Origin of the sequence: Lentimicrobium sp. L6, from assembly GCF_013166655.1 — a bacterium.
In the GTDB taxonomy this organism is placed as follows: domain Bacteria; phylum Bacteroidota; class Bacteroidia; order Bacteroidales; family UBA12170; genus UBA12170.
In genome coordinates this window covers 1-50959 of the sequence record NZ_JABKCA010000036.1, presented here as the reverse complement: position 1 = coordinate 50959, position 50959 = coordinate 1, and the positions used below count along the sequence as shown (strand labels likewise).

General features: G+C 34.6%; 41 protein-coding genes and 1 tRNA gene. 21 read left to right on the top strand and 21 right to left on the bottom strand.

All coding sequences use genetic code 11. The features are described from left to right. Window positions 1-13 precede the first annotated feature (13 nt). The 3 genes from HNS38_RS10500 to HNS38_RS10490 form a co-directional block, all read right to left on the bottom strand. The gene (locus HNS38_RS10500; protein WP_172346423.1) at window positions 14-973 is read right to left on the bottom strand and encodes a Fic family protein; all 960 of its coding nucleotides are present in this window, start codon (window positions 971-973) and stop codon (window positions 14-16) included. Window positions 974-1153: 180 nt separating this feature from the next. Further along, window positions 1154-3664, bottom strand: a complete 2511-nt coding sequence (locus HNS38_RS10495) for a DUF5689 domain-containing protein (RefSeq protein WP_172346422.1) — start codon at window positions 3662-3664, stop codon at window positions 1154-1156. Window positions 3665-3686: 22 nt separating this feature from the next. After that, entirely contained in the window at window positions 3687-6212 is a 2526-nt protein-coding gene (locus tag HNS38_RS10490) for a TonB-dependent receptor plug domain-containing protein (protein ID WP_172346421.1), read from the bottom strand. Window positions 6213-6339: 127 nt separating this feature from the next. Between HNS38_RS10490 and HNS38_RS10485 the strand changes: the two genes are divergently transcribed. The 4 genes from HNS38_RS10485 to HNS38_RS10470 all read left to right on the top strand — a co-directional run bounded on the left by HNS38_RS10485 (window position 6340) and on the right by HNS38_RS10470 (window position 10438). Further along, on the top strand, window positions 6340-7386 hold the full coding sequence (locus HNS38_RS10485) for an endonuclease/exonuclease/phosphatase family protein (RefSeq protein ID WP_253939373.1): 1047 nt from the start codon (window positions 6340-6342) through the stop codon (window positions 7384-7386). Beyond that, entirely contained in the window at window positions 7386-7799 is a 414-nt protein-coding gene (locus HNS38_RS10480) for a tetratricopeptide repeat protein (protein WP_172281580.1), read from the top strand. Before HNS38_RS10485 ends, HNS38_RS10480 begins: the two co-directional genes overlap by 1 nt. A 6-nt stretch (window positions 7800-7805) precedes the next feature. Beyond that, the gene (gene rimO / locus HNS38_RS10475) at window positions 7806-9119 is read left to right on the top strand and encodes a 30S ribosomal protein S12 methylthiotransferase RimO (RefSeq protein WP_172281577.1); all 1314 of its coding nucleotides are present in this window, start codon (window positions 7806-7808) and stop codon (window positions 9117-9119) included. Window positions 9120-9226: 107 nt separating this feature from the next. Further along, window positions 9227-10438: a hybrid sensor histidine kinase/response regulator gene (locus HNS38_RS10470; RefSeq protein ID WP_172281574.1), complete on the top strand. Its 1212-nt coding sequence runs from the start codon at window positions 9227-9229 to the stop codon at window positions 10436-10438. Between the two features lie 7 nt (window positions 10439-10445). On the opposite strand, the gene HNS38_RS10465 is transcribed toward HNS38_RS10470, so the two are convergent. From HNS38_RS10465 to HNS38_RS10445, 5 genes are all read right to left on the bottom strand, one after another. Next, window positions 10446-11912 (bottom strand): C1 family peptidase, encoded by a 1467-nt coding sequence (locus HNS38_RS10465; protein WP_172281572.1) that lies wholly within the window; start codon window positions 11910-11912, stop codon window positions 10446-10448. A gap of 117 nt (window positions 11913-12029) precedes the next feature. Continuing rightward, window positions 12030-12443 (bottom strand): hypothetical protein, encoded by a 414-nt coding sequence (locus tag HNS38_RS10460; protein WP_172281569.1) that lies wholly within the window; start codon window positions 12441-12443, stop codon window positions 12030-12032. A 26-nt stretch (window positions 12444-12469) separates the two neighbouring features. Further along, window positions 12470-13489 (bottom strand): glycosyltransferase family 2 protein, encoded by a 1020-nt coding sequence (locus HNS38_RS10455; protein WP_172281567.1) that lies wholly within the window; start codon window positions 13487-13489, stop codon window positions 12470-12472. Between the two features lie 24 nt (window positions 13490-13513). After that, complete coding sequence (locus HNS38_RS10450; RefSeq protein WP_172281565.1) at window positions 13514-14980, bottom strand: GWxTD domain-containing protein; 1467 nt, start codon at window positions 14978-14980, stop codon at window positions 13514-13516. A 118-nt stretch (window positions 14981-15098) separates the two neighbouring features. Then, a tRNA-Ser gene (locus HNS38_RS10445) sits at window positions 15099-15186 on the bottom strand. Between the two features lie 601 nt (window positions 15187-15787). Between HNS38_RS10445 and HNS38_RS10440 the strand changes: the two genes are divergently transcribed. The 5 genes from HNS38_RS10440 (at window position 15788) to HNS38_RS10420 (ending at window position 21090) form a co-directional block, all read left to right on the top strand. Further along, window positions 15788-16045, top strand: a complete 258-nt coding sequence (locus HNS38_RS10440) for a hypothetical protein (RefSeq protein ID WP_172281563.1) — start codon at window positions 15788-15790, stop codon at window positions 16043-16045. 25 nt (window positions 16046-16070) lie between these two features. After that, entirely contained in the window at window positions 16071-17411 is a 1341-nt protein-coding gene (gene gdhA, locus HNS38_RS10435; protein WP_172281560.1) for an NADP-specific glutamate dehydrogenase, read from the top strand. A 230-nt stretch (window positions 17412-17641) separates the two neighbouring features. Further along, window positions 17642-18775 (top strand): sensor histidine kinase, encoded by a 1134-nt coding sequence (locus HNS38_RS10430; RefSeq protein WP_172281557.1) that lies wholly within the window; start codon window positions 17642-17644, stop codon window positions 18773-18775. After that, entirely contained in the window at window positions 18768-20126 is a 1359-nt protein-coding gene (locus HNS38_RS10425; protein ID WP_172346420.1) for a sigma-54 dependent transcriptional regulator, read from the top strand. Before HNS38_RS10430 ends, HNS38_RS10425 begins: the two co-directional genes overlap by 8 nt. 100 nt (window positions 20127-20226) lie before the next feature. Then, window positions 20227-21090 (top strand): transglutaminase-like domain-containing protein, encoded by an 864-nt coding sequence (locus tag HNS38_RS10420; RefSeq protein ID WP_172281553.1) that lies wholly within the window; start codon window positions 20227-20229, stop codon window positions 21088-21090. On the opposite strand, the gene HNS38_RS10415 is transcribed toward HNS38_RS10420, so the two are convergent. Together HNS38_RS10415 and HNS38_RS10410 are read right to left on the bottom strand one after the other, a co-directional pair. Beyond that, on the bottom strand, window positions 21087-22004 hold the full coding sequence (locus tag HNS38_RS10415; protein ID WP_172346419.1) for a DMT family transporter: 918 nt from the start codon (window positions 22002-22004) through the stop codon (window positions 21087-21089). The genes HNS38_RS10420 and HNS38_RS10415 overlap by 4 nt on opposite strands. Before the next feature lie 131 nt (window positions 22005-22135). Beyond that, window positions 22136-23344, bottom strand: a complete 1209-nt coding sequence (locus HNS38_RS10410; RefSeq protein WP_172281548.1) for an aminotransferase class I/II-fold pyridoxal phosphate-dependent enzyme — start codon at window positions 23342-23344, stop codon at window positions 22136-22138. Between the two features lie 155 nt (window positions 23345-23499). On the opposite strand from HNS38_RS10410, the gene HNS38_RS10405 reads away from it, so the two are divergent. Then, the gene (locus HNS38_RS10405) at window positions 23500-23982 is read left to right on the top strand and encodes an Lrp/AsnC family transcriptional regulator (RefSeq protein WP_216663689.1); all 483 of its coding nucleotides are present in this window, start codon (window positions 23500-23502) and stop codon (window positions 23980-23982) included. A 134-nt stretch (window positions 23983-24116) separates the two neighbouring features. Here the strand turns inward: HNS38_RS10405 and HNS38_RS10400 are convergent, their stop codons facing one another. The 5 genes from HNS38_RS10400 to HNS38_RS10380 form a co-directional block, all read right to left on the bottom strand. Continuing rightward, window positions 24117-25766 (bottom strand): flotillin family protein, encoded by a 1650-nt coding sequence (locus tag HNS38_RS10400; protein ID WP_172281546.1) that lies wholly within the window; start codon window positions 25764-25766, stop codon window positions 24117-24119. Between the two features lie 31 nt (window positions 25767-25797). After that, entirely contained in the window at window positions 25798-26376 is a 579-nt protein-coding gene (locus HNS38_RS10395; RefSeq protein ID WP_172281544.1) for a hypothetical protein, read from the bottom strand. 504 nt (window positions 26377-26880) lie between these two features. Continuing rightward, entirely contained in the window at window positions 26881-27780 is a 900-nt protein-coding gene (locus HNS38_RS10390) for an anti-sigma factor (protein ID WP_172346418.1), read from the bottom strand. 290 nt (window positions 27781-28070) lie between these two features. Beyond that, window positions 28071-29288 (bottom strand): dicarboxylate/amino acid:cation symporter, encoded by a 1218-nt coding sequence (locus tag HNS38_RS10385; protein WP_172281539.1) that lies wholly within the window; start codon window positions 29286-29288, stop codon window positions 28071-28073. A 146-nt stretch (window positions 29289-29434) separates the two neighbouring features. Then, on the bottom strand, window positions 29435-30064 hold the full coding sequence (locus HNS38_RS10380; protein ID WP_172346417.1) for an NAD(P)H-dependent oxidoreductase: 630 nt from the start codon (window positions 30062-30064) through the stop codon (window positions 29435-29437). Window positions 30065-31075: 1011 nt separating this feature from the next. Here HNS38_RS10380 and HNS38_RS10375 point away from each other — a divergent pair. The 4 genes from HNS38_RS10375 (at window position 31076) to HNS38_RS10360 (ending at window position 34913) form a co-directional block, all read left to right on the top strand. Beyond that, window positions 31076-32413 carry an RHS repeat domain-containing protein gene (locus HNS38_RS10375; protein ID WP_172346416.1) on the top strand — a complete coding sequence of 446 codons (1338 nt, stop codon included), beginning with the start codon at window positions 31076-31078 and terminating at the stop codon, window positions 32411-32413. Window positions 32414-32764: 351 nt separating this feature from the next. Next, window positions 32765-32902, top strand: coding sequence for a hypothetical protein (locus tag HNS38_RS10370; protein WP_172281532.1), 138 nt, complete (start codon window positions 32765-32767; stop codon window positions 32900-32902). Window positions 32903-33243: 341 nt separating this feature from the next. Continuing rightward, window positions 33244-33756, top strand: coding sequence for a hypothetical protein (locus HNS38_RS10365; RefSeq protein WP_172346415.1), 513 nt, complete (start codon window positions 33244-33246; stop codon window positions 33754-33756). A gap of 176 nt (window positions 33757-33932) precedes the next feature. Beyond that, window positions 33933-34913 (top strand): chorismate synthase, encoded by a 981-nt coding sequence (locus tag HNS38_RS10360; protein ID WP_172346414.1) that lies wholly within the window; start codon window positions 33933-33935, stop codon window positions 34911-34913. Window positions 34914-35247: 334 nt separating this feature from the next. On the opposite strand, the gene HNS38_RS10355 is transcribed toward HNS38_RS10360, so the two are convergent. Genes HNS38_RS10355 through HNS38_RS10335 form a run of 5 tightly spaced genes read right to left on the bottom strand, consistent with a single transcriptional unit; the run spans window position 35248 to window position 39121 of the window. Continuing rightward, window positions 35248-36081 (bottom strand): hypothetical protein, encoded by an 834-nt coding sequence (locus HNS38_RS10355; protein WP_172281526.1) that lies wholly within the window; start codon window positions 36079-36081, stop codon window positions 35248-35250. Window positions 36082-36084: 3 nt separating this feature from the next. After that, the gene (locus tag HNS38_RS10350) at window positions 36085-36576 is read right to left on the bottom strand and encodes an HAD family hydrolase (RefSeq protein WP_172281524.1); all 492 of its coding nucleotides are present in this window, start codon (window positions 36574-36576) and stop codon (window positions 36085-36087) included. Further along, on the bottom strand, window positions 36566-36976 hold the full coding sequence (locus HNS38_RS10345; RefSeq protein WP_172281522.1) for a thioesterase family protein: 411 nt from the start codon (window positions 36974-36976) through the stop codon (window positions 36566-36568). Before HNS38_RS10345 ends, HNS38_RS10350 begins: the two co-directional genes overlap by 11 nt. After that, entirely contained in the window at window positions 36969-38249 is a 1281-nt protein-coding gene (locus tag HNS38_RS10340) for a S28 family serine protease (RefSeq protein ID WP_172281520.1), read from the bottom strand. Before HNS38_RS10340 ends, HNS38_RS10345 begins: the two co-directional genes overlap by 8 nt. Before the next feature lie 2 nt (window positions 38250-38251). After that, window positions 38252-39121, bottom strand: a complete 870-nt coding sequence (locus HNS38_RS10335) for a DMT family transporter (protein ID WP_172281518.1) — start codon at window positions 39119-39121, stop codon at window positions 38252-38254. A gap of 232 nt (window positions 39122-39353) precedes the next feature. Between HNS38_RS10335 and HNS38_RS10330 the strand changes: the two genes are divergently transcribed. From HNS38_RS10330 to HNS38_RS10305, 6 genes are all read left to right on the top strand, one after another. Continuing rightward, complete coding sequence (locus HNS38_RS10330; RefSeq protein ID WP_172346413.1) at window positions 39354-40907, top strand: response regulator; 1554 nt, start codon at window positions 39354-39356, stop codon at window positions 40905-40907. Between the two features lie 126 nt (window positions 40908-41033). Further along, a complete protein-coding gene (gene hydG / locus HNS38_RS10325; RefSeq protein ID WP_172281514.1) occupies window positions 41034-42467 on the top strand; it encodes a [FeFe] hydrogenase H-cluster radical SAM maturase HydG in 1434 nt (477 codons plus the stop codon). Between the two features lie 151 nt (window positions 42468-42618). Then, window positions 42619-44121 (top strand): DNRLRE domain-containing protein, encoded by a 1503-nt coding sequence (locus tag HNS38_RS10320; protein WP_172346412.1) that lies wholly within the window; start codon window positions 42619-42621, stop codon window positions 44119-44121. A 99-nt stretch (window positions 44122-44220) separates the two neighbouring features. Next, window positions 44221-44490, top strand: coding sequence for a DUF4834 domain-containing protein (locus HNS38_RS10315; RefSeq protein ID WP_172281510.1), 270 nt, complete (start codon window positions 44221-44223; stop codon window positions 44488-44490). A gap of 4 nt (window positions 44491-44494) precedes the next feature. After that, window positions 44495-46981 carry a YfhO family protein gene (locus HNS38_RS10310; RefSeq protein ID WP_172346411.1) on the top strand — a complete coding sequence of 829 codons (2487 nt, stop codon included), beginning with the start codon at window positions 44495-44497 and terminating at the stop codon, window positions 46979-46981. Further along, window positions 46982-48277: a glycosyltransferase family 4 protein gene (locus tag HNS38_RS10305; RefSeq protein ID WP_172346410.1), complete on the top strand. Its 1296-nt coding sequence runs from the start codon at window positions 46982-46984 to the stop codon at window positions 48275-48277. An 8-nt stretch (window positions 48278-48285) separates the two neighbouring features. Here HNS38_RS10305 and HNS38_RS10300 read toward each other — a convergent pair whose 3' ends face one another. Continuing rightward, window positions 48286-49284 carry an NAD(P)H-dependent glycerol-3-phosphate dehydrogenase gene (locus HNS38_RS10300; protein WP_172281504.1) on the bottom strand — a complete coding sequence of 333 codons (999 nt, stop codon included), beginning with the start codon at window positions 49282-49284 and terminating at the stop codon, window positions 48286-48288. A 97-nt stretch (window positions 49285-49381) separates the two neighbouring features. Between HNS38_RS10300 and HNS38_RS21090 the strand changes: the two genes are divergently transcribed. After that, a complete protein-coding gene (locus HNS38_RS21090; RefSeq protein WP_172281502.1) occupies window positions 49382-50878 on the top strand; it encodes a polysaccharide biosynthesis C-terminal domain-containing protein in 1497 nt (498 codons plus the stop codon). Window positions 50879-50959: the final 81 nt, after the last annotated feature.

The following is a 50959-nucleotide window of genomic DNA, read 5'->3' as shown; positions in this document are numbered from 1 at the left end:
CATAAGTAAATGCTTAGCTCCACGGCTTAGGGCTGAAAACGATGCTTAATTGTTGCCTGTTATTAAGAATTGTGGCTGAATTCAATTTCCAAAATTCTGCTTTATTAAGTATTTTCGATAATGTTTCTTCTGTAGACTCAATAGCATTAATTAAACATTGCAAAAACCACAAAATCCATTCTGTTATATCTGAATTTTCTTTTTGTGCTTTTTCAAGTTTCTCATAATACTGTTTCCTCTCCATTCTTATTTGCGCTGACATACTGTAAAACCGCCTAATACTTTTATCAGAACGTGCTAATGTCATATCTGTTATTGCTCTTGTGATTCTTCCGTTTCCATCGTCGAATGGATGAATTGTTACAAACCATAAATGAGCAATAGCTGCTTTTAAAACCAAATCTATTCCATGTTCATTTTCAAACCAATTTAAAAATGTTTTCATTTCAGATTCTATTCTGTCAGAACTTGGAGCTTGATAGTGAACTTTCTCTTTACCCATAGGTCCTGATACAACTTGCATAGGGCCAGTCGTGTCTTTTCTCCAATCGGCAACTGTGATTTTATAAAGCTTACTCCATCCTGTTGGGAAGAGAGCTGCGTGCCAACCAAACAACCTGTCTTTAGTCAAAGCCAAATCGTATTTTTGTGTAGCGTCAAGCATCATTTCAACTATCCCTTCAATATAGCGCTCCGATTCTACAGCACCTGCAATGTTGAGCCCAAGCCTACGAGCGATTGAAGAACGCACTTGTTCTATTTCTAAAAAATCACCCTCGATTTCAGATGATTTTATAACATCTAAAGTAAGCGTATTCAATACTGCTTCATTTTGCAAATCAAAACCCAGCGACTCCATTTTGCCCAAAAGTCGTCCTTGTTGATTTCTAGCTTCACCTAGTTTAATCATCACTTTCTTATTATCCCAAATGAAATCAGTCCAGTTTTCTTTTTCGTGTATAAAAATCTTCATTCTCCGCAATTTATGCGACAAATATACTTTATATTCTCCGCAAAAGAAACTTTCTCCGCAAAATATGCTCTGATTAAAACTATTAATCTCCGCACAGTTGTTTTTTTGTTTGGCGGTAACAACAAATAAAAAACCCCATACTCAAAAGCATGGGGGTTTTAATATATTTAGACTTGGCGATTATTGCACCAAGATATCGTCTAAACGAATAGAAGTAGATTCTGTATTGCTTCCTACGTATTTGAAAGCAATGGCAGCATCGCCACTAAAAGCTGATAAAGAAACAGCACCTGAATCAATCCATGCATGTTCTGCATCAGATGAAGAAGCAGTAGGAACATTAATCTCTGTCCATGTTGCTGTAGCATAGTTTTCACCATCATAGTCTGTAGAAACCATAATCATTAATGGCTCACCAGCATGTGCCCAATAAGCCATAGCTGTTTTTAAACTTAGTGATTTCGAACTAATATCAGAAATCATTGGAGTAATTAACCAACACTCCATATAATCTACGCCAGAATTATAACCTGTTGACTGAACATATTTGTCAGTATTATAAACTTTACCTTGCCACATACGGTCACCTTCTACATTTACATTCACCCAACCTTCTGCTGCAAAATCTTCATAATCTACAACCGAATTAAATTGCTCGTCGATCATGTCAACGGTGCTTCCACCACCTCCACCGCCGCCAGTTCCATCACTAATAACAATATCGTCGAGACGGTAAGAAGTAGATTCTGTATCACTACCTACATATTTAAAAGCAATAGCAGCATTACCACTAAAAGCAGATAAATCATAATCACCTGATTCAATCCATGCATTATCGTCATCAGATTCCCCAGCTATCAAAGGATTAATCTCTGTCCAATTAGCTGTTTCAAAGTTTTCACCATCAAAATCTTCAGAAACCAAAACAGTTAATGGATTTCCAGAAGTATGGGCCCAGTAGGCCATAGCAGTTTTCAAGCTCAATTTCTTAGTTCCAATATTAGTTACAGGAGGAGTAATCAACCAAGTTTCCATTTCTGCTAGTCCTGAATTATAACCAGAAGCTTGAGTATACTTATCAGAATTGTATATTTTTCCTTGCCAAGAACGGTCACCTGCAACCAACATATTAGTCCAACCTTCAATAGCGATATCTGAATAATCTACTGCAGCATCAAAAGTTTCATTGATTTCGTCGACAGGAGTCACGGTTCCACCACCGCCTCCGCCGCCACCAACATCACAACGTTGGCCATTCATATCAAGATCATTTACATCATTTATAATAAATTGATAATCCCCATTATAAGCACTTAGAATACCAACAAAAGAACCATTTCCTTGAGCAATTTGATTTCCACCAAAATCAGCATAAGAACTAGTTCTTACAATGGTTTGAATTCCATCACAATTTGTTAAAGTTCTATTTGCTGAAGCTGCTGGTTCAGCATATGTTTCATTCAAATCAGCATCTACAAATTGAACATTTTGTAATTCAATCAACATTCCTAAATAATCCTCAGTAAGATTATTTATTTCTAATACTGTTGGAGATAAAGCTACACCACCATCGGCAAGCTGAATATGAGAAGAAAGGAAAGCTGGATCAATTCCACCGAATTTCTCTTCACCATTATCATCATAAACACTACCTAATTGAACAACCCCACCATAAGCATCAACGTATAAATTTTTACAACTCACTAATAATTTTTGTCCTACAGCATAAGTTAAAAACAAATCGTAATCGTTTATTTTAACTTCAATACCTCTTTCAGAATCCTGAATTACAAGTGTTTTATAGTAGTTACCAAACTGGTCATTAGCGGTAACAGTGGCTTCAAATACGAATTCATCCTCTATTTGCAATCTTGAACCTTGATATAAATCTTTTACTGCTTTAATTGAAGAATTAACTTCCCAACTACCGCCAGGCTCATCCCCACATCTTTCACCATTCATCACTACTTCTTCAACATCTCTAATATATAATTGAGAAGCCCCTCTATAACTTGAAGCAATAGCTATTAAAGTACCATTACCTTCAGGAATTAAATCACCAGCAAAGTTTGAATAACCACTAGTTCTAACAATAGTTGAACTTGTACAATCTTCTAATGTGCGGTTTTCAGTAACAAGAGCTTGAGCATCAGCATAAGTCTTCCCTAACTCCCCATTTATAAACTGCACCCCACTTAATTTAATCAATTGACCAATATAAGCTCCTGTATTGATATCAGAAATAGTCACATCAATAGGTTTAACTGTTTTACCGGCCGAAATTTTAATCAAATTATTGGTGGTTTCTAATGAGTCAATAGTAATTTGGTCATTATCATTATAATACCTAGCTCCGTTCATATAAATACGAACAGAATCACCAACTGCAAGACTAGTAGATGACAATAAGCTTAACTTAATTCCTCCAGTAGCATCACGCATATAAGCTTCCTTATATAAGTTACCATTTTGCTCCCCCATGGTAATGACACCATATAGAGATTTATCTTCAGTAACTTTTTGAGGAGCACTAGTTGCAGAGGCTAATAAATCAGCTACCGTCACCATATCACCTACTGGGATATTTTGTGATGGTGGCGCATCAAACTCATCCTTAACACAGCTATTCATTCCTACTAGCAAAAGTAGAACAACAGCTAAACTTGAAATTTTTAATAATATATTTTTCATTTCTCTAATTTTTTCCTTTTCATTAAAATCTGAAACTAACATTTAAGTAATAAGTAGTTCCGTACATATAATAATACTTATTGGCAAACTTATTGATATCTTCTGTATCGTATCTAAATTGCTCATATCCACCTGTAACAATCTCTTGGTTGTTCAAGATATTGTTTACAGAGAAGTTGATATTGATAAAATACTTATAATCTATTCTCCAAGATTTACCAATATTTGCATCAAGAGTTACCGCACTGGGTAATCTTTCCTGATCCAGAATCATATCATAAGTCGGATAAGTTGGTTCAATACCAGCTACTGCTTCTGCAGTTCTTCTATCTGGGTTGATAGGTAAATAAGCTCTATCAAAATAGTTCACATCAAAACCAATATACATAAAGAAAGGTGTTTTATAATTTAATCCACCAGATAATGCTGTTTGAGGGCTTCCTCCAACATAATAATTCTTAAGATATACAGTACGGTTACTTAAAACTGCTCTACTATTATCTAAAGTAATGGTGGACTGTGCACGAGAATCATAAATATTTTCACCCACTGCTGCCACTACATTAATTTTAAGGTCTGTGATAATTTCATATTGGGCTCCTAATTCAAGACCCATATTACGTTCATCTAAACCCGTCATATTATAGTTCACGAAGTTTTTCAAATCTTCATGATAAAAACTTCTACTATAAGTTTTATCGGCAAACTTAGTATAGTAAGCAGAAACTCTAGCATTGAAACCAGGCATCTTAACCACATAATTCAAATCAGCAGAAGAGATTTTTTCATTGGTTAAATTATCAACCACTTGATCTCTGGTTCTATCAGAAAGATAAGAATTACGGAACTGAGGCGCACGAGTTTGGTATAATGCATTGGCACTTAAATAATGTCGACCCGACACTTTATAGGTCACTCCACCTTTAGCACCATAGTTTAAGAAGTTATTCTTTTTAGAATCTCCATAAGAATCCTCTGGAAACAAACCATTACGCATATGACCTGTTCTCCAAAACTGATCGTAAGAAACATTGGCACCCACATAATAATCCACTTTTTGATATTCAAAAGCCATTTGTGCCCATGCCATATATTTATTGATATTGGCGGTGTAATTATATCCAAAGATATCACCAACTTTAACCACATTATTTGGATTATTTAAATCAGATTGTGCAAAACTAGGATCAGAAAAATCTCTTTCCGCAAATTTATTAACGTCCAAATAAAAATCGCCACCCAATAAATCGTCTACAACAGTATAGCGATCTCCTTTATAATTGGTTAAATCGATACCTCCAGAGAAAATCATATCTTCATTGATTCTAGAATTATAAGTAGAAGTCAGATTCATTTTCTTACTGTCACTTCTTCTGTCTTCTATAATATAATTAGATCTTTTTCCATAAACTGTATTTCCTTCAATTCCATTTGCATTCTCAATATTTGCAAATTCATCGGAGTTGGCTTGATAGAAATAATCCCAATCTAATTGTCTAAATGCCTCATTATTCTCCCATTGATCGGTCAAATAGGCTGCATGAGCAGGATCCGTTTCGGCATAGTAGCTTGGAAGATTCCTATAATAATCTGGACGAGGATCGTTACCCGAAACCCAGTTTAAAGCAGTTCCACCACCTCTACCAAACATATATGAAGCTGATGTGGTAAGCTTTGTATCTTCATCAATGGTCCAGTAATGACTTAAAATCAGCATGGGTTTATGAAAATTAGACATACGAGCATTTCTTTTCTCGCCGTTCTGATAACCCCAATTTGGATTATAATAATTATTACCACTTAAATCGTAAGCTTCTTGTACAGATGCAGAGCCTTTTCCTCTTTTACTAGGAGCACCATAGCCAATAAATCCAATGGAATGCTTATTATTAATTTTTTTCTCTACAGATAGGAAATAAGCATAAGCATCATAAGAATTACCTTGAACATATCCTTCCTGAGCCCAACGTCGAGAGCCACTGAAAGTGAAAGCCCAACCATTTTCCTGCATTCCTGTAGCATAAGTAAACATCAATCGTTGATTATACGATTTATTCAAGAATGAATAAGTTAATTTAGTAGTGGGAGAGTAACTTGAAGCACGTGCTTCCATATTGGTAGCTCCACCAACGCCACCATAGGAAAACTGAGCAGAAGTAATCCCATTAAGGACTTCACTGTTCCTTAAAGCATCGTTTAAACCGCCCCACGAAGACCAATATACTCTTCCTGACTCCATGTCGTTCAAACTTACTCCATTCATATTAACACTAGCATTATCAGAATCATACCCTCTGATTCTGAATCTTGCTGCACCTAATGTGTAGCCCGCAGTCGATACAAAAATATCTTTGGAAGACTGTAAAATCCCCGAAATATCTGTCGACTCTTCATCTCCATCCAACTCAGCTTGACTTATCACCACAACAGAAGCAGAGGAATTATCCTCTTTCATTTCCATTTTTAAAGTATCCACTTTAGTATCTACTTGTGCAAAAGATAAGGCTGAAATGAACAGGAATAGTAAAATCCATTTTATTTCACGCATATTTTTTTGATTTTTGATTACCCTATAAATTGGGGGCAACAAAAATAATTAAATTAATAACACTTGAAAGTTATTTTCGTTGAAAGAATCAATTAAATTTGCCCAAAATTTAGTAAACATAAAAAATATGAAACATATTATTTCTAAGCTCCTGACTATTTTCATGGTCTTTAGTATTTCATTAACTTCTTTCGAATCTAAAGCACAGCAATACGAAATTGTCGCCATAGGTTATTACAATCTAGAAAACCTCTTCGACACCATTGATTCAGAAGGCGTTGCAGAAGGTGACTTCCTACCCAATGGTGCTAAAAAATGGAATGCAGAGAGATATTATTACAAACTAGATCAGATGGCTAGAGTACTATCAGAGATAGCTACAGACAAAACTCCTGATGGATTAGCTATTTTTGGTATTTCTGAAATAGAAAACAGATTTGTTGTAGAAGATTTAGTAAAAACAGATGCTTTAAAAGATAGAAACTATCAAGTTGTGCATTATAACTCACCTGATAGAAGAGGAATTGACGTGGCCTTGGTTTATAATCCTGATTATTTTGAACTCACAAATAGCTATTCTGCTCCATTTATGATGGCTGATACTAATTTTAAATCTAGAGATCAATTGGTGGTTACTGGTTTATTAAAAGGCGAAGAAGTTCACTTTCAAGTCAATCACTGGCCAAGTAGAGGTGGTGGAGAAAAACGTTCTAGACCAAAACGTGTAGCCGCAGCAGATTTAAGTCGCTCGTTGGCGGATTCTTTATTGGCTCTCAATCCAAATGCAAAAGTGATGATTATGGGCGATTTAAATGATGATCCTGTTGATATTAGCGTAGCAAAACACCTAAAAGCAACAGATGACAAATCAAAATTAGCTGAAGGATATTTTTATAATCCATTTATGACCAAATATAAAAAGGGTATTGGTTCATTGGCTTATAGAGATTCTTGGAATTTATTTGATCAAATCATTATGACACCAGCCTTAGTTGCTGAAGATCGTAGTACATGGACCTATTTCAAGTCTGAAATCTTTAAGAAACCCTATATGATCAATCAAGAAGGAAAATATAAAGGTTATCCTAAACGTTCCTTTGTAGGAAATAAGTTCCAAGGTGGATATAGTGATCACTTTCCAGTATATATGTACTTAGTAAGAGAAGTAAAATAATGAAGATAAGAACATTTCTATATTTTAATATTATTTTTTTAATTCTATTGAACTCCTGTACTCCTCCTCAAGAGAAAGCAGAAAAACATTATGAAATAGGAAGAAAACACTTAATTAATAGTGATTCAGAAGCTGCCTTAATTGAGTTTCAAAAAGGATTGGAATATGTTCCAAACGATGCGCTTTTATTGTATTCTTGTGGAAATTGTTATATGAATTTTCGGGATTATAATACTGCTATTGAATATTTCACAAAAGCTATTGAAAATAACCCCAAATATGATGACGCCTATTTTAACAGAGGAAGAGCTTGGTTTTATTTAAACGAGAGAGATAAAAGCTGTGAAGATTACCAAAAAGCTCAGGATTTAGGTCGCCCTAACCTAGCCGATTTATTAAAACATTGTAAATAATCGAAGATGAAGACCAAACAAATACCTAAGAAGATAAATGTAATAACCATGGGATGTTCCAAAAACCTAGTGGATTCAGAACATCTAATGGCCCAGCTTAAAGCCAATAAAATTCAAGTGATGCATGAGCAGGATAATGAAGATTACGATGCTGTTATCATCAATACCTGTGGATTTATTGCAGATGCCAAGGAAGAAAGCATTGATATGATACTAAATGCTGTTGACGCCAAGAGAGCTGGTCATCTGGACAAGGTATATGTGATGGGCTGCCTTTCGGAAAGATATAAAAACGAGCTCCCTTCAGAAATTACAGAAGTGGATGGATATTATGGAGCTACCGATGCCGACATCAAGAAAATCACGGAGGGCATTGGTGTAGAATATAGAGATGAGTTGGTAGGTGAAAGAGAATTAACTACCCCTTCTCATTATGCCTATTTAAAAATATCTGAAGGCTGTAATAGAACCTGTGCCTTTTGTGCCATTCCTAAAATTAGAGGAAAACACAAAAGTATTGATATGGATATCTTGGTAAAAGAAGCCCGTTCTATAGCTGCAAAAGGGGTTAAGGAGTTGATTTTAATTGCTCAAGACCTAGTTTCTTATGGAATAGATATCTATAAAAGACTAGCCTTAGCAGAGTTGCTTCGCGAATTGGTTAAGATTAAAGGCATAGAATGGATAAGACTCCACTATACCTACCCTAACAACTTCCCTCTTGATGTTTTAGAACTCATGAATTCTGAAAAGAAAATAGCAAACTATGTGGATATTCCTCTTCAACACATTAACGATAGAGTACTTAGAGACATGAAGAGAAATCATAATTCAGAAACCACTAGAGGATTAGTAAATAAGATGAGAGAAACCGTTCCTGGTGTAGCCATTAGAACGACCCTTATCGTTGGTTTCCCAGGTGAAACAGAAGAGGAGTTCCAAGAATTAAAAGAATTCGTAAAAGATTCAAGGTTCGATAGAATGGGTGTATTTACCTATTCTCCCGAGGAAAACACTACGGCCTACGATCTCAAGGATGACGTACCGGAGGCGGTGAAACTAGAGAGAAAAGAAGAACTCATGCAACTTCAGCAAGGTATCAGCCTAGAAATCAATCAAAATAAGCTAGGAAAGACTTACAAGGTAATTATAGATCGGATAGAGGACGAGCACTACGTGGGTAGAACAGAATTTGACTCTCCAGAAGTAGATAATGAAGTTTTAATAGAATATGATAGTTGTGATTTACAAGTAGGGAAATTCTATCAAGCAAAAATCACACAAGTTGATTCTTTTGACTTATATGCACAAATAGTTTAATTATTTTAAATCATTTTCTTGGAGTTTATATAATATTTCTTAAATTTATATGTTCTTTAATTTGAAGAACCTTAATAAAGAACCCTAGCAAATATTAGATTAATATCATGGCAACCAAAAACTCTCTTGTCTTACTAGTAGACGATGTCCCACAAAACATACAAGTTTTAGGAAACATTCTCAAAAATCAGGGCTATTCATTTGCATTAACAACGAATGGTAAAGAGACTTTTGAGCTACTTGCCAAGAAAACTCCAGATATCATCCTATTAGATATCATGCTCCCTGATGAGGATGGCTTTAGTATTTGTGAAAAATTAAAAGCCAACCCTGATTTAAAACATATACCTATCATTTTCTTAAGTGCCAAGCACGATATTAAAGATAAAATCAGAGGTTTTGAATTAGGTGCCGTAGACTATATCACCAAACCATTCGAAGACATTGAGGTTATTGGCAGGGTAACCAACCACCTTCAAGCCAAACTTGACCGTGATAAAATTGAGCAATACAACCACGAACTGGAAGACATGGTGGAGCAAAGAACTCAAGAGCTTATCATTAAAGAGCGAGAAAGTATTCTGGCTCAATTTATGCAAGGTGTTATTCATAATGTTAGAGGTCCTATTACCAGTGTAGCTAATGGTATGGATGTTATAGATATGATGAAGGACGGCATAGAACAAGAAATTTCTCAAAGTGACTTACAAGACAGTATAAATGATGAACTCCAAGAAATATGGGAGCTGAACAAGCTGAACAAGGAAAAATTAGAGGCGCTATTAAAGGATTTAAAATCCATGCTAAAAAAGAGCCGAACCGACCATAATGAGGAGATTGAAATAACTGATCTCAATAGAATTATTGAACAGGAAATTGATTTCTTAAATGTTGATTTAGAGTTCAAAAATCAAGTAAAAAAAGAAATCAACTTATCTATAGAACCTCTTCCTATTAAAGTAATCACTGCAGAAATATCTCAGCTATTTCAAAACCTAGTTAAAAATGCTATGGATGCTTTATATCAATATGAAAATAAAGAGATTGATATTGAAACTGGAATCATAGACCAAATGGCCTATTTTAAAGTCAGTGATAATGGCCCTGGAATTCCACCTGAATTATTAGCTCGTATTTTCGACCCTTTCTTTACCACCAAACCCAAAGAATGTAAAGACGATTCAAAGGCCCCAACCGGTACTGGGATTGGTCTTCGATTTTGTAAGAGTACTGCCGAAAGCTATGGTGGTTCTATATCTGTAGAGGTCAGCAAAAAAGGAGGAGCTTGTTTTATGGTCAAGCTCCCTCTTAATAAATAAATATCTTCTACTTCTTTAAAAGAATTCTAACGCTAAAAACCGCCAACAATCCCATCATCATTACCATAATGATATGATTAGATAAAGGAACTGCGTTTGGATTATAAGTTCCATACACATTTATGCATAAGTCTATTTTATAGTCAGTATCCTCACCAACTGATAACCAATCTCCATCATTGCCTGAACCACTAATCCAAGCTACTCCGGATTCTATATATGGGTCAGAATAGGTTTCTAAATACATCTCCACTGGTATTGGCCAATCATAAGAAGGGGTATTGTATTTTACTTTGATATATAATTCGCTCCCCATAAGTACAGAAATAGGCTCATCTAAAGCATAAGTATATAGACCAGGATGTTCAGTTGTTTTAGCTGAGACTTGCCCAATCTGATTACTTAAAACACCAGAAACAGCATCAAAATCTGAATATATCTCCATTTCAATACCTGTTCCATAAGCCATAGCATAAGTACCAAGCTTATCGATGAACAGATTCTCTGTAACTTCATATTTCACTAAAGCATACCCGTCTTCACTTCCATAACCATAGCTAGAATAATTCCCTAACTCATCATACAATAATACTCGACTATCCTCACTATAGATCTCAAAACTGGGGAAATAAGCATTATAAATCAAAAACTGACTGTCATTATAGCTTGTGTAAACAAAACCATCCTCACCCCAAGAAGTTCCATAAGTATTTTGGCATATCCATGCACCAACGCCACCATCAGTGACTTTATTATCATCCCAACCTACTATGTTAAATACATGATTTACTTCATGGGTTCCACCATAATAGTAAGTATTTTCAGCATCATTAAAATATGTCGCATTATAATATATCAAAGACCATACCGAACCATTGTCCATAATCAACTGCTTAATGGAATTCATATCACCAGGTGGATACCTAGATTCTCTCACTAAAAAAGCGGGAGCTTCTCCCACAGGACAATTCACCCCAGGTTCTGATGTGCCCCCGGGATGAGGATCCTGCTCCTCTAGTAAAGGCCCAGATTGACGAGCAAAATAGGCTGTCGCCATCCATGCATTACCATTTGTGGAACGCCCAGGGAAAAACTCATGACAATATTTGAGATTATTATCAGACAAATTATACAATCCTTGCTCCAAAACTAACATTCTAGATTCCACTGTAGACATAGATGAATAAGCCCAGCACCCGCCAGATGACTGGGTTTTTACAGGAGGTAACACTCCCAATCCTCTTAAATCATAGGAACTCGGAAAATCTTTAGAGGAATTTGACGAGAATGCTGCATACCCTAACTTAACAGGAAAAGGAATACCACCTGCCTCTATTTCACTTTCTGCTTTTATATGCTGATTTTGAATAGCTTTAGTAAATTCTGGATTTGTAGGATTCAACCCTACTTGGGCAATGCTTCCTAGGCTAAAAAAAACTAGGAATGCCAAAATAAAAGTATTTTTCTTAATCATGCGTTTTTCTTTAAGTGATTTCCAAAGATACTAAAATAATAAAATTGATGAGGAAGGAAAATCAAAAACCAGATTATGAGTATAAAAAAAAACGCAGTAAACCAGAAACAAAATGAGTTAAAACCTCCTCTTATGAACATCAAAAGTTTGCTGACTAACAAAAGACTCTATCTTTTTGGCTATCACTACGAAAACTTTTAAATCATTTTTCTCGAACCACTTAAGTGCTATAGGAGTACCGCGAGAGGCATCAGCTAAACGAATCAGAAACTTAAAATTATATTTATACAGCCACATAATGGCTTTTTTATCGTTATGGATGGCACTATCGAAAACTGCAAATTGTGGATAGCCATTTTTCAACAACCATTTTACACTTTCCTCCCCTCCTCTAATCGACTTGGCCAAAACACCAAGTTCTGGGTACTTATTTTCCATCAAGAAATGGAAAAACTTTTCATTGCCACTAATGGCTTCACCAAAAGCTAGTAAAATTTTTATGGGGTAAGTTTGTAGATGTCCTCTTTTCATGGATTACAAAAATCGGAAAAAATGGCTTAACTAAAACGGTCTTTCTGCAGAGAGTTGAATTTTTTGATCTTTTTCACAAAGTGCTCGTATACTATATTTCTCTGATACATCATCGAAACCCTATTTTGATTCAGATCCCTCCTCTTTTGATATAAAGACGGGAGTGAACAGTAAAACTTAAGATGAGCTTTAAGAATGGCATAGGTGTCTTTATAATCTCCATCAATGAAAAATTTTATCCCTGCGACTCCATCCAAAACCAAACGCCAGAAAAAAACAGGGATAAGTCTTTTACCCTCTAGATTTTTATACAAGAGATAAAAATTATTTCTAAAGTTAAGATATGTTTTTTTAGGATTACTTTTATGCAATGTGCCACCACCAACATGATAAACTACCGATTTTCCTTCATAAAAAATCTTATACCCAGCATTCTTAGCACGCCAACAAAAATCGATTTCCTCCATATGTGCAAAGAAATCATCGTCCAAACCTCCCAATTCATGATAATGTTCTGCACGCACAAACATGCAGGCTCCACTGGCCCAAAAAACCTCTATCGAATCATCAAATTGTTGGTGATCCTCTTCTATCTCTTGAAATATACGTCCTCTACAAAATGGATAGCCATATTTATCAATATAACCTCCTCCAGCACCAGCATATTCAAATTCTTGTTTCTGATGAAAGGATAAAATCTTAGGTTGACAAGCTGCTATCTGGGCATCACCATCCATCAATTGAACAATAGGCTCTATCCAATTGGGGCCGACTTCAATATCACTATTTAACAGGACGTAATATTGAGCATCTATTTGCTTTAGTCCCTCATTATAACCTTTTGCATACCCTCCATTTTCACTGTTTATCACTAAATGAACTTGAGGATAGTTTTCCTTTAAGAATTCTACAGAGTCATCTGATGAGTGATTATCAGCTACAAATAATTCCGCATAGTATGGAATATTTTTCAGGACAGAGGGAAGGAATTTCTGAAGGAAACTTTTGCCATTCCAATTCAGAATAACCACTGCAACTTTTAACATAAAAGGTTTGTTTTTGAGTGGTCTCTATCTTGGGTTATTATATAATTCACCAGAGCGACCTTCGTATCTATCATTATCGGGAGCATCAATATTTTGCAATTGATCTCGATGTAAATAGGATTGCCAATGTGTATTGCTAATTTCTCCAACTACGTTTGAATGCAACAAAGTGTATCCTTTATGAATAAGATGAGGATTATAGAAAACAAATTTACCATTTCTCTGGTTCCCAATTTCGTAATAATGCCAAATTTGATAAGGAACAGCACCTTCATGTCTTCCGCCACCGCTTTCATATTCTTGATCGGCTATGGTATTTGGAGGACCATACTGTAAATACACCCTCCCCATATCAGTAGCATAACCTGGAACGTATTTATTTCCAAAACTATTATTGGTTTTAATTACTTCAATTTGATATGTTTTCCAAGCATTTTCAGGGTCATAAGCATCCTTGGATTTCCAGAAATAGTTTAAAAATCTTCTTTTTTCATCTTCACTAGCCGTAGGAAGTGAATTCTTGATAAAGGCTCTTTCTGAAGGGCTTGCTATGGGATAAACACAACTAATTAAGCTTGTTAGTGAATCATCGCTAAATTTATTCACAAACGAATTCTCTCCTGAAATCATAGCTAGCAATTGCTCATCAAATGTTTGTAGCGTATTATTCACTTGAAATAATGTTTTTCTTGCATCTAGAATCTCATTATTTTTGTTCCTCAGTTCAATAACCAAATTATAATTTCCACTATTCAAGTTAGAAATATCAAATTTATTTAGAAGAACATTAACCGTTTCTGCATCCATTCTTTTTCTAATCACCAGTTCATTTGATACCGTTGAGGCATTTGTTTCTGAAATATATGCGGTCATTAAGAATTTCTCCCCTTCCCCTAATATTTCTTTAGCATGATAAATCTCGGTATAGAAAGTCAGTTTTTCCTCATGGTCTCCATAATAATTGGAAACATGAGGAACCATATCGTAACCATTTTTGGTATTGATCTTCCATTCAGTACTCTTAGTATAAGACTCTATAAATTGCACATCACTCATTTGAATTTTTTCGGCATTGAATTCAAGATCAATACTACCTCTTGCTTTATTAGGCTCCATGTCTAGATTAGCATCTGCAAATTCAATATCTAAGCTGTAAACTCCGTTGCTTAAGAAAAAACGCTGCTGATCTAAAAAATTCAAGTTTAAGTCATTTGTATCTTCAACCACAGGACTAGTTAAAATCGTTTTACTAAAATCCACAATACTATCATTTCGCTTAAACATTAACAAAAGATTCACTTGAGAATAATAGTTACCCTCTTCATTTTTCACCAGCTTAAGGCCATTCATATCCACCGATAAGTAGGTTTCAACATAGGAACCTAATTCAGGGTTGTAAAATTTAGCAAAGTTCAAACTTGCATTTAAATTCTGTGCCATCAAGAATGATAATGGCAATAGGAATAATACAGTAAATATAGACTTTCTCATGATCTTTATGTTTGTGCATATTTGTGAGTACAAACTTACGAAATATATGTGTGGAGCAGCAAACAAAAAACGTTAACAATAAAAAAGCCTTTCACATTTCTGTAAAAGGCTTTAAGCTTGGCGGAGAATGAGGGATTCGAACCCCCGGTACCTTGCGGTACAACGGTTTTCAAGACCGCCGCATTCGACCACTCTGCCAATTCTCCGCTGCAAATGTACACTTTTTTCCCATTTTGGTGCACCCTAGTTTATTTTTTTTTACTTTTTTTTATATCGATTTATTTCTCAATAATTTAAGATTGAAAATATTTTTATTTTTCTAAAAAACAGCCAAAATTGATGCTAATTTGCGGCTTAATTCACTCCTTTTTCAAACTAATAATCACTTGTTTTTTTTGAAAAAGTAAAAATCGAGCTCTTTTTAGGCCATTATATCCACATCATTCCTTCTAATTTCTCATCGGACAAACACATAAAAAGTATAATGATGGACTTTATTTTTTTATTTCCGATCCTATTTTTGAAATAATTAAATCCAATAATTAAAAATAAACGGACATTTGTTAAATATACAAAATCGGGGAGAATCACCCCATTGATACAATTTCCCCCACAAAAGATATCTTTTTACGATTTTCTCTTAGTTTCAAAAATAAACAAACCACACAACCGTAATCACCTCATTGTCTACATCTTATTCATTTTCTTATTATGTGTCTCACTTAATTATAAATTTAATAAGATGATTGGCACGAATATTCATTAGGCTAAATCAAAATAAATATCAAACCATAAAAAATAGATATCATGAACACTAATAGTATTTGCTCTTCTTGCCGTCACGAAAATGATTGTCAATTCATCAAGAACTCCATTGGAAACATCCTCGAATGCGAAGAATTCGAATTAGAACCTGTAAAAAAGGCTACACAAATTTTAAATGAACAAAAAGAGGTATGTGACAAAGCATACAGTGGATTATGCAAAAATTGCTCTGAACGTTGTAACTGTTTATTGCATGCTGAAGATTCAGTAATCTGGCATTGTGAAGAGTTTGCCATTTAATTAAATCCTCCCTTGTACTAGAGCTATGAAGTATCAACAAAAAATAGATGCATTTATTTTTGAGCTGATTAAACGCAATCCCAACGAAAGTGTATTTCATCAAGCTGTGTACGAAGTAGCAGAGAATATCATTCCCTTTATAGCAGAGAATAAAAAATATCAAAACCATTTAATCTTTGAAAGATTAACAGATCCTGAAAGAGTATTGATATTCAAAATAATTTGGGAAGATGATAAGGGAGTAGTACAAGTAAATCGAGGCTATAGAGTAGAAATGAACTCCAGCTTAGGTCCATATAAAGGAGGAATACGTTTTCACTCCTCTGTTGGCCTCGATTCTTTGAAGTTTTTGGCCTTTGAACAAGTGCTAAAAAACAGTATTTCCACTTTGAATTTTGGCGGAAGTAAAGCAGGTTCCGATTTTAGTCCTTTTGGGAAATCTGACAAAGAGATCATGCGTTTTTGTTATGCTTTTATGTCAGAAATATTTCGATATCTAGGTTCAGATACAGATATATGTACTGATGATATTGGAATTGGAACAAGGGAAGTAGGCTATCTTATTGGCCAATATAAAAAATTAAGAAAACAATTTAACGGTATTTTAATTGGACATGGACAAGACTGGAGTCAAAAAACAATAAAACCTGAAGCTACAGGTTTTGGATTAGTCTACTTTGCACAAGAAATGCTTTTGAATAAAGGTCTAAATATAAAAGGAAAAAGAGTTGCCATATCAGGGTTTGGAAATATAGCATGGGGTGCTGCTAAAAAAGCCAATGATTTAGGTGCAAAAGTAATTAGTATCAGTGGACCAGATGGATTTGTATATATGCCAAATGGAATCACTGATGACAAATTAGATTTTATTCTTCAGCTTTATAAGTATGATAGCGTAGAACCATTTGCCGAAAAATATAATTTCGATTTCTATCCAAATGAAAAACCATGGAGCATCAAAGCTGATATTGCACTTCCTTGCTCTATTCAAAACGAGTTATTAACTGAGGATGCAGATATGCTAATAGAAAATGAGTATCTATTGCTTGCTGAAGGAACCAATATGCCATGCACCAAAGAAGCAATTAAGACCATACACCATTCAGGAATACTATATGCACCTTCAAAAGCCTCCAGTGCAGGAAGTATGATTGTTTCTGGAATAGAATCGACTTGTAATGCTATATCAGACTCCTTAACAGAATCAGAGATCGATTTGAAGCTTCAAGAAATTATTAAGTTAATACATAAAAATTGTCTTAAATATGGAGAATTAGAAACCGGAAAAATCAATTATCAAAAAGGAGCAAATATTGCTGCTTTTGTAAAAATAGCAGATGCCATGCTAGATCAAGGACTAGTATGAGCATTGAAAAAATAAAGTTGGGTGTTTTCGAATTCACAAGTTCTGTAAATCATATTAGTATATCTTTTTGCACTCCTATTTTGAAGAAATTTAAAAAGGTGAAAAAGATAGTTAAAACAAAGAAAGTTCAGAAAAACACTCACTAAAGATCAATTTCATTTCATTAGCTTTGGGTTTGGGTAGGTGTAAGGTCCTCCCAAACCCTTTTTTTATTTCAAAGATGATTAATTATGACAAAGGACAAGCAGCATCAACTAGAATTTAAGCTCCAAGAAAGAATAAAAGAATTGGAATGCCTATATGATATTGCACAATTATCTATAAAAAAGGCCACCAGACCGCTACACGAAAGTCTTGAAGAAGCTATTCCTATCATCAAAAAAGCATGGCAATTTCCTGAAATCACTGAGGTTTGTATCCTATTTGACCAAAAAAAATATAAATCCAACCAATTTTCAGAAGGAATTAGTTTTCAAGAAGCTCCACTCATTGTAAATGAGATAAAAAGAGGATTCCTGAAGGTTTCATATACTGAAGCAAAACCAAATGAACAAGAAGGACCTTTCTTATCTGAGGAACGTTCACTTATTAATACACTTGCCCAAGAAATATCATCTAATATAGAACGCTTTGAGAACAAAGAAGAAAAAAAGCTTTTAGAGCAAAAACTACGTCATTCCGATCGCCTAGCTACATTAGGAGAATTGATAGCAGGAATAGCACACGAATTGAATGAGCCTTTGGGGAGTATTTTAGGATTTGCCCAACTTATTGAAAGCGAAAACCCAGGGAATAAGCAATTAGCAAATGATATTTCAAAAATAATACAAGCTTCATTGCATTCACGTGAAGTCATTAGGAAGCTTATGCTATTTTCAAAATATGATGAGCATGAGAGCGAAAGTGAAATGATGAATATTAATGAAACCATTGCCAATGGACTATATTTACTTGAAACCCGCTGCAAAAAAGAGGATATTAAAATTGTAAAGTTAATGTCCGACGACTTGCCAAACATACAGGCCAACGAGACACAAATCAAGCAGGTGATTGTCAACCTAATGGTAAATGCTATTCATGCCATGCCAAATGGAGGACAGCTGTTACTTCAGACTACTTATGATAAAACAGGAATCTACCTAATCGTTCAAGACAATGGCACTGGAATAGCAGAAAATCATTTGCAGAAAGTATTCGACCCCTTTTTTACTACCAAAGAAGTAAGTACAAGCACAGGACTTGGCTTATCTGTTGTACATGGTATTGTTAAATCATTAAATGGCAGAATCAATGTAGAAAGTCATCTTGGGGTAGGATCTCGTTTCGAATTATATTTTCCTTTTAAAACGAACCATCATGAATAGAAAAAACAAATATCAAATACTAGCTGTTGACGATTCACTAGAAATGCTAGAGCTTCTCAGACGTAATCTAAAATCCTGCGGATATAATATTATTACCGTTTCTTCTGTTATTGATGCCACCAAAGTCTTAGAATCCACCGAAATAGATTTAGTAATTACTGACTTGCAGATGCCTCAGATAAATGGAATTGAATTGATTAAGCATCTGAAAGAAAACTACAAAAACACTGGCATCCTAGTAATAACAGGGTACCCATCGATTAAAAACGCAGTTGAAACGGTTAAATTAGGAGCCTACGATTATTTAATAAAGTCTTTTACAAGAGATGAGTTGATTAATGCAGTAGAGAAATCATTGCTAACTGTAGAAAACCAAAAAGAAAAAGAAGAAGAAAATCATTATCAAATTCAAATCGATGGCATCATTGGTAATTCAAAGGCTATGCAAGCCATTTTCAAAGATTTACTCAAAGCCTCCAGAATAAAAACAACCATACTACTTAATGGAGAAACCGGAACAGGGAAAGAATTAGTAGCTCGCGCTATTCACTATAACAGCAAAGAATCTACTGCTCCATTTATACCTGTTAATTGCGGAGGAATCCCTGAAGCATTATTAGAAAGTGAATTATTTGGATATTTAAAAGGAGCATTCACCGGAGCAACAGAAACCCGTGGAGGCTTCTTTCAAGCAGCTGATGGTGGTAGTATTTTTCTTGATGAGATTCATAATACAAGCATGAGTATGCAAGCCAAGCTCCTGAGAGTATTACAAGAAAAAGAAATCAATATGATTGGCTCCAATCACGCACAAAAAATAAATGTAAGAGTGATTGCTGCAGCTAATGTAGATTTATTCCAATTGGTGAAAAAGAAACTTTTTAGAGAGGATTTATACTATCGCCTAAACATTATCCCTATTAGCATACCTCCCTTAAGAGAACGCGACGGTGATATCAACATTCTAATCAGATATTTCTCACTAAAATACGCCAAAGAAAATGGTCTAAAAAACCCCAGATTTACCGACAGAGTGCTTCAGATATTGAATAATTATGACTGGCCAGGAAATGTCCGCGAATTAGAAAATATTGTTCATCGTTTGGTAGTCATGAGCGATGGCTCGAAAATCGATGTCCCAGATCTTCCTGTAATGATGCGACACTCTATTCAAAGTCATAATAATTTAAATAAAAGCTTAAAAGAGGTGGAAACAGAACATATCCAGATGATTCTAGCATACGTTGGTGGGAATAAAACCAAAGCTTCAGAAATACTAGGTATAGATCGTAAGACACTGAGAGAAAGACTCAAAACCATTGAAAACAGCTTAAATTTAATTCAGGAATAATTTAAAAAACAATTAACATTTTCTGTTTAATAAGTTTCAATAGCTTTTACAAAAATCAAGGGCTCGACATCCTACATTTGTACATATCACATTATAGAAAATGAGCAGCACAACCGACGAAACAATGTTAAAGGCCTTATTACATCTTTTGGATGATCCAGATCCAGAGGTGTTTTCTGAAATAGAAAATAGAGTAATAGAAATAGGTCCCAAAGCTCTTCCTTATTTAAGGGATGCGGCTGAAGGAAAGATCGACCAACTTGCGGAGAATCGTATTAGCACACTACTTAATAAAATCCAATACAATAAAACGGAGACTTCATTATTAAGCTGGAAGAAAAAATCGGACCAAAAATTGATTGATGCAGCAGTTATACTAAGCCAGTATCACTATCCGAATTTAAGTACTCATGATATCCAAAACCAAATTGACAGACTAAAAAAAGACGTTTGGCTAGAACTTAACGAAGAGTTTACACCTCTTGAAAAGATTCATATCCTGAATCATGTATTCTACAAAATATATAATTTCAAAGGAAATAAAACCAATATCAGCCATCCCCAAAATAGCTTATTAAAAGACCTTCTGGAAAATAGACAAGGTAATTCTGTGATATTAAGTATACTTTATTTAGAAGTTGCTCAAAGCCTTGAACTTCCTGTTTTTGGAGTTAACCTTCCTGAGAATTTCATTCTGGCTTATTTAAACTCTGGTCAGTTGCACAGCGAATCAAAACCTTTATTCTATATTAATCCATTTAATAATGGAATTGTGTTTACTAAAGAAGACATTGATACTTTCTTAGGTCAATTAGATTTGGAACCCAATAAAGAATACTTTGAGCCTTGTAATAATAAAGCCACTATAAAGAGGTTAATGAATGAGCTCATGCAATCTTATGAGCTTTCTGGTGATATAAATCAATCGGAAGATTTTAGACGCTTGATGTCTAAATTTGGTTAGGCATTAACTTTATAAGATTTTTTCTTTAACAGAATTTTCCCAACAGAAATGAGGATGACTCCGACAATGGATATGACACCTCCAGCTACTTGATAAATTTCTGGAAATTTTCCAAAATAAACATAAGCGCCTATCAATACGATAATTCCTTTGGTACTACCTAAAATACTTACCCTACTCACTTCTAAATATTTATAAGCTTGATAACCTGCGGTGATGGTTAAAAATGGTCCTAGAATACTCCCAATAAAAATATTCCAAAGCGCAAACCAAGTTAATCCCCAATTTAATCCTTGTATCATCAATACAGAGAATGAAAAAATAAAAAGGAAAACATTTCTACTTAAAGCCAGAATCGAAGGCCCTAATTTTTTCACATTTTTCTTAGTTATAATAGCGCTAATTCCATAAAAAAACGAGCTGTACAAAATATACTCCGCTCCTTCTACAAACATTGAAGACAAAGTTGTACCGCCCTGATAGCTAATTATAAAAGCACCCACAATAATTAAAAAAATACCGAATATTTCAGGCTTATTATATCTTTCTCTCAAAATGATAAAACCCAATACTGTTACAATAACAGGATTGATATTTCCTAAGAAAGAGACAATGGCAGGATTCGAAAAAGTAGAAATAGAGAGAAAGAAAAAAGTAGTTCCTGAAATTTCTAACAAACCCAAAATCAATAGGATTATGAAATCACGATTTTTTAGATTCTTAATTAGTTTTAACTTCCCTGTTTTGGCTGCAAATATAGAGTTCCAAATAAGTCCAAATAGAAACCAATAAAAACCAAAAACAGCTAAACTAACCTCCCCTAGTGCCGCTTTACTGAAAATATAAACATTGGAGGTTGCAAAAACTGCAATAAATGCAAATAAATATCCCTTGGTAGTATCTTGTAATTTCATGGTTATTGTGTTGCGGCAAAGGTAGATTTTTTTTCGGACGGTGGGTGATGGTTGTAGGATACTGGGTGCTGGGTACAAAAAAAGCTCTACTTCAAGTTTTGAAATAGAGCTTCTGTTTTGACATTAACCGGTTAGATTAAATTCTTGTCTTTTAGGCAAGATAAAATAACATTGAAAGTAGTTTCAATATCGTGATCTAAACCAACAGAAAAACGAACTAAACCTGGAGACATTCCCATTGATAATTGAACATCTTCTGGAACTTCACTACTAGTTGATTTACCAGAGTTACTAAATAGAGTTTTGAAATAACCAAGGCTTACCGCGTGGTAACCAACACCTCTAATTTGCATGCATTCCATAAGGTCAGCAGCTCTTTCGGCAGTTTCCATATCAATAGCAATCATTCCTCCATAACCGAAATCTTCATTTCTCATGCTATTCATCAAATCATGATCTTGATGTTCAGTCATACCAGGATAATTGAATCTCAAGCCAATTTCTTTAAACTTTTTAGCTAAGAACATTGCATTCTTACTATGCTGCATCATTCTAATATGCAGAGTATGCAGATTTTTAAGAATGCTCGAAGAGCGCATAGGATCTAATACAGGACCTAATAACATGGCAGTTCCATCATTTACATCACTTATAGCATTTATAAAATCTCCGCTTGCACAAATAGCACCTGCAACACAGTCATTTTTACCATTGATGAATTTTGTCATAGAATAACAAACAATATCCGCTCCTAATTGATAAGGAGCAAAAATCATTGGTGTAAAAGTATTATCAACTACTAATTTAGCACCATGCTTATGAGCTATTTCAGATAATTTTGGCATATCAGAAATCTGAAGCATTGGATTAGTCATACTCTCAGTATAAACTAACTTGGTATTTGGTCGGATGGCTGCTTCAACAGCCTCTAAATCCGAAATATTTACGAAAGTAACATCAATATTAAATTTAGGAAGATAGTTTTTTAAGAAAGCGTAAGTTCCACCATAAGTAGTCACACTAGTAACAATATGGTCACCAGCACTACATAATTGTAATAACACTGTGGTGATAGCTCCCATGCCAGAACCAGTTACCCATGCACTTTCTGTGCCTTCCATAGCAGCTAAAGCTTGTGCTAAATTTAAATTTGTTGGGTTCCAATGACGAGAATAAAGGAAACAACCTTCGGCCTCACCGTGAAATGTATCTAACATGGTTTTGGCAGTCATAAAAGTAAAAGTACTACTATCAGTTATGGAAGGGTTTACACCTCCGAACTCACCAAATACTTCTTGTCTTTGTATATTAGTTGCTGGATCAAATTTCTTTGTGCTCATATCATTAATTTTTTTATTGTTTCTATGGAACAAAAGTAAATTATGTAAGCAATAATGTCAATATATCTAATTTATTTAAGCATTTATGCTATTTTTGCTTACATATTGAAAGCATATCCCTCAATATTATAGAATTTATTAAATAAAATCATAGAATGAGTAAAATTAAGTTTCAAATTGATTCCATGGATAAGCAGATTTTAGACATTTTGATGGAAAACGCAAGGACTCCAATCACTTTAATAGCTCGGAAACTTAAAATTTCGGGTGCCGCTATTCATCAAAGGTTGAAAAAACTAAAAGACGCTGGTGTCATCACTGGTTCTAAGTTTGCTCTTTCTCCTCAAGGTCTTGGGTACCATTCCTTGGCTTTTGTGGGTATACAGGTTAACCTAACTTCAGGACAAACTCACCACCAAGTTTTCGATATGATATTAAATATCCCTGAAGTGGTAGAATGCCATTCCATTACTGGTAAATACTCCTATATGCTGAAAATTTACGCCCATAGCAATGAACATTTGAAGAAAATTCTGGTAGAGAAAATACAATCAATAATAGAAGTGACGAGTACAGAAACCTTTCTTTCTTTAGAGGAGGGTTTTAATAGGGGATTGCCTATTGAGATACAATCCTGAGCTTCACTTCATGACTTTTTAGCTGATGGAGTAATTCAAGTTTTTTTTTGTTAATCAACAACAAGTAATAAACAAAAAAGCACCTAATAGATTTAAAACAATCAATTAGGTGCTCACTCATCTTATAAAACTTCTTACTCTGGCTTATCTTCAATGATATCAGCATCGGAGATGGTTTCTTCCTTTACTTTGGGAAGTTCTTCCTTTTTAGGCTCCTCCTTTTTGCTTCCCTTTAAATAATCAGGTAGTTCCATACCTGCCATTTGGAAAATCTCATCGAATGGAGGAAGAGAACCTAACATTCCTGAAAGGAAATTTGCTGTAGATGGTGAATTCCCATCTTTACCGGAGCTCATACTATCCCAAACTGTGACTTTATCGATTTTAATATTCTTAATCGCTTCCACTTGCTTCTCAACTAATTCTGGAAGCTTATCAGCTATCATTAGCATTACCGCATCACTACTACTTTGATTTGCAGCACCCACAATGGCTTTAAACCCTTCTGCTTGCTTAGTCAGAATCTCATAATTACCTTTAGCTTCAGCAGCCATTTTTAAATAGATAGCATCGGCTTCCCCTTTTGCTTTTCTTCTAATTTCTTCAGCCATAGCTTCCGCTTCAATGACTATTCTTTGCCTATCAATTTCAGCAGGAATAATAATATCGGCTTCTTGGCTTGCTTTATCTCTTAAAGCTCTTGATTCTTCAGCCTTTCTTTCAGCAGAATAAGACTCCTCCAAAGCCTGTGCTGTTTTTACTTTTTCAGCAGCAATAGCAAGCCTTTCAGCTTCCGCTTCTTTTGTTCTTCTTTCGGCATCGGAATTGGCAATGGTAACTTTAGCTAAGTTTTCTCCCTCAACGGCAGTAGCATTGGCTTCAGAAGTTTTAATTCGCTCATTTCTATTGGCTTCAGCTTCCCCAATTTTAGCTTTAGCAATTGCATCAGCAGTAAGTGTACGCTCTTTTCTATTGGCTTCAGCCTCCCCCACTTTTGCTTCGGCGGTAGCATCTGCCACATTAATACGCTCTTTCTGCATGGCAATAGCTTCTCCCACATTGGCATCGGCATTGGCATCGGCAACTTTTATTCTTTGTTCTCTAACCGCATTGGCTTCACCAATAGATCCATCTCTAGATTTTTCAGCTACACTTTTCTTAGCTTCATTAATAGCATGAGCAGCAGCTTCTTTACCCAAGGCAATAATATAACCAGACTCATCTTTAATGTCGGTTACATTCACATTGATTAATTTCAAACCAATTTTTTTCAATTCAGCCTCCACATTGGAACTTACAGCAGCCAAAAACTTATCGCGGTTATTATTAATCTCTTCAATATCCATGGTAGCTACTACCAAACGTAACTGACCAAATATGATATCTTTAGCTAAATCATGAATTTGATCCTGACTAAGACCCAACAAACGCTCTGCTGCATTATTCATAATACCCGGCTCTGTTGAAATACCAACTGTGAAACGAGAAGGAACGTCAACTCGGATATTTTGTCTACTTAAAGCACTGGTCAGGTTTACTTCAATGGAGATAGGAGTTAGATCGAGAAATTCATAACTCTGCAGAACAGGCCATACAAATGCTGCTCCACCATGAATGGTTTTTGCAGATTTTCCACCTAAAGCAGTAGATTTTCCTATCTTTCCATAAACAACCAAAATACGGTCGGAAGGACAACGTTTATACCTTTTAAATAACGAAACAAGTAATGTGAATATGGTGACAATAACGACTATTGCTGCCACTAAAAAATAACTGGTACCCATAATTTTTGATTTTTTATATTAGTCTATCTGTTTATTTGCTTTTTGTAACCAGAAGTAGATTTCCATCAAAGACTTTAGTCACAGTAACTACCATTCCAGTCTTTAAATCCTCTTCATCATCAGTTACGGCATCGAGTTCTCTTAAAGATCCTTGAATTTTCACTTGAACTTTACCAATACTTTCTCGTTTAGCTTTTATTGGGATATAAATACTTGCAGTTTTACCCACAGCATTTTTCATATTCAAGTTTCCACTAGCTGTTAGTTTGCTAATGGAATAAAATAAGAATGTCATTAAGACCATCATTAAAAGTCCACCAATAACAGAAATAAGAATCGTAGTTAGGTTAGAGTTTCCGTTTGCAATACTTCCTAAACCCGACCATCCAAAAACGGTCATAAAACCAACTAAGTTTCTAAATGTAAAGAACTGAAAAGGAATTCCTGTATCTGTTTCCACATCAAAATCTACATCTCCATCGATATCTGCATCCATATCTCCTAAAACAAATACAGAAATCATTTGTATCAAAAAAAACACAGAAGAAACAATGGTTACCATCCAATAAATCTTTTCGATGGTAGTTAAGTCGCTAAAAAATTCACCCATAAGAATTGGTATTTTATATTTAAAATGGAAAAAATGTCCACATGCTTTTTAATGAGCTAGCAATTTATAAAATATTTAGATATCTTCAGGTACTATTTAAAAAATTAATCTGGCGGAATAAATAGCCTCATAATAATTATAAAAGACTCCTCACTACATATCGAAGTGACAAGTATTTAGGCTATAGGGAAGGAAGACGGGTTTTGGTTTTTTCAATGGCAAAACCAAAGCCCTTCTTCCTGTCTGATATATCATAATACATGGTCTCTCTGAACGAAATGCAATGCAGGTATTGAGCCCTGGCGAAATGAAGTGAAGAATTTAGTTTTTAAAAATGGAGTTTGTATAAGACAGGATTGTAGTCGAACGTTTTTTTCATATTTGCGCCTATCAATTGTAATCTATTATTGATTGCATTTATAAAAAAGAAACAAGCCAAAGGAGTAAACCTCTGACTTGTCCATTCAAAATCAAAACTTAAATATTAACCTCTGTTCGATTCGGTTATTTTTTCTTTGCCATACCAGAAGGATTGGTATTGGCAGCATTATTCGACATCTGATATAATGTACGATCAGTAGCATCACTAGGAACAGCACCAACCAAAGGTTTTAATAAAAATGGAGCCGCACTATTATCAGGTTGTGGTTCCACAGAAATCACCACCGTTTTTCCTGCTAAATCTGTTGGAAAAGATACGCCATTTGGCGCATTCATCAATAAGTCTTCTCCAGGAAATGGAGGCGCATCTGCACTCTGTCCGCTATAAATATCGGATTGGTCTGCACCAGAAGTTGATAAAAATCTACCTGTACTAATTGGAATTCCATCTACAACAGCCCATCCTTCATAAGCCCAACCGGCAGGTAAAACTGGTAAATCAAGACTTGCTGCTGGTCCTGCTGAAGGATCTAACCACCATACTCCGCTATTTTCATCTGTTTCGGAACCTCCATCGGTTGGAGTTGCCAGAATATAGGCTCCAGTTGAACTTGAGAAGTCATTGCCAAGGGCCGCGCCATGCGCCACACTTAAGGAAGCAGAACCTCCATCAAAGTCACCTGCTAAAACATGAACACTACTTGGATTAGGATCGGTATCTCGGTTGGGTTCGATAGTTAAAACATAGGTTGAAGCTGCATTTAAATCACTTAAGGCCACTTCAAAACTCGTTTTACTCATCATACCTGTAGCATCTACTTCAAATACTCCAGACGAAATGGCTTTACCATCTACTATAATCCAACCTTCATAGGCATAATCACTACCCAAATCTTCAAGGCCAGAGATTTCAATATTTAAATTCCCATTGGTACTTACTGGAGCCTCCTCATCTTTCTTACAGCTTGTTACAAAAACTAATGCCATTAAGGCCAATAGAATAATAGATTTTACTTTAATCATTGTGTTTGTGTTTTAATGTTGCTTACTATTTCTTTTAAGTCCATTTCAGCTTTACTACTGCGCTCATATTAAGAGTAGAACTACTAATTCGAGCTATTTGAGGAAGTAGACTCAGAAAAGAATAATTCCTTACAGAAAAGCTAAAAATGAGATTGATTTTAAGAAATACTAGAACCATTAATCACAGGTTTCAAAACAAGATAAAACACGCATTATCAACAAATAACACCTAAAAAAAAGCTTTAAGACGAATCCTAAAGCTTTCTTCAAAGAATATCTAAATATATAAATTACTCTTTTACTTGATTGAATTTATCAACAATAATAGCAGCTGCTGCATCACCGGTGATATTCAAGGTGGTTCTAATCATATCGAAAACCCTATCTAAAGCATAAAGAATGGGGAGGCCATCAATTGGAATATCGGCAGCAACTAGAACCGCAACCACTAATAAGGTTGGTCCTGGAACTCCTGCTTGTCCTACAGCTCCCACCGTAGAGGTAAGAATGATAGCAGTATACTGTGCCATGGTTAAATCGATACCATAAACCTGAGAAAAAAACAAGGCCACTAAAGCATAATACATGGCATTTCCTGCCATATTTATAGTAGCTCCCAAAGGCAAAACAAAAGCTGTGGTTTCTTTTGTTACACCAAATTCTTTCTCACAAGTTTCCATATTTAATGGCAGTGTTGCTAAAGAAGAAGCAGTTGAAAAGGCCACCAATTGTGGTTTAGTCATGGCTTTAAAGAATTCCATGATATTTTGCTTGGTGAATATCTTGATGGTTAATGGATAAAAAACTATCCCTATTAGAAGGATGCCAATAAGGAATACCCAAACCAAATTCAAAACACTTAATATTAATTCGAAACCAAAAGAACCTACAGAATCGGCCATTAAACCAAATACACCAATTGGTGCTGTGTACATCACCACCTTAATCATCCAAATCATGGCTTCTAAAAGATAGTTGATGGAATTGATAATGGGGTCTTTTCTTTTTGCTGGCATGGTAGATAAACCAATACCCATAAACAAACCAAAGAAGATAATCTGGAGGATGTTTCCAGAACCTAATGCTTCAAAGATGTTATCAGGAACTATTCCTATTATGGTTTCCCAAAAGCCAGGAGCAGTGGATTTGGTCAACTGAGTTGTGGTCTCCATCATAGCAGCGGCACTAGAAATATCAACACCCTCCCCTGGTTTAAATATCAGACCCAAGGCCACGGAAATCACCACACTAAAAAAGGTAGAGATAAAAATATAAGCCAAGGTTGAAATTCCAATCTTTCCTGCGGAACGAGTGGCTCCAAGAGCAGCTGCACCACTAATAATAGATAAGGCTACCAAGGGCACCACCAACATTTTAATCAATTGAATAAATAAAGTTCCGAGCGGTGCAAACATGGAGGCATCTTCTCCCATATACATACCCACCAAAACACCAATCACCATGGCTGCAAGGATTTGAAATCCCATGCTTTTTAATAGTTTTTTCATTGTAGATTTATTATCGTTGTGATAAATTTGTTTATTGATCAAAATTAATGAAATCCTTGTGCCAACAAAATAATAATTATGAACTCTGTTAAACAAAAAAGACCACCTCGGGCTAAGGCAGTCTTTAAAAAATTCTTTAATCAGAATTATACTCTAAGAAATAATTCTTCTTCTGGGTATCGCACTTTAGCTTCATGCTGATAAGGGTCATCGGCAGAACGATAACCGATTGGACAAACCACCACCGTTTTTAATCCTTTTTCTTCTAAACCTAGAATCTCATCATACTGAGCCGGATTTAATCCTTCCATAGGACAAGAATCGATTCCTTCTAAAGCACAAACAGTCATGAGGTTCCCTAATGCAATATACAATTGCTTAGCTAACCAGATGCTTTTATTCTCGTCGTCTTGTGAACTCAAATAACCCATAATCATTTGATGAAAACCATCTTTTTTGTCTTGAGGCATATTTCTTTCTTGAGCCAAATACTCAGTCCATTTTTTCACATCGCCCTCCTCTAATTTTGTATTTCTGGCCAATACAATAAGGTGAGAAGCATCTATCACTTGCTCCTGATTAAAAGTAGCTGGAAGTAGTTGTTTACGAACTTCTGGGTTTTCAACTAAAAGAAATTTCCAAGCCTGAAGACCAAGAGAGGATGGTGTTAAGCGCAAAGCTTCTAGTATAATATCTAATTTTTCAGCAGAAATTTTTTTAGTATCGAACTTCTTAACGGCATATCGCCAGTTTAATGCGTCTATGGTGTTACTCATTTCATTTTTTATTTAGTGTTAATCTATAAAGTCAACTACTTTTATATGCTCACCATAAAACAGTCATCCCGACGATTTCTGTCGGGGCTCCTTGATTTTTATGATTTCACAAGCCTCGTATTTGAGCTTTATATTTCAACCACTCAGTTAATGGATAGACTTTACTTAGTCTGGCAAAGTTAATACTTCGAATAAACCTATATTATATTTTTGGGAATTTTAACAGGAGAGCAAGTATAAATAATAATTTGTATTATTTAGTTTTTGGCACTGGAAAGTTTGAATCACATAAAAGAACATATATTATGAATATTTTTGAAATTAATGAATCCAGTTTAAACTCGAATTGTGAAATAATATTAGATCAAAAAGGCATTATTTCAAATCACATTTTTATTACAAAGACTATGTTGGACACCTATAGTTCATCTAGTTTTGAATATGATTCAATTAATAAATTAGTGAAATTTCTAACAAAAGATGATTTAAACCATTCCATTTTTTATTTGAAAAGTGAATAACATGTAGTAGTGTACCATATGGGTAGTGTACGATATGGCGCTTATGAGAAAAGAGACTTTTGAAAAAGGGTCTCTTTTCTTTGTTTCCTGGGGGAGGTTTCCATAGAATCAACTATCTTTGATTGGCAATAAACACGAGCATTTGAGAGATTTTCAGCATATAGAAGAACGAGTAAATTTAGAAGTTGAGAAGGTAACAAATAAAACTCACGCCGCATCTTTCCCTAAGAAAAGCAGTAAAGTATCAGGTCGCATTTTTAAAGACTTTCAAAGAAAGTCTACTCCGCCTAATAGTATTGCCGTTAAGCGGAAATGATATTTAGCAGGATAAAAAACGGAGCATGTCTGACGAACGTTAGATTCCGACGCAGGAGGAAGCTAAAAGAAGGAGTTCTCCGTTTTCCGAAGAAATATCATTGGAGTAGGCAATAATATTCAGCGGATGTTTTTGAACACTTTTTCCAAAAAAGTGTTGAATAAAAATTTATCTTTGACCACGCAGATGCTAACCAATTATAAAAATACCATAGACTGGGACAATTCTCCATCTCTCGATGCGAACCACTCCTATAATCAGGCTTTTGTTTACGACGCTATGTTATGTGAGACTGCACTACAGAATGGAGTGCTTAGTCGAATCAAATCCCGACAACGAGGTTCGTCGGGGAACCGTCCTATGCAAATAACTAAGCCAGATGCTACTGTGGAATCCTATACTTATAATAAAGCAGGTTTATTGGAGACAGTACATGCCCAAGTAAAAGGCACAACTAGTGTTCTTGCGGTAACCAATATCAATTATAACGAAAAAGGCCAAAGAACCGAGATTTATTATGGCAATGGCAGTAAAACCAAGTATGAGTACGACAAGGAGACATTCAGGTTAAATAGGTTATTAACAACTCGTAATACTGGAATAGATATCTTACAAGATATTAATTATACCTACGACCCTGTGGGTAATATCACTCAAATTACAGATAATGCCCAGCAAACGCATTATTATAATAATTCTGTTATTGCACCAACAGGAGCATATACTTACGATGCACTATATAGGTTAAAAACGGCTACAGGAAGAGAGCTAACAAGTTTGCAAATGCCCTCAAACACAGATCTTGTAGATAATATTGCTTTACCCAACACTGCTAGTAATGCCATGCAAAACTTTACACAGCAATACGAGTATGATGAGTTGGGCAATATGATGGAAATGAAATCCAATGGAAACTGGACTCGTGATTATTATTATGATTTTGCCAATAATACGAATCGACTATTAGTACATACAGAAAATGTAACCGAATATACCTACGATGCACATGGTAATATGCTTTCTATGCCACATCTTGCTTCCATGCTCTGGGATTACAAAGACGAGCTTAAAGAAGTAGACCTAGGAGGTGGTGGAACTGCATACTATGTCTACGATGTCGGAGGCGAAAGAGTAAGAAAGGTAATTGAGAAAACTGGTGGAATCGTAGAAGAACGAGTCTATTTAGGAGGTTTCGAAGTTTATCGTAAATCGGTAGCAGGTACCTTAGATTTTGAAAGAGAAACTTTGCATGTTTCTGATGACCAGAAAAAGATAGTTTCCATAGAAACTAAAACGATGGAGAATGCAACCAGTATCCAGAACTCAGCACCTAGCATCCGCTACCAATATGATAATCATTTAGGCTCTGCAGCTCTTGAACTTGATGATACTGCGGCTATTATCTCTTATGAGGAGTATCATCCTTTTGGAACTACTTCTTATCGTTCTGGCAGAACAGAAACAGAAGTTTCTTTAAAACGCTATAAATACGTTGGCAAATTGCAGCCTTAGGTTCTGCAAAAGAACAAACTATTGAAGAATGCCTATTATTAATAAAACATATGGAACTGGCTCCAGAGCAAATAAATATTATAACTAAGTCGATTAATCAAAGTATATAAGTATAAGCTTATTTCTCTCAATCAGACTAAAGGAATTTCAGCAATAGCAACTGATAAAAACGCTATTGCTTGATTTTATTCTCATGAGAATTAGTCCAATCTTTAAAATCATAATCCTTAAGCTAATCAAGAAACTTGATTTCAGACATATTCTGCTCCATATTTGCATCTCAATTTATTAAATATATAGAAGTAGAATAAAAATATAAAACTAAAGAAACTGGATACATTAATTGAGGTAATGAAAGATTTATCAATTAAAATAGAAACACAAAAAGGTGAGTTAAAACTCCTAAGTAAACTTTTAGCAAATCAAGAACAACGGATAAATGAACATGCTGAAAGAATACGTGATGTAGAATTAAAAGTACGTAAATAAATATAAAAAAATAGGATGTATTGGTTTGTTAAAAAACATATGCAAAAAAAAACAATCTAAAAAGATGTTACAACATATACCAGCACATTAGTCGAAGATGATTTAGTTTTCAATTTCAGCAATTACCAATTCTAATCTATAGTTGATTGTTTAATACTAATCACTTCGATAATAGCTAGAAACATATTATTGTTTCTGGCTAACCTATTTAATAACAATTTACATTTTTAGAGCAAATATCAGTTCAAAAGCTATAAATCTAGAAAAGAGTTCATCTAATAAAAATCCTATAACTTTTTATCCCGGTTCTTATGTATTTTTATTACTCTAAAATCTTGAAAATGAAAAAATACATAGGCATTGCATTATTGGTAATTGGAATCATTGGCTTTTTCTATTCTGCCAACCAAAAAAATGAAAAAGAAATATTTTCAAAAAGAGCATCCTCCAGTAATATTGAAAAAATGGATGTAGCTGTTTTGGCCAACCAAACCTACGAAATTAAGTTTTGGGGAGTAGATGAAGAAATGACTGGCACCTATGAACCACCACATTTTGAGGCTGATATTAAAATTCTTGACAGACAAAAATTGGTTTTATTCGATGAAGAATTAGTTTCTATCACAGAAAGAGAAATTGGAGAAAAGAGAGTTACTCACGATGGCACCTCCTATAGTCACAGTCCTACCGTGGACGAAACCATAGAAATTCAAGTTCAAATAAAAAGAGGTGATTATATAGACATTGAGATTTATGAAAACCTTAGTTCAGAAGCGGATGCCTTACCTGGTTTTTCTATTATACTGGCTTTAATTGGATTGGTATTGTATTTACGTGGGAGAAAGAAAGCTTAATTTTTAATTAAACAAATTCAAAAAAACATTAAACCAAAAGCCTATCTAGAATCATTTTAAAAACAAAATTAATTCCCTGTACCAAATATAAATTAAGCTGTTTTATGAGGAATTTAAGAATCTACTTGTAGTATTATTTTTTAGGTTTGCGCAAACTTAAATCACTACCTATTACTATGAATAGTTTTGGAACCCTATATCGTATTTCCATATTTGGAGAATCTCACGGACCTGCTGTAGGCATTATTATAGATGGATGCCCAAGTGGAATTTCAATTACTGAAGAAGATTTTGTAAAAGATATTGAAAGAAGAAAAGCTGGAAAAAAAGGAACCACTCCTCGTGTTGAAGCCGATCAACCTCAAATATTATCTGGAATTTTTGAAGGCAAAACCACAGGAAGCCCCATCACCATCATCTTCGAAAACAAAAACACTCGCTCTGGCGATTACCAGAATATCAGAAATAGTCCGCGCCCAGGCCATGCCGACTTTACCGCATTTAAAAAGTATAGAGGCTTTAATGACTATAGAGGAGGAGGTCATTTTTCGGGAAGAGTGACTACCGGTTTGGTAGCTGCTGGTGTTATTGCTAAAAAGGTATTAGCAGGAGTTAATTTTGATGCACAGGTAATTGAAGTGGGTGGACAAGCAGACATAGATGCAGCTTTAAATAAAGCTATTGCAAACCATGACTCTGTTGGGGGTATCATTGAATGTAGAATCCAAAATCTAGACATAGGAATTGGAGAGCCTTTCTTTGATAAAGCCGAAGCCGTTTTGGGTCATGCACTATTCGCTATACCAGCTGTTAAAGGAATGGAAATAGGAAGTGGTTTTCAGGCAGCCAGAATGACGGGTAGCGAAAATAACGATATGATTATCGACAAAGAGGGCACCACCGAAACCAATCATGCAGGAGGAATCAACGGAGGAATCACCAATGGTAATGAAATGGTGATACGAGTAGCCGTGAAACCCACAAGTAGCATCACCAAAGGTCAACAAACTTTCAACCTCAAAGAAAACAAAGTACAAAACCTCAATGTAAAAGGTAGACACGATGCCTGTATCGCCCTAAGAATGCCAGTGATAGTAGAGGCAGTAAGCGCTATTGCATTAGCCGATTTACATCTTCGCCATAAAGCTAGAATATAATTAAGAGTTCATAAAGTACTTGAAGTGACTAAAGTATAAAGTAGTTGAAGCGCCTAGAATACAAAGTTCATAGAATGACTAAAGTTGGTTGTAAACTTCGATTTTGCTATACATATTTATGATTTAGCTATACAGTACTCTAAACCTCTAAACTTCTGAACCTCAAAATTAGTAACTGATATCTACTAGTCGTTAAATGGTAACTGAAGCTTTAATACTGGTTATTTCTGCAGGCTCAATGAACTTCAACTTACCAAAAGCAATTTACAACTCATGCACTGTTAACTGTCACCTATTCACCATTATCGGTTAACTGTTATCTATTAACTACCTCCTACAAAGAATCGAAAAAGAAATCTAACCCCTTCACATTCTCCTCTTCAATCATCATAGTAAATAGACTAAAGTTAGGCAAGAATCCCGACCATTGCTTTCGCATTTGATAAAAATAATTGAAATCGGCAGCCATTTCTGGTCTCATATCTGCTAAATCCATTACAACAGTATTGAACTTTCTAAACAGCGGAGCACTCGAAGCCATTAAAGCATCATCAATAGTGATCATTTTTAGAATTTTCTCCAAAAGTTTAGCATCCCTAATTTCTAATGTGGCCACCAATAGCTTATAAATATTAGCATAGAAATACTGAAGTTTAGTGGAGTCATTCACCAATTTACTTGGAACATCTTTTAAATTTAAAGACTGAATCTCTTGTTTTACCTCATCGTGTTTTCCAAGTGCAGCCAAACTGAGGATTCTCATGGATTCAAATGCTAGCTTAGTATAATAATCCTTTTCTAATTTAATGGCTTGCTCCGAAACATTGAAAATAGAACTAAAGTTTCCTTTTATCTTAGATTCTTTAGTTAAAGCCCTTAACTGATGGAAATACAATGACAGCCATTTGAAGTAAATATGTGTATGCATTTCGCTATTCGAAAACTGAAGTGCCTTGCTCATCCAATCATCCATATCTAGGTTCTCTCCAAAAAGCGCATATAAGCCAGCCTTGGTCTGACAATAATCGGCAAATATTTCTTGATCTTCTTGCTGCCAGTTGGGCTCAACTACATGCATTAGCTTTTGAAAGGTAACAGAATCTTGCGCTTTTCTGGCTTCTTCTAATTTATCTAAAAATGTTTGGTAAAATTCTTTAAATTCACTCATGGTTTATATGTTTTCTATAATTTCTAATAGGGCACTCATATGATATACTGTGGCATCGGCTTGCTCACATTCTTGTTTACTTTTATTATTCTCTTTGAACCAAATAGTTTTCCAAGACACCGATTTTGCTCCTTCAATATCTTTTTCACAACTATTGCCAATCATTACCAATTCAGACTCCTCCAATTTTAATTCTTGTTGGATATATTGAAAGAATTTATGATGCGGTTTTTCGTAACCAATATCGCTTGAGGAAAAAACACGATGAAAATATTGGGACACTCCTACCCTTTTTAAGGCCTCAACAATATCTTGTGAACTAGAATCATCAGCATTACTGGCCATCACAATTGTATACTTCTTCTGCAATTGCTTCAAAATTTCTTCAGCTCCAGAAACCAAAGATACCAATGGCCAATCTTTCATGGCTCCTTCAAAAGGAAGATCACGCATAATGGTGTCTCCCCAATCAAAAACAAGCGCTTTAATAGCCATAATGTTCTTTTATTTTATGGAAAAACACCTGTGGAGTCCTCACTACTTTTCTTTTTTCGTAATCAAAAGCTAAAATCCCTGTTCGTCCAGTGAATACCATTTTCGCATCAGAAACTCTATTTACTTCATAGTTCAAATGGAATAAAGGCCCTTTTTGCTCACCCAAACTAACTTTCACCATCAGCTCATCGCCATGAAAAACTTCAGCTAAATAATCCACATGCGCATCTTTCATAATAATCCCCAATCCCTCACCAATATTCATCTCCGAATATCCTAAGCTTTTTAAGTAGCCGATTCTAGCTTCGTGAAACAATGCCAAAGACTTATCATTCCCCATATGACCACCATAATTAATATCTGAAATGGACACCATATATTTCATTATAAAATCAGTCATTTTGCAACCATTTTTCGAGTTGTTCTTTGATCATCTTTTGCTGCTCTTCAGTAAAATGACGGATACGTGTTGAATGGGATCCACCAGATAAAACCAGTTTAATGGCATCTACTCTTGAATCTGGATTTACCGAAGTACTGCTCCATGGGTCTAATTCACCATAGACATAAATCATCCTATTACCTTCATTATGGATAAAATCGTATACTTCATTCATAATTTCCGCATCATATTCAAACCTTAATTCTTCGGGAACAAAAGCAATATTACTAGAGTTTTCCACTTTTCGTAGATAAGGTTGTAAAGAGTCCAAATCATAATCGTAATAACCCAATTCACGATAAGCCTGAACCATAAATGGCATGAGTTCATCTAAAGTAGATTCAAAATAAAAACTCACTAAACCCAAATCGAACATGGGTTTCATCATTTTTTTGGGTCTACTATATTTTTTTGGTATATCTTCTAATTCAAGACTTCCCCATTGAAAATAAGAAAAAGGAAACTCTAAAACCATAAACTCATAAGCTGCCGTATCGTTTATAGCAAACTTTTGCTCATTCTTATCGGCCCCTGCTTTAAATTTTGGAAATATTTTATCGAAATTCTGTAACATCAACCTTTGATAATTCAATATAATGGCATCCTCTTCTGGTGTGGCCACATGACGCAAAAACCAATTGATGCGCACATCTTCCTGCTCTAAATTTAAAGGAGCCACATAAGGCATACTAATATGCATATCCTCTGGGTAATAGTATTTATAAAAAATACTGGTTTGTCCTCCTTTAGAAATCCCAGTACTTATCCAATGGTTTTTATAAAACTTTGAAAAAGTATTATAAACATGGTGATGATCGGCTGCTGCATTAGCGGTATTTAGTTGTGCCCAATTCATAGAATCAGGTGCACTTTCACCAAAATAACGATGCTCAACAATGATTTGATTGGCACCAATTATCCTTGCTGGCTCCGAATAAAAATTTCCTCCAGCTCCATAGCCTTCGGTCACCATTACTGTAGGTAGGCTATCGTTTAAATGAGTCAAATATAATTTTTGTGTAAACTGACCCGCTTTTGCATCTTGATGATCGATATATTGATCTATATATAAGGTGTAAGTTTCAGGGGAAATAGAATCAGCTGAGGTTTTTTCATAATCAACACCATCAATAGAAGCTAAAAAGAGCTCCACTTTTGATTTGTTCTGAGCCACAACAAAATGGCCACTTGCTAAAAACAATAAAACTAAACCTAATAATCTTGTCTTCATATTTATGATTTTTTCCAATTTATCTGCGAAATTACAATTCCAATCATCATTAACCCTGCTCCCATTAAGGATCTCCATCCGTGTTGTTCATTCAACAAAAGCCATCCCCCGAGCATGGCAAATGCCGACTCAAAGCTAAGAATAATTGCCGCTTGTTCCGAAGCCACTTTCTTTTGTGCAAAAACCTGTAATGTATAGGCTATTCCTACTGCAAAAATACCACCATATATAATAGGGATGTATCCACTTAGAATTTGTGTCCAAATGACATCTTCCATTACAAAAGCTACACTTAAGCTTAAAATAGCCGTAATGGTAAATTGAATAATGGAAAGTAAGAGAATAGCATACTTTGGTGCAAAATAACCAATCATCATCACATGAATAGCCCAGAATACCGCACTTATTAAAACCAAACTATCACCCCAATTAATAGAAAGTCCTTCTTTTACACTTAGAAAATACAAACCAACAACTGCTAAAATAGCACCGAACCAAATATGCAAACCAACTTTTCTCTTCAGAAACAAATAGAATATGGGTACTAAAACCACATATAAACTCGTAATAAAACCACCATTTGCAGCACTTGTAAATTGCATACCTATTTGCTGAAGGCTAGCAGCTATAAATAACGCCACGCCTAATATCAATCCTGCTAGGCTAATTTTCTTAAACTCTTCTATTTTTAATCGTTTCCTATCTTTTTGTAGAAAATAAAGCGGAAGCAATGACAAACTTCCCAAAAGAAACCTCACTCCATTAAAAGTATAGGGGCCTACATAATCCATCCCCGACCTTTGTGCAACAAAAGAGAATCCCCAAATGGCAGAAACAAGGATTAAAACCAAGCTATATTTAAATGATTTCATACAGTTTTTTTAGGCTACGAATATATCATTTAATCTCATGTGCTCTTAAGTTAAAATCATTGATTCATATAACTCTTCAGATTAAAATAGCTATTAGATAATAGGCTTCAAAAGAGAAAAACCAGCCAAATACTTAAGAGTAGAATCAAATTAAATACATACGATAATTCAAAAACATCAAAGATTAGCAATCTTAAATAAAATTGATTATATTTGAACTACAAGAAAAAACATGAACTCAATTAGCAAAATATTAATTGTTGATGATTCTGATGCCAATTTGGATCTACTCAAAGGAATATTAAGAAAAACCCAAACCTATAAAGTAGCTACCGCCAAAGATGGTAAATCAGCATTAACAAAAATTCGTAGCCAAAAATTTGATATTATTTTATTGGACTATGTAATGCCTGGAATGAATGGTTTAGAAGTCTGTACAGAAATAAAAAAAGACAAAACCAATAGTGAAACCCCAGTAATCTTCCTTACTGCTGATCATTCTGAAGAAGTATTAGCCCAAGCTTTCGACGCAGGCGCAGTTGATTTTATAAAAAAGCCCTTCGGAAAAATGGAATTACTTTCTCGAGTGAAGAATCATCTACAATTGGTTGAAAACAATAAGGAATTAGCCATTGCCAAGGAATATGCCGAAGTCGCCAATAAAACCAAAGGTGAATTTCTGGCCAACATGAGCCACGAAATTAGAACACCTATGAATGGAATCATCACCGTGGTGGAATTTCTTAAAGACACTCAAATTACAAAAAAACAAAATGATTTATTAGATATTATCAAAACTTCCTCTGATAATTTATTGGAAATTATAAATGACATCCTAGATTTTTCAAAGATAGAAGCTGGACAAGTAGAATTAGAATTTATCAATTTTAATTTAAGAGAGGAAATTGAATCTGTTCTTAAACCTCTTGAAATTCGAGCCAAAGAAAAAAGCTTGAAACTTGAATTAAAAATTGATGACAATATCCCTAATATGATGAATGGAGATATTTTAAGGATCAAACAAATCATCATTAATTTGGTAAATAATGCCATAAAATTCACTCAAGAAGGAGGAATCACTTTAGAGATAAAAGAAGAAAACTGTAATGATGGGAAGCATTGTATTCTTTTTGAAGTTATAGATACCGGCATTGGAATATCCATTGATAATCAGAAAAAACTATTCAAGTCATTTTCTCAGACCGATGCTTCTTCAACTCGGAAATATGGTGGAACAGGTTTAGGATTAGCCATCTCTAAAAACTTAGTAAAAATGATGGGTGGAAAAATACAAGTAAAAAGTCAAACCAATATGGGCTCTACTTTTTCCTTCAACCTGATTCTGAATACACCATCCTCTGAAGCTCCTAAAAAGAAAGCTATCAAGCCTCAATATAAAAGCAAACTAGAGCGCAAAATCATTCTTGTGGTGGATGATAATGAAATCAATCGAAAAGTAGCGAAAATGACTTTGACAAAGTTTGGTCATCAAACCGATTTGGCCATAAATGGAATCGAAGCCTATCAAAAATACTTAGAAAAACATTACGATTTGATACTAATGGACGTTCATATGCCAGAATTGGATGGCATAGAAACAACCGCCATGATCAGAAAGCACGAAAAAGAGGACTCAATCTCCAATCCCATTCCAATAGTGGCGATGACAGCAGCTGCCATGAAAGGTGATAGAGAACGATTTATAGAGGCCGGAATGAATGAATACATTAGCAAACCCTTTAAAGTTGCCGACCTAGAAAACATACTGCATCTCATATTCAGGTAATTGAATACCTATATTATTTTTATAAAGAATAAATTACCATTGAATGTGACAAAACTCCGTTAAATAATGTGCCACAACCAAAGTTTAGTGTAATTTTGTTATTTATTTAACAAGCATCATTATAACATGAAGTTCAAGCCAGAAAAATATAAATTAGAGGATGTTTCCATGCAGCCTTTTATTGATGTTGATGAAATTGAAGGGTTACTATCAACTACAAAAAGCACAGCTGAAGAAGTCAGAAGAGTCATTGCCAAGTCATTGAGCAAACAAAGGCTAAATATGGCAGAGACAGCAATTTTGGTAAATGCAGACGATCCGGTTTTGATTGAAGAAATCAAACAAGGTGCTCGAACGCTAAAAAAGAATGTCTATGGTAATAGAATCGTTCTTTTTGCACCACTTTATATTGGTAATAAATGCGTAAACAATTGCGAATATTGTGGTTTTAAAGCAAGCAATAAAGACGCTATTAGAAAAACACTTACCGACGAAGAAATCATCAAAGAAGTAGAAGCTTTAGAGGATAATGGACAAAAACGATTGATTTTGGTTTATGGGGAGCATCCTCATTACACGCCAGAATACATTGCCCATACAGTAGATTTAGTTTATGGAGTAAAAAAAGGTAATGGAGAGATCAGACGAGTTAATATAAATGCAGCTCCTCTTGATATTGAAGGTTTCAAAACTGTCAAAGACTCCGGTATCGGAACTTATCAGGTTTTCCAAGAAACATATCACCCCGAAGCATATAAAAAATACCATTTAGGCGGTCATAAAAAACACTATGCCAATAGGCTAACTTCTCTCGATAGAGCTATGGAAGCAGGAATTGATGATGTTGGAATTGGCGCTTTATTTGGACTTCACGATTGGAAATTCGAAGTATTATCTATGGTTCGCCATACCAATCACCTAGAAGCTTGTTATAATGTGGGCCCCCATACTATTAGTTTCCCACGTCTACAAGATGCATCCATGATAAACAAGGATGACAAATATATCGTTAGTGACGAAGAATTTACTCGTTTGGTGGCCATCCTACGTTTAGCTGTTCCTTATACTGGAATGATTTTGACCGCTCGGGAGAACGAAAAAATCAGAAAAGAAGTTTTACACTATGGTGTTTCTCAAATTGATGGAGGAACAAAAATTGAATTGGGCAACTACTCACAGGATGAAACTCAAAACCAAGCCCAAGACTTAAACAAAGAACAGTTCAAAATTAACGATGACAGAAGTTTAGCAGAAGTTATTGACGAATTGTTAGACGATAGCTTCTTACCTAGCTTCTGTACTGCGTGTTATAGGTTAGGAAGAACTGGTGAACATTTTATGGAATTTTCAGTTCCAGGATTCATTAAAAGATATTGTTCTGCCAATGCGATACTCACTTTAGCTGAATATATTGAAGATTATGGAAAAGAATCTACTGCTATAAAAGGTTGGAAAGTTATTGAGAAACAGTTAGAGGAATTGAAAGAATTCCAAAAAGTAGATGAAATAAAAGATAGAATTGAAAGAATTAAAAAAGGTGAACGCGACCTGTATTTTTAGTTCGTGAGAAAAATACATCATGCAATAGCCTAGATTTTTCTAGGCTTTTTTTATGAATCAACCATTCAAAAGGGCCCATTGTCCTTTTACTGATAAATTAAATTGCAATAACTTGCAAAATATTATATATTTGTATGAAAATCATACCGATATGAAAAATGCTATATTCTCATTAATCATCGTTTGGTTATTACCTCTTATTGTTTCTGCACAAACAACACTAATTCTACAACCCAATGCTCGAGTTGGTCAAGATGCCATAATTCATGGACTTGAAAGTGAAATGAATAAAAACTGGGGAAACACACCCAGTTTTAATATTAATACTTGGACCTATCAAGGAACTTCTGGTACTGTTCGAAGTATCATTCGCTTTGATTATTCTGAAATCCCTGAAGATGCCATCATCATTAGTGCTCACCTATCTTTATATGCTTGGGCTGCAGAAAATGGTTTTGGACCACATTCCACTATTAGTGGATCCAATGAATGTTTCCTCTATCAAGTTACATCAGACTGGAATGAGCAAGAAGTAACTTGGAATACCCAACCTTCTATTGCTGACATTGGAAAAGTTTATATTCCAGCTTCTACTTATCCAAATCAAGATTACCTTAGAATTGATGTCACAAATATGGTAAAAAAGCAAATAAACTATAACAACTATGGTTTCCTTATCAAACTAAAAGAAGAAAGCTATTATAGAATGATGAGTTTTTGTTCCAGTGACCATGAGAATAGTAAAAAACATCCTCAATTAATCATTCAATACAAAGAAACCAATCCAACCTCAGATACCTGCTTTGTTTTTCAACCTGGGTCAAGAGAAGGAAAAGACGCCATTCTTCATGGATTAATTAGTGAGATTAATAACAACTATGGGGACAATCCTCAAATTGCAGCCAATGCATGGACTTTTGGAGGAACACCTGGAGTAGTAAGAAACCTTATTGACTTTGATTTGAAAAAATTACCTTCAAATGCAAAAATTAAAAAAGCCATCTTATCACTCTATGCCTGGGATCATGTAAATAAAGAATTTGGTCAGCATTCTACTTTATCTGGATCAAATGCTTGCATTCTTCATCGAGTAATTTCGCCTTGGGAAGAAAATAAAGTCACTTGGAATACCCATCCTGAATATACAGACAAGAACAAAGTCACCATACCCTCCTCCGATTTTCCCACTCAAAACTATCCAAATATTGATGTTACTGAATTAGTTGAGGACATGGTGGCAATGCCAAAAAAGAGTTTTGGTTTTTTATTAAAATTAGAAACAGAAGAATACTACCGAATGATGAATTTTTGCTCATCTGATCATAGCAATCCAGAACTTAGGCCTCAATTAAAAGTGTTTTGTGAGCTTTATGAAGAAACAAATGACCCTCAAGTCAATAACACTAGCAATATTGACTTTAAAGATAGTTTTATTATTTACCCAAACCCTGCTACTAATAAATTACAAATTGATTCTAAGACTGAGATCAACTTTGATATCAAAATCTATAATATGAATGGGAGTTTGATTGATGAATTCACCAATGCAGATGAAATAATAGAATATGACATGACTAAATATCCTCAAGGAGTTTACCTATTCAGTTTTATTAGTAATGGATATATTTCACACCAGAAAGTTATCATTCAATAAATACAATTTATCGATTGTTTTACATCATTTAACAATAATTAGCTCTCCAATTTTGGGGATTAGTGGGTATTCAGTAAATTCGCAAAAAATTATTTAAACATGAATACCTTATTTATTATTTTACTCATTATATTTATCACTCCTTATATAGTGAGGTTCTTGGCTCCATATATTATGAAATACTTCTTCAGAAAAGTGCAAAAAAACATGGAACAGAATATGAATCAAGCCAATAACAATTTCAATCAACAAGATTTTAATTCCAATACTTCAAGTCAAAAACAAGAAACAACAAATAATCCAGCCAAAGAAGAATTGGGAGATTATGTAGATTTTGAAGAAGTAAAAGAAGAAACCAATAAGCCATAAATCTATGAATAATCAAAACCTATTCAAGAAAGCATTACCATATTTAGTAGCTATTATATCTTTTGTTATCATTAGCTTCATATTTATGAACCCTATATTAGAGGGGAAGCAATTGAGTCAGCATGATATAAAAGTTTATAAAGGAGTTTCGAAAGAAATAAAAGATCATAGAGCTGAAACTGGTGAAGAAGCACTTTGGACTAATTCCATGTTTGGAGGAATGCCTGCTTATCAGATTTCTACTAAATATCCTAACAATTGGATAAAGCATATTCATCAAATATTGCAACTAGGACTTCCCCGTCCTGTCAATTTCCTATTTCTTTACTTTATAGGTTTCTTTATCCTTCTACTTATACTTCGAGTTGATCCATGGCTGGCCTTAATTGGTTCCTTTGCCTTTGCTTTCTCCTCCTATTTCATCATTATTATTCAAGCCGGCCACAATACCAAAGCACTGGCATTAGCTTATATGGCGCCACTTCTAGGCTCCATTATTTTGACCTATCGCGGGAAGTACTTACTCGGAGGAATATTAACTGCACTATTTGCTGCTCTTGAAATTTCTGTAAATCATCTCCAGATTACATACTATCTCTTACTTTTCCTTATAATCGTTGGAGTATTTATACTTATAGACCATATTAAAAGAAACGAGCTTCCTCAATTTTTCAAAGCTACTGCAGTATTAATTATTGCAGCCATTTTGGCTGTTATGCCAAATATCACTAACCTTCTGGTCACTTCAGAATATTCTGCCCAATCTATGCGAGGAAAATCAGAATTGGTAAAAGATGGAAATATTCAAACCAGTGGATTAGATAAAGATTATGCCACACAATGGAGTTATGGTATTGGGGAAAGCTGGAGTTTATTAATACCAAATGTTAAAGGTGGTGGTTCTGGCGCATTAGCAGCAAATAAAAAAGCTATGGAGCTTATGGAGCCACAAATGAGACAAGTGGTTTCCCAAAACAGAATCTCCTCATACTGGGGCGATCAACCCATCATGTCTGGGCCAACTTATGCCGGAGCTATTATTATCTTTCTATTTGTATTGGGATTATTTTATGTAAAGGGATGGATGAAATGGGCTTTACTGACAGGAACAATATTCAGCCTGACCTTAGCTTGGGGAAAGAATTTCATGCCTTTAACCAGTTTCTTCCTCGACTATTTTCCTCTATATAATAAATTCAGAGCTGTAAGCATGATCTTAATACTCGCAGAACTCACCATTCCTATTTTGGCAATCTTGGCAGTGAAGGAAATCATATTAAAGCCAAGAATTATTCAAGAAAAGCAGAAGCAATTCTTTATAGCATTTGGAGCAACAGGAGGATTATTATTAATATTCTATATTCTTCCAACTGTATTTTTCAGTTTCTTAAGTCAAATGGAAATCGATGCATTTGGCGACAATCCAAGAGCTGCAGAATTAGTTGCAAATATTGAAATGGCAAGGATTAGTATTTTCAAAGCTGATGTAATGCGAAGTTTTATTTTCATTCTTTTAATAGCTTCTGCCCTTTATGTTTATTCTTTGGAGAAAATAAATAAAACCATTTTCTTAGCCATTTTCGCTGTACTCTTGCTGGCCGATATGTTTACCATAAATAGAAGATATATCAATGATGGCCATTTTGAAAGATCAAGAAAAATAGACACTCCTTATGTTGCTTCCACAGCTGACAAAGCAATACTAGCCGACAAGAGTCTAGATTATCGTGTCTTGAATTTAGGAAACCCATTCAACGATGGAGCGACAAGTTATTTTCACAAATCAATTGGAGGATATCATTCCGCTAAACTGGGTAGATACCAAGATTTAATCGATTTACGATTGCAAAAAGAAGTCAATGATATTATTTCCACATTACAAAGTGCAGGAGGTTTTACCGAAGTAAATAAAGCCCTACAAAATGTACCCACATTAAATATGCTTAATACCAAGTATATCATCTACAATCCCCAAGCGCAACCTATCCCAAATCCTTACGCCAATGGTAATGCATGGTTTGTAGAACATATTGAATGGGCTGATAATGCCAATGAAGAAATTGACAAATTAGCTAGCATCAATACCAAAACCACAGCCATCATTGATAAGAGATACCAATCTAAAATCGGTGATTACAAATCGTCTTCTTTTGCTGGTAATACCATTAAATTATTAAACTACAAGCCAAACCATCTCGTCTACGAATCTAATTCAACAACTGAGCAATTAACTATTTTTAGTGAAATATATTATGATAAAGGTTGGAATGCATATATCGACGGTGAATTGTCACCTCATTTCAGGGCTAACTACACCTTAAGAGCCTTGATAATTCCAGCCGGGAAACATAAAGTTGAATTTAAATTTCTTCCAGAAAGTTATTATACTGGAGAGAAAATAGCATTAGTGGGCTCTATTCTTCTTATTCTTGCTTTCCTTGCCATCATTGGAAAAGAGATTAAATATTGTAAAACCAAAAAAGAAGAATAAATGCCCAAAAAGAAGGTGTTGATATTCACATATTATTGGCCACCTGCAGGAGGCGCAGGTGTTCAGCGTTGGTTGAAATTCACCAAATACCTTCATGACTTTAATATTGAACCCATCATTATCACAGTTGATGAGAAACAGGCTTCATACGCTCAAATAGACGAATCTCTTAACCTAGAAGTCAAAGAAAATCAGAGAATCATTAAAACCAATTCTTTTGAGCCATTGAATATCTTTTCCTTCTTTGCAGGAAAGAAAAATGTACCTTATGCTGGTTTTGCCAATGTGAACAAAAAGACAACCATGCAAACCATCTCTCGCTTTATTAGAGGAAACTTCTTTATTCCCGATCCTCGTAAAGGATGGAATAGATACGCTTTAAATAAAGCAGAACTTTTAATCAAAGAAGAAAATATTGACACTATCATTACCACGGGGCCTCCCCACTCTACTCATCTAATTGGTTTGAAACTGAAAAAGAAATACGACCTCAAGTGGATTTGCGATATGAGAGATCCGTGGACTGATATTTATTATTATAAAGATTTATTGCATATTCCATTTGTTAAGAAAATGGATGCCAATCTTGAGAAAAAAGTACTAACTGAATGTGACAAAATTGTCACGGTTAGCTCAGGTTTGAAAAATATTTTCGCCCATAAATCGGAGAAGATCACATTAGATAAAATCCATATTATCCCAAATGGTTATGATGAAAGTGACTTCAAAATGAGCCTTTATAAAAAAAACGAGACACTGACTATCGCATATGTGGGAACTATGGCAGAAATATATGAGCCTACTCCTTTTTTCGATGCTTTTGAGAGGAGTCTACAAAACGGAATTCCTTTAGAATTAAAACTCGTAGGCAAAGTTTCACCACCCATATTAGAAGCATTAAGAAATAGAAGTTGGAGCAAAGATGTAAATATAGTAGGACAAGTAACCCATGACGCAGCTATCCAACATATGCAATCTGCTGATATCTTACTATTACTCATCCCCAACACTAAAGATTCCAAAGGAATACTAACAGGTAAATTCTTTGAATATTTGGCAGCCATGAAGCCAATACTAGCCCATGGTCCAAAAAATGGGGATATTGATGATATTCTAAAGCAGACAAAAGCTGGTGAGCTATTTGGCTATGATGATTCCGATGGAATGAAGAATAAAATTGATTCTCTATATAAGGAATACTTTTTAAATCAAACTCCTTTCCAAAGTCAAAATATAGAAAGCTACAGCCGCCAGAACCTAAGTCAAAATTTATCTAAAATAATCTTAAGCTTATAAGTATTTCTCTAATCTATAGGAAGCTCTTCCGTCTCTGATAATATTTCGTGAATAAAGTTTGCTATATCGTATTTCCCAGATAAAACTATCCTTAATTCTTTAATAATACGATACTCCTCTTCAAAATTTCCTTCAGCAATCATTTTACAAAATACATCAACAGCCATCTTCCCTTCTAAAACCAGATTCGAATTGCTTTCACTATAAAAACCCTTACCAATTAAAAGACCTAAAGTTCTGTTTCTACTTAAATCATTCAAAGCAGTCAAACCAAAATCACCATATCCACAATATTTAAATATTGTTTTTTTTCTGCCACCAAATTTTAAAAGAATAGCTCTCATTTCATTGAAAGCCTTTGTCAGAAACAAAAAACGAAGATTTGGAGAATCATATTGAGCATCAACAATACCTAAAGCAATAGCATAGATATTCTTCAATACACTTAGCAACTCTACTCCTCTTATATCTGTAGAATAATCCAAATGAATACATGTACCTTTTACTAAGTCTCTGAAAATTGGAAACAAAGTAATATCTGCAGCCCCTACCGTAAAAGCAGTTGGCATGTTATTAATTAGTTCTCGAGCGAATGTAGGTCCTTTCCAAGTCGCAATTCTATAATCCGTTCTTGAGATTAAGCTTTCTGCAATAGTATAATGTTCATCTTTACTTAAACCTTTTGCCAAATTAATTAATACTACTTCCGGATGAAACAATCCTTTATGTTGTTCAATAAACTCAAATATGACCGAAGAAGGTATGGCCAAAAAAACAAATTCAAAATTGGATAATACTTTAACATCTAAAGTGGCTCGTAATCTCCAAGTAAGTTTAGTATTAGGAAAGTATTTGGTATTTAGTTGGTCCTTATTAATAGAGTCAACAACATCTTCTTCAATAGATATAATGGTCACTTCTAATTCTGGCTTCATTGCCAATGCATTACCCAAAGAAGTTCCCATGGTTCCTCCTCCTATAATGCAGACTTTTGTCCTATTCTCCATTATTTAATTTTAGTTAATCAGCAAATATAAAGAATTAATAGAAAATGCAGTGATCAATGCTTAAACATTTATTTTTACTTTAGCCAAAAAATAAGAAGTGGGAATAATTCAAAAACAAAGCATATATGGTCTAGTCCTTTCTTACCTAGGAGTAATTTTAGGATTCATCACCACTGGATACTTAATGCCAAAATTCTTACTTGAAGAAGATATTGGTTTGTTAAGAGTCCTTGTATCTTATGCTACCTTGGTTGCGCAATTTGCAGGATTAGGCTTTTCTATTGTTGCAGTACGAATGTTCCCCTATTTTCGAAATCCCAAAACCAATCACCATGGTTTTCTTGGCCTATTCCTAATTATTTCAATGGTGGGGTGGTTTATTATTATGTTCCTTTTTCATTTCTATGAAAAACTATTCATGGTTAAAGATTTTATGGCGTCCCCTCTCCTAAGCAAATATTTTATTTGGATCATTCCATTATCCCTCTTTATTCTTCTCTACAATATTACCGATGCCTATTATCGCTCTTTATACAATGCATTAAAAGGAGCATTTCTGAAAGAAGTGATACAAAAGATATTTATCCTAATTGCACTGATCCTATATATACTTAATATATTCCCATTCTCAAACCTTGTCCAATATTATATATTTGCTTTTGCAATACCACCACTAATAATGTTCTATACCCTATGGAAGCAAAATGAGCTCAAACTCATTCCTGATTTCAAATTTCTAAACCCTGTATTAAGGAAACAAATAGGAAGCGTTGCACTTTTTGGAATGTTAACTAGTTTCTCAGGTATCTTAGTATTAAACATCGATGTATTAATGATACAAAAATACATGACCCTTTCCGATGTAGGTATATATACTATTACTTTCTTTTTTGGAACACTGATCAAAATACCAGCAAGACCTTTAACAAGAATTAGCGGCATAGTCATTGCGGAATCATTTAAAATTAACGATAATGAAAATATAGATTCAATTTATAAGAAAAGTAGTATTACGCTACTTACAATTGCCTCATGGGTTTTCCTAGGATTAATGATAAATCAAGAAAATATTCTCTTTATAATAGGTGAGAATTACCGACCTGGTTTATATGTCATTTTTTTTATTGGCCTTTCTAATGTCCTTGAATTATCAACTGGAGTGGTCAATCTCATACTTTTCAATTCAAAATACTATAGATACTCATCACATTTTATATTTATTTTTGTTATTCTTGTAGTAATAAGCAATCTTATTCTTATTCCACAATATGGAATAATAGGCGCTGCTTTAGCTACATTTTTATCTAAGACAATATATATGATAATAAAAGTGGTATTTGTGAAGTTGAATTTAGGCTATAGTCCCTATACCTGGAAGACAATTATTCCAATTATCATCATTATTATTGTTTATGTAATACAATTATTACTACCAAAACAAAATAATTTCATCATTGACATCATTTCACGATCTACGATTGCTTCTATACTGTTTCTTGTTCCAATCATTTGGTTTCAAGTATCATCAGACATCAACCAATGGCTTAACAAGATATATAGCACCATCAAAAACAAGGTAAAACAACCTAAGTAAATCACCGTAAATATCAAACAATGCGAAATTAACATTAGGAAAAGCGAAATAAAGCAGTACTTTTGCACTCGCAATTACAGC

Coding starts and splice junctions, on each gene's coding strand:
- HNS38_RS10360 (WP_172346414.1), top strand. CDS start 33,933: ATGAATAGTTTTGGAACCCTATATCGTATTTCCATATTTGGAGAATCT.
- HNS38_RS10390 (WP_172346418.1), bottom strand. CDS start 27,780: ATGATTAAAGTAAAATCTATTATTCTATTGGCCTTAATGGCATTAGTT.
- HNS38_RS10380 (WP_172346417.1), bottom strand. CDS start 30,064: ATGAGTAACACCATAGACGCATTAAACTGGCGATATGCCGTTAAGAAG.
- HNS38_RS10310 (WP_172346411.1), top strand. CDS start 44,495: ATGAATAATCAAAACCTATTCAAGAAAGCATTACCATATTTAGTAGCT.
- HNS38_RS10495 (WP_172346422.1), bottom strand. CDS start 3,664: ATGAAAAATATATTATTAAAAATTTCAAGTTTAGCTGTTGTTCTACTT.
- HNS38_RS10480 (WP_172281580.1), top strand. CDS start 7,386: ATGAAGATAAGAACATTTCTATATTTTAATATTATTTTTTTAATTCTA.
- HNS38_RS10350 (WP_172281524.1), bottom strand. CDS start 36,576: ATGGCTATTAAAGCGCTTGTTTTTGATTGGGGAGACACCATTATGCGT.
- HNS38_RS10315 (WP_172281510.1), top strand. CDS start 44,221: ATGAATACCTTATTTATTATTTTACTCATTATATTTATCACTCCTTAT.
- HNS38_RS10450 (WP_172281565.1), bottom strand. CDS start 14,980: ATGAGAAAGTCTATATTTACTGTATTATTCCTATTGCCATTATCATTC.
- HNS38_RS10300 (WP_172281504.1), bottom strand. CDS start 49,284: ATGGAGAATAGGACAAAAGTCTGCATTATAGGAGGAGGAACCATGGGA.
- HNS38_RS10410 (WP_172281548.1), bottom strand. CDS start 23,344: ATGAGCACAAAGAAATTTGATCCAGCAACTAATATACAAAGACAAGAA.
- rimO (WP_172281577.1), top strand. CDS start 7,806: ATGAAGACCAAACAAATACCTAAGAAGATAAATGTAATAACCATGGGA.
- HNS38_RS10305 (WP_172346410.1), top strand. CDS start 46,982: ATGCCCAAAAAGAAGGTGTTGATATTCACATATTATTGGCCACCTGCA.
- HNS38_RS10330 (WP_172346413.1), top strand. CDS start 39,354: ATGAACTCAATTAGCAAAATATTAATTGTTGATGATTCTGATGCCAAT.
- HNS38_RS10440 (WP_172281563.1), top strand. CDS start 15,788: ATGAACACTAATAGTATTTGCTCTTCTTGCCGTCACGAAAATGATTGT.
- HNS38_RS10405 (WP_216663689.1), top strand. CDS start 23,500: ATGAGTAAAATTAAGTTTCAAATTGATTCCATGGATAAGCAGATTTTA.
- HNS38_RS10425 (WP_172346420.1), top strand. CDS start 18,768: ATGAATAGAAAAAACAAATATCAAATACTAGCTGTTGACGATTCACTA.
- HNS38_RS10460 (WP_172281569.1), bottom strand. CDS start 12,443: ATGAAAAGAGGACATCTACAAACTTACCCCATAAAAATTTTACTAGCT.
- HNS38_RS10345 (WP_172281522.1), bottom strand. CDS start 36,976: ATGACTGATTTTATAATGAAATATATGGTGTCCATTTCAGATATTAAT.
- HNS38_RS10320 (WP_172346412.1), top strand. CDS start 42,619: ATGAAAAATGCTATATTCTCATTAATCATCGTTTGGTTATTACCTCTT.
- HNS38_RS10485 (WP_253939373.1), top strand. CDS start 6,340: ATGAAACATATTATTTCTAAGCTCCTGACTATTTTCATGGTCTTTAGT.
- HNS38_RS10370 (WP_172281532.1), top strand. CDS start 32,765: ATGAAAGATTTATCAATTAAAATAGAAACACAAAAAGGTGAGTTAAAA.
- HNS38_RS10365 (WP_172346415.1), top strand. CDS start 33,244: ATGAAAAAATACATAGGCATTGCATTATTGGTAATTGGAATCATTGGC.
- HNS38_RS10395 (WP_172281544.1), bottom strand. CDS start 26,376: ATGGGTGAATTTTTTAGCGACTTAACTACCATCGAAAAGATTTATTGG.
- HNS38_RS10335 (WP_172281518.1), bottom strand. CDS start 39,121: ATGAAATCATTTAAATATAGCTTGGTTTTAATCCTTGTTTCTGCCATT.
- HNS38_RS10400 (WP_172281546.1), bottom strand. CDS start 25,766: ATGGGTACCAGTTATTTTTTAGTGGCAGCAATAGTCGTTATTGTCACC.
- hydG (WP_172281514.1), top strand. CDS start 41,034: ATGAAGTTCAAGCCAGAAAAATATAAATTAGAGGATGTTTCCATGCAG.
- HNS38_RS10455 (WP_172281567.1), bottom strand. CDS start 13,489: ATGTTAAAAGTTGCAGTGGTTATTCTGAATTGGAATGGCAAAAGTTTC.
- HNS38_RS10470 (WP_172281574.1), top strand. CDS start 9,227: ATGGCAACCAAAAACTCTCTTGTCTTACTAGTAGACGATGTCCCACAA.
- HNS38_RS10385 (WP_172281539.1), bottom strand. CDS start 29,288: ATGAAAAAACTATTAAAAAGCATGGGATTTCAAATCCTTGCAGCCATG.
- HNS38_RS10490 (WP_172346421.1), bottom strand. CDS start 6,212: ATGCGTGAAATAAAATGGATTTTACTATTCCTGTTCATTTCAGCCTTA.
- HNS38_RS10465 (WP_172281572.1), bottom strand. CDS start 11,912: ATGATTAAGAAAAATACTTTTATTTTGGCATTCCTAGTTTTTTTTAGC.
- gdhA (WP_172281560.1), top strand. CDS start 16,071: ATGAAGTATCAACAAAAAATAGATGCATTTATTTTTGAGCTGATTAAA.
- HNS38_RS10355 (WP_172281526.1), bottom strand. CDS start 36,081: ATGAGTGAATTTAAAGAATTTTACCAAACATTTTTAGATAAATTAGAA.
- HNS38_RS10415 (WP_172346419.1), bottom strand. CDS start 22,004: ATGAAATTACAAGATACTACCAAGGGATATTTATTTGCATTTATTGCA.
- HNS38_RS10340 (WP_172281520.1), bottom strand. CDS start 38,249: ATGAAGACAAGATTATTAGGTTTAGTTTTATTGTTTTTAGCAAGTGGC.
- HNS38_RS10420 (WP_172281553.1), top strand. CDS start 20,227: ATGAGCAGCACAACCGACGAAACAATGTTAAAGGCCTTATTACATCTT.
- HNS38_RS10430 (WP_172281557.1), top strand. CDS start 17,642: ATGACAAAGGACAAGCAGCATCAACTAGAATTTAAGCTCCAAGAAAGA.
- HNS38_RS10500 (WP_172346423.1), bottom strand. CDS start 973: ATGAAGATTTTTATACACGAAAAAGAAAACTGGACTGATTTCATTTGG.